Origin of the sequence: Pseudomonas sp. WS 5410, from assembly GCF_012985645.1 — a bacterium.
Classification (GTDB): Bacteria; Pseudomonadota; Gammaproteobacteria; order Pseudomonadales; family Pseudomonadaceae; genus Aquipseudomonas; species Aquipseudomonas shahriarae.
The window spans coordinates 170556-225807 of sequence record NZ_JAAQWS010000009.1; the positions used below are offsets into that span (position 1 = coordinate 170556).

General features: G+C 61.7%; 55 protein-coding genes, 1 tRNA gene and 2 pseudogenes (2 of these 58 only partly in view). 32 read left to right on the forward strand and 26 right to left on the reverse strand.

The features are described 5' to 3' along the window. The 9 genes from HBO24_RS15475 to HBO24_RS15515 all read left to right on the forward strand — a co-directional run. Nucleotides 1-797: the 3' portion of an acyl-CoA dehydrogenase family protein gene (locus HBO24_RS15475; protein ID WP_057444369.1), read on the forward strand. It extends 82 nt beyond the left edge of the window; the window shows 797 of its 879 coding nt (coding positions 83-879); its start codon lies off the left edge, out of view; its stop codon occupies nt 795-797. 1037 nt (nt 798-1834) lie between these two features. After that, nucleotides 1835-2917, forward strand: coding sequence for a serine hydrolase (locus HBO24_RS15480; protein WP_170059953.1), 1083 nt, complete (start codon nt 1835-1837; stop codon nt 2915-2917). Continuing rightward, entirely contained in the window at nt 2914-3228 is a 315-nt protein-coding gene (locus HBO24_RS15485; protein WP_057439782.1) for a hypothetical protein, read from the forward strand. The genes HBO24_RS15480 and HBO24_RS15485 overlap by 4 nt, the downstream gene beginning before the upstream one ends. Before the next feature lie 108 nt (nt 3229-3336). After that, nucleotides 3337-4512 carry a M20 aminoacylase family protein gene (locus HBO24_RS15490; protein ID WP_057958754.1) on the forward strand — a complete coding sequence of 392 codons (1176 nt, stop codon included), beginning with the start codon at nt 3337-3339 and terminating at the stop codon, nt 4510-4512. Nucleotides 4513-4570: 58 nt separating this feature from the next. After that, complete coding sequence (locus tag HBO24_RS15495; protein ID WP_057439778.1) at nt 4571-5881, forward strand: citrate-proton symporter; 1311 nt, start codon at nt 4571-4573, stop codon at nt 5879-5881. Further along, complete coding sequence (locus HBO24_RS15500) at nt 5878-7320, forward strand: amidase (RefSeq protein ID WP_170059954.1); 1443 nt, start codon at nt 5878-5880, stop codon at nt 7318-7320. Before HBO24_RS15495 ends, HBO24_RS15500 begins: the two co-directional genes overlap by 4 nt. Nucleotides 7321-7383: 63 nt before the next feature. Further along, nucleotides 7384-8154, forward strand: a complete 771-nt coding sequence (locus HBO24_RS15505; protein WP_057439776.1) for an IclR family transcriptional regulator — start codon at nt 7384-7386, stop codon at nt 8152-8154. A gap of 89 nt (nt 8155-8243) precedes the next feature. Beyond that, a complete protein-coding gene (locus tag HBO24_RS15510; protein ID WP_170045552.1) occupies nt 8244-8834 on the forward strand; it encodes a YceI family protein in 591 nt (196 codons plus the stop codon). 1 nt (nt 8835) lies between these two features. After that, nucleotides 8836-9993 carry a phosphatidylserine/phosphatidylglycerophosphate/cardiolipin synthase family protein gene (locus tag HBO24_RS15515; RefSeq protein WP_170059955.1) on the forward strand — a complete coding sequence of 386 codons (1158 nt, stop codon included), beginning with the start codon at nt 8836-8838 and terminating at the stop codon, nt 9991-9993. Nucleotides 9994-10123: 130 nt separating this feature from the next. On the opposite strand, the gene bglX is transcribed toward HBO24_RS15515, so the two are convergent. Then, nucleotides 10124-12415, reverse strand: a complete 2292-nt coding sequence (gene bglX / locus HBO24_RS15520) for a beta-glucosidase BglX (RefSeq protein ID WP_170059956.1) — start codon at nt 12413-12415, stop codon at nt 10124-10126. A gap of 255 nt (nt 12416-12670) precedes the next feature. Between bglX and HBO24_RS15525 the strand changes: the two genes are divergently transcribed. The 4 genes from HBO24_RS15525 (at nt 12671) to HBO24_RS15540 (ending at nt 16012) form a co-directional block, all read left to right on the forward strand. After that, nucleotides 12671-13279: a LemA family protein gene (locus HBO24_RS15525; protein ID WP_029297013.1), complete on the forward strand. Its 609-nt coding sequence runs from the start codon at nt 12671-12673 to the stop codon at nt 13277-13279. Next, a complete protein-coding gene (locus HBO24_RS15530; protein WP_170059957.1) occupies nt 13279-14004 on the forward strand; it encodes a YgcG family protein in 726 nt (241 codons plus the stop codon). Before HBO24_RS15525 ends, HBO24_RS15530 begins: the two co-directional genes overlap by 1 nt. Before the next feature lie 28 nt (nt 14005-14032). After that, nucleotides 14033-14650: a TPM domain-containing protein gene (locus HBO24_RS15535; protein ID WP_170059958.1), complete on the forward strand. Its 618-nt coding sequence runs from the start codon at nt 14033-14035 to the stop codon at nt 14648-14650. A 144-nt stretch (nt 14651-14794) separates the two neighbouring features. Next, nucleotides 14795-16012 (forward strand): SAM-dependent methyltransferase, encoded by a 1218-nt coding sequence (locus tag HBO24_RS15540; RefSeq protein WP_115127571.1) that lies wholly within the window; start codon nt 14795-14797, stop codon nt 16010-16012. 108 nt (nt 16013-16120) lie between these two features. Here HBO24_RS15540 and HBO24_RS15545 read toward each other — a convergent pair whose 3' ends face one another. The 6 genes and pseudogenes from HBO24_RS15545 to HBO24_RS15570 all read right to left on the reverse strand — a co-directional run bounded on the left by HBO24_RS15545 (nt 16121) and on the right by HBO24_RS15570 (nt 23204). Continuing rightward, entirely contained in the window at nt 16121-17020 is a 900-nt protein-coding gene (locus HBO24_RS15545; protein WP_057958761.1) for a DMT family transporter, read from the reverse strand. Between the two features lie 118 nt (nt 17021-17138). Then, entirely contained in the window at nt 17139-19706 is a 2568-nt protein-coding gene (locus HBO24_RS15550) for a TonB-dependent receptor (RefSeq protein ID WP_115127573.1), read from the reverse strand. Nucleotides 19707-19824: 118 nt separating this feature from the next. Continuing rightward, nucleotides 19825-20793 carry a FecR domain-containing protein gene (locus tag HBO24_RS15555; protein ID WP_170059959.1) on the reverse strand — a complete coding sequence of 323 codons (969 nt, stop codon included), beginning with the start codon at nt 20791-20793 and terminating at the stop codon, nt 19825-19827. Continuing rightward, nucleotides 20790-21328: pseudogene (locus tag HBO24_RS15560) on the reverse strand (RNA polymerase sigma factor). The gene HBO24_RS15555 and the pseudogene HBO24_RS15560 overlap by 4 nt, the downstream one beginning before the upstream one ends. A gap of 180 nt (nt 21329-21508) precedes the next feature. Further along, nucleotides 21509-22396, reverse strand: coding sequence for a dihydrodipicolinate synthase family protein (locus tag HBO24_RS15565; RefSeq protein WP_170059960.1), 888 nt, complete (start codon nt 22394-22396; stop codon nt 21509-21511). A gap of 25 nt (nt 22397-22421) precedes the next feature. Continuing rightward, entirely contained in the window at nt 22422-23204 is a 783-nt protein-coding gene (locus tag HBO24_RS15570; protein ID WP_057439765.1) for an aldolase, read from the reverse strand. A gap of 157 nt (nt 23205-23361) precedes the next feature. On the opposite strand from HBO24_RS15570, the gene HBO24_RS15575 reads away from it, so the two are divergent. Continuing rightward, on the forward strand, nt 23362-23889 hold the full coding sequence (locus HBO24_RS15575) for an XRE family transcriptional regulator (RefSeq protein ID WP_170059961.1): 528 nt from the start codon (nt 23362-23364) through the stop codon (nt 23887-23889). Nucleotides 23890-24011: 122 nt separating this feature from the next. Here the strand turns inward: HBO24_RS15575 and HBO24_RS15580 are convergent, their stop codons facing one another. Next, on the reverse strand, nt 24012-25028 hold the full coding sequence (locus HBO24_RS15580; RefSeq protein WP_170059962.1) for a DUF4917 family protein: 1017 nt from the start codon (nt 25026-25028) through the stop codon (nt 24012-24014). A gap of 126 nt (nt 25029-25154) precedes the next feature. On the opposite strand from HBO24_RS15580, the gene yiaY reads away from it, so the two are divergent. Then, nucleotides 25155-26303: an L-threonine dehydrogenase gene (gene yiaY / locus HBO24_RS15585; protein WP_057439762.1), complete on the forward strand. Its 1149-nt coding sequence runs from the start codon at nt 25155-25157 to the stop codon at nt 26301-26303. On the opposite strand, the gene HBO24_RS15590 is transcribed toward yiaY, so the two are convergent. Then, on the reverse strand, nt 26300-27457 hold the full coding sequence (locus HBO24_RS15590; RefSeq protein WP_170059963.1) for an MFS transporter: 1158 nt from the start codon (nt 27455-27457) through the stop codon (nt 26300-26302). The genes yiaY and HBO24_RS15590 overlap by 4 nt on opposite strands. A gap of 99 nt (nt 27458-27556) precedes the next feature. Here HBO24_RS15590 and HBO24_RS15595 point away from each other — a divergent pair, with 99 nt between their 5' ends. Further along, nucleotides 27557-28231, forward strand: coding sequence for an NAD-dependent epimerase/dehydratase family protein (locus HBO24_RS15595; protein WP_170059964.1), 675 nt, complete (start codon nt 27557-27559; stop codon nt 28229-28231). 27 nt (nt 28232-28258) lie between these two features. After that, nucleotides 28259-28728: pseudogene (locus HBO24_RS15600) on the forward strand (MFS transporter); the annotation flags it as partial. A gap of 4 nt (nt 28729-28732) precedes the next feature. Here HBO24_RS15600 and HBO24_RS15605 read toward each other — a convergent pair. Beyond that, complete coding sequence (locus HBO24_RS15605) at nt 28733-29221, reverse strand: DMT family transporter (protein WP_057958768.1); 489 nt, start codon at nt 29219-29221, stop codon at nt 28733-28735. A 68-nt stretch (nt 29222-29289) separates the two neighbouring features. On the opposite strand from HBO24_RS15605, the gene HBO24_RS15610 reads away from it, so the two are divergent. From HBO24_RS15610 to HBO24_RS15625, 4 genes are all read left to right on the forward strand, one after another. Continuing rightward, on the forward strand, nt 29290-30216 hold the full coding sequence (locus tag HBO24_RS15610; RefSeq protein WP_170059965.1) for a LysR family transcriptional regulator: 927 nt from the start codon (nt 29290-29292) through the stop codon (nt 30214-30216). A gap of 63 nt (nt 30217-30279) precedes the next feature. Next, a complete protein-coding gene (locus tag HBO24_RS15615) occupies nt 30280-30921 on the forward strand; it encodes a LysE family translocator (RefSeq protein WP_128593594.1) in 642 nt (213 codons plus the stop codon). 118 nt (nt 30922-31039) lie between these two features. Beyond that, complete coding sequence (locus HBO24_RS15620) at nt 31040-31567, forward strand: DUF4142 domain-containing protein (RefSeq protein WP_057439756.1); 528 nt, start codon at nt 31040-31042, stop codon at nt 31565-31567. Between the two features lie 370 nt (nt 31568-31937). Further along, entirely contained in the window at nt 31938-32084 is a 147-nt protein-coding gene (locus HBO24_RS15625) for a hypothetical protein (RefSeq protein WP_162947704.1), read from the forward strand. Between the two features lie 13 nt (nt 32085-32097). Here the strand turns inward: HBO24_RS15625 and HBO24_RS15630 are convergent, their stop codons facing one another. The 7 genes from HBO24_RS15630 to HBO24_RS15660 form a co-directional block, all read right to left on the reverse strand. Beyond that, nucleotides 32098-32598 carry a methylated-DNA--[protein]-cysteine S-methyltransferase gene (locus tag HBO24_RS15630; protein WP_169960414.1) on the reverse strand — a complete coding sequence of 167 codons (501 nt, stop codon included), beginning with the start codon at nt 32596-32598 and terminating at the stop codon, nt 32098-32100. Between the two features lie 96 nt (nt 32599-32694). Further along, a complete protein-coding gene (locus tag HBO24_RS15635; RefSeq protein ID WP_120732022.1) occupies nt 32695-33105 on the reverse strand; it encodes a type II toxin-antitoxin system HicB family antitoxin in 411 nt (136 codons plus the stop codon). Nucleotides 33106-33127: 22 nt separating this feature from the next. Beyond that, the gene (locus HBO24_RS15640) at nt 33128-33310 is read right to left on the reverse strand and encodes a type II toxin-antitoxin system HicA family toxin (RefSeq protein ID WP_115127579.1); all 183 of its coding nucleotides are present in this window, start codon (nt 33308-33310) and stop codon (nt 33128-33130) included. 240 nt (nt 33311-33550) lie between these two features. Further along, a tRNA-Gly gene (locus HBO24_RS15645) sits at nt 33551-33624 on the reverse strand. A gap of 141 nt (nt 33625-33765) precedes the next feature. Beyond that, nucleotides 33766-34650: an alpha/beta hydrolase gene (locus HBO24_RS15650; protein WP_120732097.1), complete on the reverse strand. Its 885-nt coding sequence runs from the start codon at nt 34648-34650 to the stop codon at nt 33766-33768. A gap of 295 nt (nt 34651-34945) precedes the next feature. Further along, a complete protein-coding gene (locus HBO24_RS15655) occupies nt 34946-35638 on the reverse strand; it encodes a pseudouridine synthase (RefSeq protein ID WP_120732098.1) in 693 nt (230 codons plus the stop codon). Continuing rightward, entirely contained in the window at nt 35638-35850 is a 213-nt protein-coding gene (locus tag HBO24_RS15660) for a cysteine-rich CWC family protein (protein WP_057439751.1), read from the reverse strand. The genes HBO24_RS15655 and HBO24_RS15660 overlap by 1 nt, the downstream gene beginning before the upstream one ends. A 217-nt stretch (nt 35851-36067) precedes the next feature. Here HBO24_RS15660 and HBO24_RS29600 point away from each other — a divergent pair, with 217 nt between their 5' ends. Together HBO24_RS29600 and HBO24_RS15665 are read left to right on the forward strand one after the other, a co-directional pair. Next, complete coding sequence (locus HBO24_RS29600; protein ID WP_128593595.1) at nt 36068-36427, forward strand: hypothetical protein; 360 nt, start codon at nt 36068-36070, stop codon at nt 36425-36427. A 145-nt stretch (nt 36428-36572) separates the two neighbouring features. Then, complete coding sequence (locus tag HBO24_RS15665; protein ID WP_170059966.1) at nt 36573-36998, forward strand: DUF3757 domain-containing protein; 426 nt, start codon at nt 36573-36575, stop codon at nt 36996-36998. A 25-nt stretch (nt 36999-37023) separates the two neighbouring features. Here the strand turns inward: HBO24_RS15665 and HBO24_RS15670 are convergent, their stop codons facing one another. Continuing rightward, nucleotides 37024-38136 (reverse strand): enoyl-CoA hydratase/isomerase family protein, encoded by a 1113-nt coding sequence (locus HBO24_RS15670; RefSeq protein WP_057439749.1) that lies wholly within the window; start codon nt 38134-38136, stop codon nt 37024-37026. A 131-nt stretch (nt 38137-38267) separates the two neighbouring features. On the opposite strand from HBO24_RS15670, the gene ung reads away from it, so the two are divergent. Then, entirely contained in the window at nt 38268-38963 is a 696-nt protein-coding gene (gene ung, locus HBO24_RS15675; protein WP_170059970.1) for a uracil-DNA glycosylase, read from the forward strand. Nucleotides 38964-39061: 98 nt separating this feature from the next. Here ung and HBO24_RS15680 read toward each other — a convergent pair whose 3' ends face one another. The 5 genes from HBO24_RS15680 to HBO24_RS15700 are packed head-to-tail and all read right to left on the reverse strand — an operon-like array spanning nt 39062 to nt 44447. Further along, on the reverse strand, nt 39062-40099 hold the full coding sequence (locus tag HBO24_RS15680; protein WP_057958777.1) for an AbrB family transcriptional regulator: 1038 nt from the start codon (nt 40097-40099) through the stop codon (nt 39062-39064). After that, the gene (locus HBO24_RS15685; RefSeq protein WP_057439746.1) at nt 40092-41606 is read right to left on the reverse strand and encodes a tripartite tricarboxylate transporter permease; all 1515 of its coding nucleotides are present in this window, start codon (nt 41604-41606) and stop codon (nt 40092-40094) included. The genes HBO24_RS15680 and HBO24_RS15685 overlap by 8 nt, the downstream gene beginning before the upstream one ends. Before the next feature lies 1 nt (nt 41607). Further along, entirely contained in the window at nt 41608-42066 is a 459-nt protein-coding gene (locus tag HBO24_RS15690; protein ID WP_115127583.1) for a tripartite tricarboxylate transporter TctB family protein, read from the reverse strand. Between the two features lie 60 nt (nt 42067-42126). After that, nucleotides 42127-43110: a tripartite tricarboxylate transporter substrate binding protein gene (locus HBO24_RS15695; protein WP_057439744.1), complete on the reverse strand. Its 984-nt coding sequence runs from the start codon at nt 43108-43110 to the stop codon at nt 42127-42129. Between the two features lie 44 nt (nt 43111-43154). Continuing rightward, on the reverse strand, nt 43155-44447 hold the full coding sequence (locus tag HBO24_RS15700) for an OprD family porin (protein ID WP_115127584.1): 1293 nt from the start codon (nt 44445-44447) through the stop codon (nt 43155-43157). Between the two features lie 247 nt (nt 44448-44694). Here HBO24_RS15700 and HBO24_RS15705 point away from each other — a divergent pair, with 247 nt between their 5' ends. Beyond that, the gene (locus HBO24_RS15705; protein ID WP_057958781.1) at nt 44695-45366 is read left to right on the forward strand and encodes a response regulator; all 672 of its coding nucleotides are present in this window, start codon (nt 44695-44697) and stop codon (nt 45364-45366) included. Beyond that, nucleotides 45359-46744, forward strand: a complete 1386-nt coding sequence (locus HBO24_RS15710; protein ID WP_057439741.1) for a sensor histidine kinase — start codon at nt 45359-45361, stop codon at nt 46742-46744. The genes HBO24_RS15705 and HBO24_RS15710 overlap by 8 nt, the downstream gene beginning before the upstream one ends. 24 nt (nt 46745-46768) lie before the next feature. On the opposite strand, the gene HBO24_RS15715 is transcribed toward HBO24_RS15710, so the two are convergent. Beyond that, nucleotides 46769-47590 carry an HDOD domain-containing protein gene (locus HBO24_RS15715; protein WP_170059967.1) on the reverse strand — a complete coding sequence of 274 codons (822 nt, stop codon included), beginning with the start codon at nt 47588-47590 and terminating at the stop codon, nt 46769-46771. A gap of 36 nt (nt 47591-47626) precedes the next feature. Continuing rightward, nucleotides 47627-48568 (reverse strand): folate-binding protein YgfZ, encoded by a 942-nt coding sequence (locus tag HBO24_RS15720; RefSeq protein ID WP_057958783.1) that lies wholly within the window; start codon nt 48566-48568, stop codon nt 47627-47629. Between the two features lie 137 nt (nt 48569-48705). Here HBO24_RS15720 and HBO24_RS15725 point away from each other — a divergent pair, with 137 nt between their 5' ends. Together HBO24_RS15725 and HBO24_RS15730 are read left to right on the forward strand one after the other, a co-directional pair. Beyond that, a complete protein-coding gene (locus tag HBO24_RS15725) occupies nt 48706-48960 on the forward strand; it encodes a succinate dehydrogenase assembly factor 2 (protein WP_017736358.1) in 255 nt (84 codons plus the stop codon). Further along, nucleotides 48944-49396 (forward strand): hypothetical protein, encoded by a 453-nt coding sequence (locus HBO24_RS15730; RefSeq protein WP_057958784.1) that lies wholly within the window; start codon nt 48944-48946, stop codon nt 49394-49396. The genes HBO24_RS15725 and HBO24_RS15730 overlap by 17 nt, the downstream gene beginning before the upstream one ends. Here HBO24_RS15730 and nadB read toward each other — a convergent pair. Next, nucleotides 49365-50981: an L-aspartate oxidase gene (gene nadB, locus HBO24_RS15735; protein ID WP_057958785.1), complete on the reverse strand. Its 1617-nt coding sequence runs from the start codon at nt 50979-50981 to the stop codon at nt 49365-49367. The two genes, HBO24_RS15730 and nadB, sit on opposite strands and share 32 nt — an antisense overlap. Nucleotides 50982-51449: 468 nt before the next feature. On the opposite strand from nadB, the gene rpoE reads away from it, so the two are divergent. The 4 genes from rpoE to HBO24_RS15755 all read left to right on the forward strand — a co-directional run. After that, nucleotides 51450-52031, forward strand: a complete 582-nt coding sequence (gene rpoE / locus HBO24_RS15740) for an RNA polymerase sigma factor RpoE (protein WP_003172477.1) — start codon at nt 51450-51452, stop codon at nt 52029-52031. Nucleotides 52032-52063: 32 nt separating this feature from the next. Then, entirely contained in the window at nt 52064-52651 is a 588-nt protein-coding gene (locus HBO24_RS15745) for an RseA family anti-sigma factor (protein WP_057958786.1), read from the forward strand. Between the two features lie 16 nt (nt 52652-52667). Next, nucleotides 52668-53624, forward strand: coding sequence for a MucB/RseB C-terminal domain-containing protein (locus tag HBO24_RS15750; RefSeq protein WP_170059968.1), 957 nt, complete (start codon nt 52668-52670; stop codon nt 53622-53624). A gap of 240 nt (nt 53625-53864) precedes the next feature. After that, on the forward strand, nt 53865-55252 hold the 5' portion of the coding sequence (locus HBO24_RS15755; protein WP_057958788.1) for a DegQ family serine endoprotease. The gene runs 49 nt beyond the window's last position; only the first 1388 of its 1437 coding nucleotides appear in the window; its start codon is at nt 53865-53867; its stop codon lies beyond the right edge, outside the window.

The window sequence follows — 55252 nt, forward strand, 5'->3', positions numbered from 1 at the left end:
AACGCCTGGGGCCGCTCACGCCCTTTGAGTTGGCAACCCAGGGCGCCCGCCTGATGGCCACGCCCGGCCTAGCGTTCCTGGTGGGTTATCAAGCAGCATTGCGCGCGTTATGGCCCAGCGCGCCCCACAGCCTGGGCGCCCTGTGTGCGACCGAACAGCGCAGTCTGCGCCCGCTGGACATGCAAACGCGCCTGGACGACCTGCGCCTGAGCGGACGCAAGGATTTCGTCACCGCCGGCGATGCCGCCGACTGGCTGTTGATCGCCGCCCGCTGCGAGGCCCCCGGCGAAAAGCCGCGCCTGACCCTGGCCGTGGTGCTGGCCGGTGAGCCCGGCGTGCGTGTGGAGCCCTTGCCGGCGATCCCCTTGATGCCCGATATCAGCCATGGTCGCGTCCACCTCGACCACGCCGCCTGCGAGCGCTTGCCGGGGGATGGCTGGGACGATTACGTCAAACCCTTCCGCACCCTGGAGGACACCTATGTACTCAGCGCGATGACCGCCTGGTTGCATGGCATCGGCCAGGAGTGCGACTGGCCCCAGGCCCTGCGTTTGCAGTTGTTGGCATTGCTGGCCGGCTGCGCCGAGGTTGTTCGCCAACCCAGCGCGTCGGCGGCGGGGCATGTGTTGTTGGGGGGATTGTTTGTGCAGTTTGAGGCGCTGAAGGCGCAGGTCAATCAGGCGATGGGGGCGGGACCGTGGGCCGCGATGTGGCAGCGCGACCAAGCCGTGCTGGACCTCGCCGCCAGCGCCCGGGCCAAACGCTTGGAAAAAGCCCTGAACCCAGCCCCTCGCTGACTGTGGGATGAGCTTGTGTGGGAGCGGGCTTGCCCGCGATAGCAGGGGGGCAGGCAATACAGGCGGTGACTGATATACCGCCATCGGGGCATAGGTATCTACACACTCTCTTCTGGGTATGTGTACATATCCGTTTTTACGGTCACGGCGGCTATTGGTTCCGCCCTTACGGCGGGTCACTTTTGGAAAAGAGCCCCAAAAGTAACCAAAAGGGCTCCTGCCCCACCACTCGGCACCTCGCCCAGGCTCGGTGTGCCCGTCATCCGACATTGATTTGGGGGGCCGCCGCGATGGGCCATCCATGGCCCCGCGCGGCTAACCCGGCGTCCTGCCGGGTTACCCCCCAAATCAATGTCGGATGACGGCCAGCGTGGTTTAACGGGGCGCCTCAGATCAAGATCACAAGCAAAGCGAGGCGGCCTTAGAGCCGACCTGATCGTCGAGATGTACGCATATACCTGTGGGAGCTGGCTTGCCTGCGAAGGCGGTGTATCAGCCAATACATTTATCGACTGATACACCGCCATCGCAGGCAAGCCAGCTCCCACAGGGGGGAATGCAGCTTCGCGCCCCGGCTTTGCTGTTGCTCTGCTTTTGATCTGGCTTTTGATCTTAGGCGCCCCGTTAAACCACGATGGCCGCAGGCAGGTATTGCGCAGTGGGCACCCCGGCATGGATGCCGGGGTAGCCGCGACACGGCCATGGATGGCCGATCGCGGCGGGCCCACGGAGCAATGCCTGACTGCGGGCATGCCGAGCCTAGGCGAGGCACCGAGTGGTGGGGCAGGAGCCCTTTTGGTTACTTTTGGGGCTCTTTTCCAAAAGTGACCCGCTGTAAGAGCGGAACCAATAGCCGCCGTGACCCCAGCAACGGATATGTACACAAACCCAATAAGCTAAAGAGTTGTGTAGATACCTATGGCCATCGCGGGCAAGCCCGTTCCCACAGGCGCTATGTGGTGGTTCCCAGGCCTGTCGCCAAACCGTCATTTATCTGCATTAGGCTCGCGGGCTTGAATGCCCCCGAGTGCTTGTCCATGGTCAAAGGCCTGCTGTCCGTCGCCTTGCTGCTGTTCACCGCTACCGCACATGCCCAGACCTGGCCGACGAAGGATTGGTCCCAGGGCCCGCAGTTGGCCGGTCCCGCCGTCAAGGCGCTGGAGGACTATGCGTTCCCGGCGCGCAATGACATCACCCGCGAAGGCATCCGCACCGACGCGCTGCTGGTGATCCGCGATGGCGCAGTCATTTATGAGCGCTATGCAGCACCGACCACCGCCACCACGCCGCACCTGACCTGGTCCATCAGCAAAAGCCTGATGGCCACCGTGCTGGGCGTGGCGTACGGTGAAAACCGTTTCAAACTGAGCGACCCGGCCGCGCGCTTTTATCCACCGATGAAGCAGCACCCGACCATTACCCTGGGGCACCTGCTCAACTGGGCCTCGGGCCTGGACTGGCAGGAAGACTACGAATACGCGCCGCTGAAATCCTCGGTGGTGGCCATGCTCTACACCCGTGGCCGCGCTGATATGGCGGAGTTTGCCGCTGATACCAGCCCCTTCGCCGAACCTGGCCAGGCATTCCGCTACTCCAGCGGTGACAGCAATCTATTGTCTGCTGCCCTCAAGGGCATGCTTGGCCATAAGGCTTATGTCGATTACCCGTGGACCGCGCTGTTCACGCCCTTGGGCATTCGCAGTGCCAGCTGGGAAAGCGACGCCAATGAAACCTTTGTCGCCTCATCCTATGCCTATATGACTGCCCGCGATCTGGCACGGATTGGCTTGTTGATGGCGCGGGACGGGCGTTGGGGTGAGCGGCAATTGCTGCCCAAGGCCTGGGTCGATTTCAATCGCCAACCCCTGGCGCAGTACATCGCGGGCCAGGACGAGGCGGTACCCGGCGGCCACTGGTGGCTCAACCGCCACGTGCAGGGCGCTGCCCGGCCCTGGCCGGATGCGCCCGACGATGCCTTCGCGGCCCTGGGGCACTGGGGCCAAGCGTTGTATGTGTTGCCCGAGGCACAGCTGGTGATCGTGCGCTACGGCGATGACCGCGATGGCAGCTATCGCCACAACGAACTGCTCAAACGCGTGCTCGCGGCGGTGCAACCATGATCCGTCGTCGCCCGTTTATCAGCCTGTTTCTCCTGCTGTTGCTCGCCTTGCTGGGGTGGATCTGGCACGAGCGCGTCAACCTGCAAGCCTTCCCCGACATCATCGCGGCGTATACGGCCAAGGAGTATTGCTCGTGTCGGTATGTGGCGGGCAATCCTGCTGACTATTGCCTGGGGTATGTGAAGCAATACGTTCCCACCAGCGCCTTTGCCGATCATCCGCAAACGCGCCTGGTCACCGCCAGCGGCCTGGGCCGCAGCCACAGCGCCCAATGGCTGGGCGAACGCCAGGGTTGCCGCCTGCTGCCCTGAGGTTCCACAGGGTGGAACCACCTTTGATTGTCCTCGCACGCCCATCGCGGTTATCTGTGGCGGTGCCACAAAAAAGAACGGGAACACCCGCCTGCGAGGAGAGTCACCATGCGCCCACACCAGCACATCCTGGATTGGCTGAGCGATGTCGCCAGCGACCTGCACGCCGTGCGCCAGGACATCCACGCCCACCCTGAACTGGGGTTTGAAGAAAACCGCACCTCGGCCCTGGTCGCCCAATCCCTGAAGGACTGGGGCTTCGAGGTCCATACCGGCATCGGCCACACCGGCGTGGTCGGCGTGCTGCGCAATGGCAGCAGCCCACGCACCCTGGGGATCCGGGCCGATATGGATGCCTTGCCGATTATCGAAAACACCGGCGTCGCCTACAGCAGCCAGCACGCCGGCTGCATGCATGCCTGCGGTCACGACGGTCACACCGCCATGCTGCTGGGCGCCGCGCGCTACCTGGCGGCGACGCGTCAGTTCGACGGTACCCTCAACCTGATTTTCCAGCCGGCCGAAGAAGGCCAGGGCGGCGCCGAAGCGATGCTCGCCGATGGCTTGCTGGAGCGCTTCCCCTGCGACGCGCTGTTCGGCATGCACAATATGCCCGGCCTGCCCGCCGGCCACCTGGGCTTGCGGACCGGGCCGATGATGGCTTCCCAGGACCTGCTCACCGTGACCCTCGAAGGCGTCGGCGGCCACGGTTCCATGCCGCACCTGACCGTGGACCCGTTGGTGGCCGCCGCCAGTACGGTGATGGCTTTGCAGACGGTGGTCGCGCGCAATATCAATGCCCAGGAAGCTGCGGTAGTCACGGTCGGTGCCCTGCAAGCGGGGCAGGCCGCCAACGTGATTCCTCAGCAGGCCATCCTGCGCCTGAGTCTGCGTGCCCTCAATGCGCCGGTACGCGAGCAGATGCTGGAGCGGGTCAAGGCAATCATCCAGACCCAGGCCGCCAGCTTTGGCTGTACCGCACAGATCGAACACCGCCCGGCCTACCCGGTGCTGGTCAACCATGTCGACGAAACCGAGTTCGCCCGCCAGGTCGGCATTGCCTTGCTCGGTGAAGCGGCGGTCGACGCCAATACGCCCAAGTTGATGGGCAGCGAAGACTTCGCCTGGATGCTCCAACGCTGCCCCGGCAGCTACCTGTTTATCGGCAACGGCGTGTCGCGGCCGATGGTCCACAACCCGGCCTATGACTTCAACGACGAGATCCTGCTGACCGGCGCCGCCTATTGGGGCGCCCTGGCCGAGAGCTGGCTCAAGCCGGCCTGACCACCTGCCTTTTTCCTGCCGCTGGACCTTTCCTCAACAGGTTGAATGGAGTGTTCTCATGCAGACTTCAATAAAAGGTGTGTCCCGCACCCGGCAAGTGGTAGCGGCGGTGGTCGGCAACGCGCTGGAGTGGTACGACTTCATCGTCTATGGCTTTCTGGCCAGCATCATCGCCCGGCAGTTCTTCCCCTCGGACGATGAATACGCATCGCTGCTGATGGCCCTGGCCACCTTCGGCGTGGGCTTCTTTATGCGCCCGGTGGGCGGCATCCTGCTCGGCATGTACGCCGACCGCAAAGGCCGCAAGGCCGCCATGCAGTTGATTATCCGCTTGATGACCGTGTCCATCGCACTGATCGTGTTTGCGCCCAACTACGCCGCCATCGGCATGGGCGCACCGCTGCTGATCGTAGTGGCGCGGATGCTCCAGGGCTTTGCTACCGGCGGCGAATATGCCAGCGCCACGGCGTTCCTGGTGGAAAGCGCACCGGCTCATCGCAAAGGCCTTTACGGCTCCTGGCAATTGGTCGGGCAGTGCCTGGCGGTGTTTGGCGGCGCGGCGATGGTGGCATTGGTCACTCACTTCTTTTCCCCGCAGACCCTCGACCTGTGGGGCTGGCGCCTGCCGTTTGTATTCGGCTTGCTGATTGGCCCGGTGGGCTTGTGGATTCGTCGGCACATGGAAGACCCCGAGGAGTTTATCGAAGCGCGCAAACAGGCCACTGGCCCGGCGCCGAGCCTGATGACAGTGCTGCGTGAGCATCGGCGCAGCATCCTGGTGAGCATGGGCCTGGCGTGCGGTGCGACGGTGTCGTTCTACGTGGTGCTGGTGAATATGCCGACCTTCGCCCACAAGAACCTCGGCCTGCCCCTGGACCAGGTATTGATGGTGCAGATGTTTGCCGTAGCGCTGATGACCGTGGTCATTCCCTTGTCCGGCCTGCTCTCGGATCGCCTGGGCCGGCGACCGGTGTTGATGGGCTTTACCCTGGCGTTCTTTGTGATGGTCTACCCGCTGTATGTGTGGGTCGCGGCGGCGCCGTCCATCGAGCGTTTGTTGGTGATGCAAGTGATGCTGTGCACCGCCATCGGCGGCTTCTTCGGCCCGGCGCCGACCGCCCTGGCCGAGCAGTTTCCCATCGAGGTGCGTTCCACCGGTGTGTCGGTGGCCTATAACGTAGCGGTGATGGTGTTCGGCGGTTTTGCCCCGCTGATCGTCACCTGGTTGAGCAAAGAGTTGGGCACACCGGTGGCCCCGGCGTTTTATGTGCTGTTCGCTTGCGTCCTGACGCTGCTGGGCACTTACTGCATGCATGAAGCGCCGAGGGCTGCAGCGCCGGCGCGCTTTGCCAAGGGGGTGAAACCTTGAACATCGTTGAACTGGATGCGCTCGAGCTGTCCCGGGCGATCCATGCACGGCAGGTGTCCTGCCACGAAGTGATGCAGGCCTATCTGGCGCAGATCGCGCGCTTCAACCCCTCGGTCAATGCCCTGGTGTCGTTGCGCGACGAAGCCGATGTGCTGGCCGAAGCCCGTGCCTGTGACGTTGAGCTGGACCAGGGCCGCTCCCGTGGCTGGATGCACGGCATGCCCCAGGCCATCAAGGATCTGGCGGCGACCCAGGGCCTGCGCACCACCCTGGGCTCGCCCCTGTTCGCCGAGCAGATTCCCAGTGAAGACGCGATCGTCGTGGCGCGGGTGCGTGCCAGTGGCGCGATTATCATCGGCAAGAGCAACGTGCCGGAGTTCGGCCTGGGTTCGCAGACCTACAACAGCGTATTCGGCACCACCGGCAATGCCTATGACCCGACCTTGGTCGCGGGCGGCAGCAGCGGCGGGGCGGCGGTGGCCCTGGCGCTGCGTATGCTACCGGTGGCCGATGGCAGCGACATGATGGGTTCGCTGCGCAACCCGGCGGCGTTCAACAACGTGTTCGGCCTGCGTCCTTCCCAGGGCCGCGTACCCCATGGCCCGGCGCCGGAGGTGTTTGTCCAGCAACTGGCCACCGAAGGCCCGATGGGGCGCAGTGTGGCTGACGTGGCGCGGCTGTTGAGCGTCCAGGCCGGTTATGACCCGCGGGTGCCGTTGTCGCTCAAAGACGATCCCGGCGTGTTCGGCACGTCGTTGGCCCGTGATTTCAACGGCGCACGCCTGGGTTGGCTGGGGGACTACAACGGCTATCTGCCGATGGACGACGGCGTGCTGGGCCTGTGTGAGTCAGCCCTCGGCGATTTCGGCGCGCTGGGGTGCGAGGTAGAAAGCTGCCAGCCGGACTTTTCCATGGCGCGTCTGTGGCAAACCTGGCTGGTCCATCGCCATTGGCTGGTGCAGGGCACGCTGGGGGCGGCCTATGCCGACCCCCATAAACGTGCGTTGCTCAAGCCTGAAGCGCAGTGGGAAGTCGAGGGCGGCCTGGGCCTGAGCGCGGCGGATGTGTATCAGGCGTCGCTGGCGCGCAGCGACTGGTATCGCGCCTTGGCCAGGTTGTTCGAACGTTACGATTTTCTGCTGCTGCCCAGCGCACAAGTGTTCCCTTTCGATGCACAACAGCCCTGGCCACGCGTCGTCGGGGGGCAAACCATGGACACTTATCATCGCTGGATGGAGGTGGTGATCGGCCCCACACTGGCCGGCCTGCCGAGCATGAGTGTGCCGGTGGGCTTCAACCCCCGTGGCTTGCCCATGGGCTTGCAGATCATCGGCCCGGCCCAGGCGGATCGCGCCGTGCTGCAACTGGCGTATGCCCATGAACAACTGACGCGCTGGGTGCAGCGTCGCCCTCCGCAATGCTTGCGGGCGAACGCCTGAGCGGGTATCGGCCTGTATCTTGCTGTGAAATTCGATCATCCATCAGCAACCGGGAGATCAGCCATGGGCAGCAACGCCGACACAGGTACTGTGCGCTCAGTGGAGCGGGCACTGGCCATCATCGAGTTGCTCGGTGAGCACCAGGCCCTGGGGCTTGAGGAGCTGCATTACCTGACGCGCCTGCCCAAGGCCACGGTGTCGCGCATGCTGCTGACCTTGCAGGAGCAGGGCTGGATCTATCGCGGCCTGAGCGACCGGCGTTATCGCATCAGTGCCCAGCGTTTGTTTGGCGATACCCAGCAACGGTTCAAGCGCCGCCTGGTGGAATGCGCGGCGCCCTGGCTGCTGGAACTCAGCGAACGCACCGGGCTGGTGGCGGATTTGTCGAACTTTGACGGCGAACGCCTGGAAGTCATGGAGAGCGCGATCCCCACGGTGCTGCGCAAGCTGTACCCGAACAACTGCCAGATCGTCGGCCAGCATGCCAGTTTATTCCACTCGGCCATGGGCAAGGCGTGCCTGGCCGAGTTGGCTTCTGATGAAGTAGAGCGCCTGGCCAGCCGCGAACATGTGCCGGCCGACGACCAGTACCGCGCCTGTGAGCAATCCCAGCACCAGGGGTTTGGCCAGCGTACCGAGGGGTACTGGGAGTATCCGGTGCGCTTGCCGTTCCTGATCCGCGCGGTGGCCCTGCCGGTGCGGGCCAATGGCCGGTTGGTGGGGAGCATGGCGTTGCACTGGCCGATGCACCAGGCGCCGGTGGAGCGGGTGTTGAGTTTGCATCTGGCCAGCCTGGAGGCGACTGTGCGCGGGGTACAGCATGCGTTGGGCTGAGGGGGATATACATTGCTGTCTCCCTTACATTGCGTGCAGCAAGCCGGCCAGTTAATGTTCAGGCAGGTTTTTCTCCGCGCGAGTGTTTAATGTTCAACACATCCCTCCTCAAACCCCTGGCTCTCTTGCTGCTGGCCACTGCCACCCTGCCCGCACAGGCCGCCTGGTACCTGGATAACGAATCCTCACGGCTGTCGTTCGTCACCACCAAGAACACCGATGTTTCCGAAGTCCAGCGCTTCCTGGTGCTGCATGGCAAGGTCGATGAGAAAGGTGCCGCGCAGTTGGAAGTCGAGTTGGAGTCGATCAACAGTGGCATCCCGCTGCGTGACGAGCGCATGCGCAACGACCTGTTCCAGATCAAGACCCACCCTGATGCGCAGATCAACGCGCAAATCAATCTGCAGCCGATCAACGATCTGGCCACCGGCGCGCAACTGGAGTTGCGCCTGCCGCTGTCGGTCACCCTGCACGGCAAGACCCAGACCTACAACGCCGAGCTGCTGGCCACGCGCCTGGATGACCGGCGTTTCCAGGTGGTGACCCTGGAGCCGCTGGTGTTGCACGCCAAGGATTTTGATTTGCTCACCGGTGTCGAGACCCTGCGCAAGGCTGCCGGCCTGGACGCGATCAGCCTGTCGGTGCCGGTAGGTGCGGTGCTAATTTTCACGGCGCGCTGACATGAGTGGCGCGGTGTTCCCCTGGCGCAGCGCCAACCGCTATGAATTGCTGATCGACGGCCCGAATTTTTTCCCGCAGATGCTCGTGGCGATTGCCCGTGCCGAACACCAGGTGGAGCTTGAGCTGTATTTGGTGGAGGCGGGTGCCTGCGCCGAGGCGATGGTCCAGGCCCTGGTGCAGGCGGCCGAGCGTGGGGTGCAGGTGCGTTGCCTGTTCGATGACTACGGCAGCCTGGCGTTTACCCTCAGCCTGCGGCGCCGCCTGATCGAGGCCGGGGTGCAATTGCGGTTCTACAATCCGCTGCGCTGGCGCCGCGGGATGCGCAACCTCTACCGCGACCATCGCAAGCTGCTGTTGGTCGACCAGACGATTGCTGTGGTGGGCGGTACCGGGGTCACCGACGAGTTCTGGACCCCTGGCCAGGACACCTGCGACTGGCACGAAGTGATGGTGCAAATCAGCGGCCCGCTGGTGCAGGACTGGCAGGCCCTGTTCGACAGGCAATGGCGGGTCAACGACCACCGCCGGGCCTGGAAGCCGGCCACGCATTTTGGTTTGCCGCGCCTGCCCAAGGTGCCAGCGACCGGGCCGGGCCTGGGGCGAGTGGCGTATGCCGACGCCGGGCAACACCGGGACATTTTGCAATCGCTGATCCGCGCCTTGAACAACGGCCAGCACCGTATCTGGCTGGCCACGCCGTACTTCTTGCCCACTTGGGGCGTGCGTCGGGCCCTGCGCCGTGCGGCAGGGCGTGGTGTGGACGTGCGCCTGCTGCTGACCGGGCCGCGCACCGACCACCCCTCGGTGCGTTACGCCGGGCACCGCTACTACCCGCGCCTGCTCAAGTCGGGGGTGAAAATCTTTGAGTACCAGCCGTGTTTCCTGCACCTGAAGATGGTGCTGGTGGACGACTGGGTGAGCATTGGCTCGTGCAATTTCGATCACTGGAACCTGCGTTTCAACCTGGAAGCCAATCTGGAAGCATTGGACCCGGCGTTGACGCTGGCGGTGGCGGGCAGTTTTGAGCGCGATTTTGCCCAGAGCCAGGTGGTCAGCCTTGAGGCGTGGAAGGCCCGGCCATTGTGGCGGCGGGTGAAGCAGCGGGTGTGGGGGTGGATTGACCGGTTGGTGGTCAATCTGCTGGATCGAAGAGGGTAGGGAACACACCGCAATCAACTGTAGGAGCTGGCTTGCCTGCGATGCAGGCACCTCGGTCTATCAGTTACACCGAGGTGCTGCCATCGCAGGCAAGGCCAGCTCCTACATTGACCGTGTTTATTGCTTCAAGTCAGAGCAGTTCAAAGCTCTGCTGCTGCACATCCTGGGAGTCCAGGCCGATCTGCACATTGAACTGGCCAGGTTCGGCGGCGAACTTGAGCTGGGTGTTGTAGAACTTCAAGTCATCCTCGGTAATGCTGAAGTGCACCACCTTCGATTCGCCGGCCTTGAGCAGGATCTTCTGGAAGTTCTTCAGCTCCTTGATCGGGCGGATCATCGAGCCAGCCACGTCCTGAATGTACAACTGCACCACGGTTTCACCGTCAACTTTGCCGGTGTTTTTCAGGGTGACGCTGGCGTCGAGCTTGCCGGTCTTGTTCAGGGTGGTGGACGACAGCGCCATGTCCGACAGGCTGAAGCGGGTGTAGCTCAGGCCATAACCGAACGGGTACAGGGGGCCTGTGGTGTCGTCGAAGTACTGCGAGGTGTAGTTGCCCGGTTTGCCCGGGGTGAACGGCCGGCCAATGGTCAGGTGGTTGTAGTAGGTCGGAATCTGCCCCACGGAGCGTGGGAAGGTGATCGGCAGCTTGCCCGACGGGTTGTAGTCACCAAACAGTACGTCGGCAATCGCGTTGCCGCCTTCGGTGCCGGCGAACCAGGTTTCCAGGATCGCGTCGGCTTGCTGGTGCTCTTCGAGGATCGACAGTGGTCGGCCGTTCATCAACACCAGCACCAGCGGCTTGCCCGTGGCTTTCAGGGCCTTGATCAGGTCGCGCTGGCTTTGCGGGATGTTCAGGTCGGTACGGCTCGATGATTCGTGGGACATGCCACGGGACTCACCCACGGCAGCCACCACCACATCGGCGTTTTTCGCGGCCTTGACCGCTTCGTCGATCAGCGCCTGGGCCGAGCGCGGGTCATCCACCACTTCCGGGGCATCGAAGTTGAGGAAGTTCAGGTAGTCCACCACCGCCTTGTCGCTGGTGATGTTGGCGCCACGGGCGTAGATCAGCTTGCCCTTTTCGCCGATCACCGCGTTCATGCCGTCCAGCAGGGTTACCGATTGCGCGGGCTTACCGGCGGCGGCCCAACTGCCCATCATGTCGATGGGGGCCTTGGCCAGCGGGCCGACCAGGGCGATGGTCGCGGATTTCTTCAGCGGCAGGGTGTCGTTCTGGTTTTTCAGCAACACCAGGCTGCGCCGCGCAATATCGCGCGCTTCGCTGCGGTGCAGGCGGCTTTCGGCATAGGTGTCGGCCGGATCATCCTCGGCCTTGCCGATACGCAGGTACGGGTCGGCAAACAGGCCCATGTCGTACTTGGCACCGAGCACTTCACGTACGGCGTTGTCGATGTCGCTCTGCTCGATCTCGCCGGACTTGAGCAGCCCTGGCAATTCCTTGCCGTAGAGCTGGTCGTTCATGCTCATGTCGATGCCGGCCTTGATCGCCAGCTTGGCCGCTTCGCGACCGTCCTTGGCCACGCCGTGCTTGATCAGCTCGAAGATCGCGCCGTGGTCGCTCACGGTCAGGCCCTTGAAGCCCCACTCCTTGCGCAGCAGGTCGTTCATCAGCCAGGTGTTGGCGGTAGCAGGCACGCCGTTGATCGAGTTCAGCGCCACCATCACGCCGCCAGCGCCGGCCTTGATGGCGGCGTGGTAGGGCGGCAGGTAGTCCTGGTACATCTTGACTGGGCTCATGTCGACCACGTTGTAGTCGCGACCGCCTTCCACTGCGCCGTACAGGGCGAAGTGCTTGACGCTGGCCATGATGCTGTCGGCCTGGGCCGGGCTCGGGCCCTGGAAGGCCTTGACCATCACTTCGCTGATGCGCGACACCAGGTAGGTGTCTTCGCCAAAACCTTCGGAGGTCCGACCCCAGCGCGCGTCGCGGGAAATATCGACCATCGGCGCGAAGGTGATGTCGAGGCTGTCGGCGGCGGCTTCCTTGGCGGCAATGCGCCCGGAGCGGCCGATGGCGTCCATGTCCCAGCTCGAGGCCAGGGCCAGGCTGATCGGGAAAATGGTGCGGTGGCCGTGGATCACGTCATAGGCGAAGAACATCGGGATCTTCAAGCGGCTGCGCATGGCCGCGTCCTGCATCGGACGGTTTTCCGGGCGGGTGATGGAGTTGAACGTGCCACCAATACGCCCGGCGGCGATTTCCTTGCGGATCATCTCGCGGGGCATTTCCGGGCCGATGCTGATCAGGCGCAACTGGCCGATCTTTTCATCCAGGGTCATCTGCCGGAGCAGGTCGCTGACGAACGCGTCCTTGTCTTTAAGCGCAGCGGGCTTGGTCTCGGCAACGACGGAGTGACTGGCCAGAGTGGCAACAAGGCCCAGCAAACACAGCTTTTTCATGAATATCCTTTTTCGGCGTACTGCGCAGCGTTCAGGTAAAACACTGCTCGGCCAAAATGTGGGGAGCGACTATTGTTGTTCGGGTGTTGTGTGGATAAATACCGCACACTTCTCAGCTCTTTATGAACTATCCATAAAGAAGGGCATCTTTTAGCTGATTGGCTCGCTGTAATCCAGTAGTGGCGGATTATGCCCCAAGCGCGTGATGTATAGGGTCAGTCGTCAAATTCCATAAGGTTGGTCAGGAGACACACCATGCAAGCAGCACAGACTATTCGATGGGGCTGGAAAGCCGCCGCCCTGCTACTGATCAGCAGCGTGCTGAGCGGTTGCGGCATCAACAAGATCCCGACCCTGGACGAACAGGTCAAGGCGGCCTGGGCCCAGGTGCAGAACCAGTATCAACGGCGTGCCGACCTGATCCCCAACCTGGTGGAAGTGGTCAAGGGCTATGCGGCCCATGAGCAGGACACCCTCACCGCCGTGATCGAAGCGCGGGCCAAGGCCACCTCGATCCAGGTCGATGCCAGCACCCTCGACAACCCGGAAAAACTCAAGCAGTTCCAGCAGGCCCAGGAAGGCCTGAGCGGAGCCCTCAGCCGCCTGATGGTGGTGTCCGAGCGCTATCCGGACCTCAAGGCCAACCAGAACTTCCTGGCCCTGCAATCCCAGCTTGAAGGCACCGAAAACCGCATCAGCGTGGCCCGTCGTGACTTTATCGCCGCGGTGCAGGCCTTCAACACCGAGATCCGTACCTTCCCTGGCCGCCTGTGGCACAGCGTGATGTACAGCGACTTGCCAGTACGCGCCAACTTCGAGGCCACCAGTGCCGATGCCGATAAAGCGCCGCAAGTGAAATTCTGATGACCCGGCGTGCTTGGTGGCTGGCGGCGCTGCTGCTGGCCTTTAGCCTGACTGCCCTGGCGGCCCCGGACTTTCCGGCGCTGACCGGGCGGGTGGTCGACAACGCGCAGATGATTGACCCGGCGGTGCGCACGCAACTGAACCAGCAATTGCAGGCGCTGGAGCAAACCCGTGGCGACCAGATAGTGGTCGTCACGGTGCCCGACCTGCAAGGCCTGCCCATTGAAGACTTCGGTTATCAACTGGGCCGGCACTGGGGCATCGGCCAGAAGGGCAAGGACAACGGCGCGCTGTTGATCGTGGCCCGGGACGAGCGTCAGTTGCGCATCGAAGTGGGCTACGGCCTGGAAGGCGTGCTCACCGATGCGCAGTCGTGGGTGATCATCAACCAGGTGATCGCGCCCAAGTTCAAGGCGGGCAATTTCACCCAGGGCATCAGCGACGGCGTGGCCGCCATGATCCAGGTGGTTGGCGGTGAGCCGTTGGCCGTGCCGGCCCATGTGGCGGATCCCAATTTCGCCAAGGACAACCCGGTATTTTCCATCGGTCTGTTCATCCTGTTGCTGGTGGTACTGTGGCTGTGCAACCGCATGGGGCTGCCGGTGGGCGCCATCCTGCTGGCGATTCTCAGCAGCAGCGGGCGTGGCGGTGGCGGTGGTGGTGGCGGCGGTTTCCGGGGCGGCGGCGGTGGTTTCGGCGGCGGCGGGGCTTCGGGTGGCTGGTAATGACAATAACTAAAGAGCATCTACAACCATGGCTTTACTGACAGAACACGAGCAGCGCCAGGTGGCCGAAGCGATTGCCAGGGTCGAGCAACAGACCGATGCCGAACTGGTGACCGTACTCGCCGCCCGCGCCGACGACTACGCCTATATCCCGCTGTTGTGGGCCAGTGTGGTGGCGTTGGTGGTGCCGGGGATCGTGCATTACCTGTCGGGCTGGCTGACCATGCACACCTTGTTGCTGGCGCAATGGGCGACCTTCATTGTGCTGTGCCTGGTGTTCCGCCTGCCGGCCATCACCTCCCGCCTGATCCCGCGTTCGGTACGGCATTGGCGCGCGTCAAACCTGGCACGCCGGCAGTTCCTGGAGCAAAACCTGCACCACACCCTGGGTAGCACCGGGGTGTTGATTTTTGTCAGCGAGGCCGAGCGTTACGTGGAGATCCTGGTGGATGACGGCATTTCCAAACGGCTGGATGACAACAGTTGGGATGCCATCGTCAAGACGTTTACCCAGCAGGTGAAACAGGGGCAGACGTTGAGCGGGTTTATCACGTGCATTGAGGCCTGTGGCGAACTGCTCAAGGTGCATGTGCCGCAGACGCACACGCGCAATGAACTGCCCAACCGCTTGGTCGTCCTGAAATAACCTGTGGGAGTTGGCTTGTGTGGGAGCTGGCTCCTACACAAGCGACATTTTGAATTGCGCTGACCGTTGGGCAAATAACTCCGTGCCCTGAGCCCCCATCCCCCCTAAAATGCCCGGCATTCCCAGCCCGAGGCGTTTTTGTTCATGTCTGTCACCGCTAAACCTGCCAGCCCCGCGCCGGATCATCACGCCCAGTTCATCGAACTGCTGCGCGCAAGCCTTGAGCAGAACGCCTTTATCAAGCTGGTGCTGGCCAAGTACGTGGGCGACGAGGCGGACCTGCAGCGCCTGATCATCAAGCCAGTGACGGTCAAGGAGCAGGCCTGCCTGTCCTTTGTCTATCGCTACAAGACCCGTGACATCACCAAGAACTTCGCCCTGGCCGATGGGGTCGCGATGATTGCCGAGCTGCTGCCGGCCTCGTTCAAGAACGCGCACCTGCTGGCGTTGACCGATGAGGCACAGCTGGAATACAGCAAGAAGAACAAAAGCTCGCTGTTCAAAAGCAAGCCCCAGCAGCTGCGTGAGGCGCCGTCGGCCGAGCACAACCGCGAGAAAAACCGCTTCCTTGACCTCAGCCGGCCATTTCTCGCCGACCTGGGCGTGACCAACGCCAAGCACGAGCTGATCCCGGCGATGTCGCGCAAGTGGAAGCAGATCAACAAGTTCATCGAAGTGTTCAGCCATGCGCTGACCTCATCCCCCTTGCAACTGGACCGGCCGGTACGTGTCGCGGACTTTGGTTCGGGCAAGGGCTACCTGACCTTCGCCATCCACGACTACCTGCGCAACACCCTCAAGGCCGAAGGCCAGGTGACGGGTGTGGAGTTGCGCGAAGACATGGTGACCCTGTGCAACAACGCCGCCGCCCGCCTGGACCACCCGGGGCTAGTGTTCAAGTGCGGTGACGTGCGCAGCGTGGCGCCCAGCGAGCTGGACGTGATGATCGCCCTGCATGCCTGCGACATCGCCACCGACTACGCAATCCACACCGGCATCCGCTCCGGGGCGTCGATCATCATGTGCTCGCCGTGCTGCCACAAACAGATCCGCTTGCAGATCCAGAGCCCGGCGCTGCTCAAGCCGATGCTGCAATACGGCCTGCACCTGGGCCAGCAGGCAGAAATGGTCACCGACAGCTTGCGCGCCTTGTTCCTGGAAGCCTGTGGGTATGAGACCAAGGTCTTTGAGTTCATCTCCCTGGACCACACCAACAAGAACAAGATGATTTTGGCGGTCAAGCGTGCGGAGCCTGCGGATAACACGCAGTTGCTGGAGAAGATCCGGGAATTGAAGGCGTTTTATCAGATCAGTGAGCACTGCCTGGAAACCTTGCTGCGCGCTGACGGCTACCTGTCCTGAAGAGTGCGCGGATCAAAATGTGGGAGCGGGCTTGCCCGCGATGACGGAGTGTCAGTCAACCTATCTGGCGCCTGATACACCGCTATCGCGGGCAAGCCCGCTCCCACATTAGATTGCATTTACCTTGGGAGAGGGTGCGGGCTGCACGGCGGTCTTGCGCCCCAGCATCACCGTCACGATTACCCCGCAGGCAAACAGCCAGGTAATCGGTTCGATGTGCTCGCCAAAAAACAGCGCGGAAAAGGCGATGGTGAAAAAGATCTGCAGCAGTTGGATCTGGCTGACCCGCGCAATGCCGCCCATGGCCAGCCCGGCGTACCAGGCAAAGAATCCCAGGAACTGCGAGAACAACGAGACGTAGCCAAACGCCCACCAGGTGCGCGCCGAGATTGCGCCGTCGTGTTGCAGCGCCAGGTACGTCACCGGCCCGATCAATAGCGGCGTCGACAGCACCAGCGCCCAGCAGATCACCTGCCAGCCGCCCATTTCCTTGGCCAGTCGGCCGCCTTCGGCATAACCCAGGCCACCCACGGCAATCGCCCCGAGCATCAACAAGTCGCCGGCCTGGATGCTGCCGGCACCGCTGATCAATGCATACCCGAGCACCAACGCACTGCCCAGCGCCGCGCAGGCCCAGAAGGCCTTGGACGGACGCTCATGGGACAACCACGCCGCATACAGCGCCACGCACAGCGGTTGCAGGCCGTTGACCAGGGCGCCGTGGGAGGCCGGCAGGGTTTGCATGGCCCAGGCCGACAGCACCGGGAAACCAAGGATCACCCCGGCAATCACCAGCGTCAGGCCGCGCACCTGGCGCCAGGTCGGCCAGGCTTCGCGGCGCCACAGCAACAGCAAGGCCGCCGGCACCGCCGCGAACAGCGCGCGGCCCAGGCCGTTGAGCAGCGGATGGATTTCCTGCACCACAATGCGGGTGAAGGGCAGGGTCAGGCTGAAGATAACGACGCCGAGCAGGCCGAGGGCCATGCCGGTGTTTTCACGGGAGTTCATGGGGCGCGACCGGATTCAAATGGGCTAGAGGTTGACGCCCATCTAGCCACAAAGCCCGCAGGACGCGGGCTTACAGCTGGCTGCAGATTGAACCGTACAGTTCCTGCAGGCGCTGGGGTTAGAAGAACCGCGTCACGCTGATCTTGGCGTTGCGCCCGACGCTGGTGGCGCTGTCGCCGCTCAAGGCTGGCATGTAGCTGCGGTTGAACAGGTTGTCGACCGTGAAGTTGACTTCGGTGCCCTTGAGGTACGCCTGTTGCGGCGTCCATTTGGCGAACAGGCCCTGGGTGTCGTAGCTGGCGTTGGGGTACTGGTCGTAGAAGCTGTCGCCGAAGCCGCTGTTCAGGCCGCCTGAGTATTTGTCGCTGGGCAGACGATCGGTCTTGCGCACGAACTGACCTTGCCAACCCACCTGAGCGTCCCAGGCCGGAATCTTGGTGCCCAGCACGGCAACCCACTTGGCCGGTGGAATATCCCGGGCCCAGACGTGGATGTCGGTCGCCCATGGGTTGGTGTAGGGGTTTTCGCGTTTGCCGGTGGCCCACGAGTAACTCAGGGAGCCGAACAGATAAGTCGAGTCGTAGTAGCCCTCAAGCTCGAAGCCCTTGATGGTCATGCTGCCGACGTTGCGGTAGTTGGTCTTCGACGCCATATCGGTGCAGACCTCGGCGATGGAACCTTTGATGGAGTTCTGTTGCGCGCAGCCCAGGCCGGTGGCCTTGAAGATCTCGTCCTCGATCTTGTTGTGGAACAACGTGCTGCGCAGTTGCAGGCTGTCGCCGCTGGCGATCACGTTGGCGAAGCTGGTGACGTTGCCCACGGTAATGGCGGTGATGCGTTCCGGGTCGAGGTTGCGGCTGGTGGAGGTGCGGCTGCCCAGGCCCTGGACTTCGTATTGCTCGTCGATCACCGGTGCGCGCCAGGTGCGGCTCCAGTTGGCGAACATCACCACGTCCGGGGTGACTTTCCAGAACACCGCCAGGCGCGGAGACCAGCCGGCATAGGTGCGGTCGCCGTAGTCATGGCCGTAGGCCGGATCGGGGTTGCTGTAGTACGGCGCATCGTTGGCTTTGCCACGGTTGAGCACGTGGTCATAACGCAGGGATGGGGTGATGGTCACGTCGCCCAGGGTGACCGCGTCCTGGATGTAGAACGCGTTGGTGTCGACCTTGCCGTGGGGCATGAACGCCGGCTGGAAATGCCCGTAGTTGTACTCAGGCGTGTCGTACTTGGCGCCGGGCATCCAGCTGTCGGTATCGCGGATGTGCTTGCGGATCTGCACCCCGGTGGTCAAGGCATGGTCCAGCGGGCCGGTGTTGAAGCGGCTAATGTTGCGCAGCTCCAGAATCTTGTCGGTGTAGGCGGTGTCCATCTTGCGCCCGCCGGTGGACAAGCCTACAACGGCCGTGGCATCGCGCTCGTCGGTCTGGTCGGTGTTGGACTCCGAGTAGCTGAGCTTCATGTCGATCAGCGGGTTATCCAGGGGGTGGTATTCGTACTTGCCCGACCACGTGGTATCGACGGTGTGGCGGTTGGCCAGATACCGTCTTACGGCAGCTTCGTAGCCATAGAGATCGATATCTTTCTGCTGCGGTGGCGATGGGTAGCTTCTGGACGAGAAGGGCGTCCAGCGTTCGCTGTTGGCCCGGGAGTAGGAGAAACCGAGGCTGTGTTCATCGGTGAGGTACATGTTCAGTTTGAACAGTTGACCGTCCACATCCTGGGCGCTGTTGGGCAGGCGCTGCGGGTTGATCGGGTAGCGCTTGCTGTCGTAGTCGCGCGCAGCGGCCAGCTTCAAATCGCCGCCGTCGCGCTGGGTCAGGTAGGCCAGGGCGTCGATGCGCCCGTCCTCGGTGCGGCCATACACGGCGCCGGTGTAGACCTGTTCGTGGTCGTTGCTGGCATACCCGTACTTGAGCATCGCACCGCTGTTGCGCCCGTCCTTGAGCAGGTCCGGTGCATCTTTGGTGACCATGTTGACCGTGCCGCCAAACCCGCCGTTACCGGTGAAGGCCGAGTGCGGGCCTTTTTCCACCTCGACGTTCTTGATCATCTCGGGCTCGATAAAGATGGTGCCTTGCTGATAGCGCTCGAATCCGCTTTTGGTGGCGCCATCGACGGTCATCGGCACGTCTTCGGCCTCGCCCATGCCGCGAATGTTGATGATCTGCCCGCCCGGTTTCATCGAACCGCCCATGGTCACCCCCGGCAGCGTCTGCACCAGGCTGGCGATGTTGTTAGGCTGCAGGCGGTCGATATCGGCCTGGGACAGGGTGGAGCGGCCGACGGTGCTGGCGTCGACCTGGTTACCGGTGCCGATCACGCTCAAGGCGTCCAGTTGTAAGCTGGCGCTGTTGGTGGTGCGGCTTTCTTCGGGGCGCACGACATAGGTGTTGCCCACTTTGATCAGGGTGAACGCGCCGGTATTGAGCAGGGTGCGGATCGCCACTTCGGGGGTGAAATCGCCGTTGAGCGCGGGCGCCTGGATATTTTTCAGCAGGTCTTCATCGAACAGCAGCTGGATTTTTGCTTGTTGCGCCACCTGGCTCAGGGACGTGGCCAAGGGTTGGGCCGGCAGTTGCAGGGTGAACGACTCGGCCTGGGCCGTGAGGCTGACGGCCAGGCAGGCGGCGATCAGTGTCGGTCGAACAAACAGGTGCTGGGCAAGGCAAGGCGCGCGAAACATGAAATCCCCCAAAGCGGCTAAATAGCCAAAAAAGGCATGCGTATCAAACGCAGACCGGAGGAAGACGCGGCAGGAAAAAAAATCCTCACATGCGAATGAAAAATATTCTCAAGTGGTGTTACTTGCGCGCTTCGATACGGATCTTGCCATCGCCCAGGGCCACGGTTTTCACCGGCAACAGGGCCGGCAGGGCACTGATCAGCGCGTCCGGGTCATTCACGTCGAGATTGCCAGAAACCTTCAACCGCGCCACCGCGCCATCGGCCAACACCACGGCCTTGGGCCGGTACAGACTCAACTCATCCAGCAGGCTGGCCAGTTCGCGGTTGCGAAAGGACAGGTGCCCGCTGCGCCAGTCGGCGACTTCGCCAGCGGCCACGGTTTGCTGCTGCACGGAGCCCTTGGCGTAGCTGTAGGTCGCCCGCTGCTGGGCGCCGAGCATAACGGCGCTGGCTTTCTGGTCGGGGGCGAAGGCGACCATCCCGTGGGCTACGCTGACCACCAGTTGCTGCTGGCCGCGGCGCACATCAAAAGCGGTGCCCACCACCCGCACATCGGCCTCGCCTGCGCGCACGAACAGCGGCCGCTCCTTGTCGGGTGCCACCTCCAGGTACAACTGGCCCCGGTCCAGATGGATCACACGGCGATGGGCATCGAAGTCCACCCGCAATTGCGTGCTGGCATTGACGTACAAGGTGCTGCCGTCCGGCAGGTCCAGGGTGCGCATGCCTTTGTCCTGCGCCGCGATGTCGGTGTGATACAGCCCGCGGGGGGCCCCGAGGTTGCTGGCGAGCAAGGCACAGACCAGCGCGGCTGCCACCGCCAGGGCGGGGCGCCAGGGCGCGGGTTTGCGGGCGGGCAAGGGCACGGGTTTGTTCAGTTGCTGCAACTCGCCGAGGTCGGCCCACAGCTGTTCGAATTCGGCGTAGGCGCGCGCATGGGCCGGCACGGCATGCCAGGCGGCGAAGGCCTTGCGCTCCTGCGTGTTGCCTTCGTTGCGATTGCGCGCAAACCAACTGGCAGCCTGGGCATCGATGCAGTCGTGCTCATCAATGTTGTGGCTGTCGCGGTTACTCAAGCGGGTCATTCTGGCTGCTCCTTGCCCGGTCTTTTTGAAGTCGCTGCTTGCAGTGCAGCAGGGCAAAGGCGATGTGCTTTTCCACCATGCTGATCGAAATACCCATGCGTTCGGCGATCTGCGCCTGGCTCAGGCCTTCGAAGCGGTGCAGCATAAGGGCTTCTCGCCTGCGGGGCGAGAGTTCGGCGAGGACTTCTTTCAACTGTTCCAGGCGTTGGAGGCGTTGGGCGGCGGCCAGGGGATCGTTTTGCTCGTCGCTGACAGGTTCGGCATCCCGTTCGGCCTGCTCGTGATGGACGCCGTGGCGCACCTTCTGTTTGCGCCAATGGTCGCGCAACAGGTTGCGCGCCATCTGAAACAGAAAGGCCCGTGGCTGCTCGACCTTGGCTCGGTCGCGGTAGTCCAGCCATTGGGTAAAGACATCCTGGGTCATGTCCGCCGCGTCGCTGGCGTTGTCCGTGCGTTTACGCAGGTAATGCAGGATATCTGCATAAAACCCGCGAAAGGCATCGGCCGACAGCGGGTCGGGCTTGAAACGAGGCATGGATATCCTTCTTGACGCAGCACGCTGCAGAAAAGTCGCGAATGATATCGAGAATTATTGCTATTTGTCTCCGTAAATTTAGCGATGCATGCATTCCCCTGTGGGAGCGGGCTTGCCCGCGATGGCGGTGTGTCTGGTCCACCGCTATCGCGGGCAAGCCCGCTCCCACGGGGTGGTGTTTTAGCTCAGCGAGGTCAGCAGCTTCTGCAACTGCGCCTGACCCGCCATGTCCAGTGGGAACACCGGTAACCGTGGATCACCCACCTCCAGCCCGGTCAGGCGTAAACCGGCCTTGATCGTCGCTGGCAAGCCGCCCTTGAGGATGAAGTCCAGCACCGGCAACTGCCGATAGAACAGCTCCCGCGCCTGGTTCAGGTCATTGGCCAGTATCGCCTGGTACAGGTCCAGGTTGAGTTGCGGGATCAGGTTCGGTGCAGCCGTGCACCAACCCTTGGCACCAGCGGCGAACGCTTCCAGGGCCAGTGGGTTACAGCCGTTGTAGAACGGCACCTGGCCTTCGCTCTGGCGGTACAGCTGGTGCATGCGCTGGATATCGCCGGTGCTCTCCTTGACCATCGTCACGTTGTCGACGCTGTGGACGATACGCAGGATCAGCTCCACCGACATATCCGTGCCGCTGGTGGCCGGGTTGTTGTAGAGCATGATCGGCACACCGACGCTGTCGCCGATGGCCGCGTAGTGCGCGAGGATCTGCGCTTCACTGAGCTTCCAGTACGACGTCGGCAGCACCATCACCACATCGGCGCCTTCGGCTTCGGCAAAGCGCGCGCGACGCACGGCCTTGGCGGTGGTCAGGTCGGATACGCTGACGATGGTCGGCACGCGCTTGGCGACCTTTTGAATGCTGTAGGCGCTGACTTCGTCCCACTCGGCGTCGCTCAGGTAAGCGCCTTCACCTGTGCTGCCTAACGGGGCAATGGCGTGGACGCCGCTGTCGATCAAGCGGTCGATGGATTGACCCAGGGCGTCGAGGTCAACGGTGCTGCCGTCGGCGCTGAACGGGGTGATGGTGTAGCCGATGATGCCGTGAATAGTAGGGCTGGACATGGAATATCTCCGGTCGAAAAAGGCTTCAGTTCAGGCAATCGGCGTGTTGACGCAGGTTCTGCCGAGCGTAGTAGTTGAACGCGGCGCCGTGGCGCTTGGGCTTGGAGATCCAGTCATGGGCCTCGCGTCCCAACTGCGGCAGGATCGGCTTGATGGTCCCGGCGGCCATGGCCAGCAATTGCAATTTGGCCGCCCGTTCGATCAATTGCGCGATTACGCAGGCCTCTTCGATGGTGCTTCCGGTGGACAGCTGCCCGTGGTGCGACAGCAGGATGGCGCGCTTGTCGCCCAGGGCTTGGGTGATGATTTCGCCTTCTTCGTTACCCACCGGCACACCCGGCCAGGCTTCGAGGAACGCGCAGTCTTCATACAGCGGGCACAGGTCCATGTGCGACACCTGCAGCGGTACTTCGAGCATCGACAGCGCGGCGATGTGGGTGGGGTGGGTGTGGATGATGCAGTTCACATCCGGCCGGCCACGGTACACCCAGCTGTGAAAACGGTTGGCCGGGTTGGGCATGCCGTGGCCTTCCAACACTTCCAGGTCTTCGTTGACCAGCAGCAGGTTGCTGGCGGTGATTTCATCGAAACCCAGGCCCAGTTGCTGGGTGTAGTAGGTGCCAGGCTGTGGGCCACGAGCAGTAATCTGCCCGGCCAGGCCCGAGTCGTGGCCGTTCTCGAACAGAATACGGCAGGTCAGGGCCAGCTTTTGCCGGTCGGTCCACGTATTATCCGCCAGGGTACTTTGCATCTGGGTCAGCGCTTGCTTGACCAGTTGTTCTTTCGGGAGTGCTAATGTCTTGGCCATATCGGTGTCCTTTGGGTGGTTCAATGGACGTCGATTTGCTGGTTCCCGCTGCTCGCAAGGTCGTTGGGTTCTGCAAATGACACTAAAGAGGCTATATGACACTTTGTGTCATTGGCAAGCAATAATCATCGCACTCTGCTTGGATTAATCGCTGCGCATGTCTATCCGTTTGAAACTATTGAGAAAAAAACTCGGCGTCACCCTGGAGGCATTGGCCGAAAAATCCGGGATGACCAAGAGTTATCTGTCCAAGGTCGAGCGCGGCTTGAACACCCCGTCGATTGCCGCCGCGCTGAAACTGGCCAAGGCGTTGAACGTCAAGGTCGAGGAACTGTTCAGCGAAGGCAGCGTCAGCCTCGACAGCTACAGCCTGGTGCGCAGCCACGAGCGGCCCGAGACCGCGCCGGGTTATGCAGTACTGGCCCATCAGGTCAGCGAGCGCAGCCTGCTGCCGTTCATCATTTATCCGCCGGCAGAATTCAGCGACAAGACCTTCAAGGAGCATTTGGGGGAAGAGTTTCTGTTTGTGCATGAAGGCCGGGTGGAAGTGGACTTCATGACCGAACGGGTGCTGTTGGAGCGTGGCGATGCATTGCACTTCAACGCGCAAAAGCCCCATCGGATTCGCTCGGTGGGCGAGGTGCAGGCGCAGTTGCTGGTGGTGGTGCACAGCGCCGAGGAATAACGCCAACGCTGTGTTGGAACTCGGTCAATGTGGGAACTGGCTTGCCTGCGATAGCGGTGTGGCTGATACACCGCCATCGCAGGCAAGCCGGCTCCCACATTTGATCGCCTTCGTTAACCCGATCAGTGTTCGACAGGCACCGCCAGGGCCGGGTTGCCGAGTGCATGGCTGCGTGCCGCAAAGAACCTGAGCTCCACTTCCATCTCCTCAAACAGTGCGGCAAACCGGCGTTTCTGCTGTTGGATAAACCCGTCGCTGCGGCCAAACACCGAGATCGCCAGGGTCTTGATCTTCGACCGGCGAATTGCCTCCACCAAGTGCCCATCCTGTTCGCTCAGGTGATGGCCGAACAGGCACAACGCACCTTCCTGTCCCAGCAATTGCTCATAGCAGAACGACAGGTAATCCGAGCTGCGAATGCTCTTGAGCTTTTCGCTGCTGGGGCCTTCGTTGATAAACAGCGGCACATCGTCGAGGGTCTTGATCGTGTTGTTGATCGCAAAGCTGCTCAGCAACGTGCTGTCGGTGGAGGCCAGCTTGCGCGCCGAACCATCCAGGTTGCGTACCAGGTGCAGGCCGCCGTGCAGGTACAGAATGCGCGTCGCGGTGGTTGCGGTATCGCGTAAGTCAAAGCGTGATTCGGCGCCGCGAAACAGGTCGTCGATACCCGGCGTATGCAGGATCGACCAGTAATTGAGCAGGTCGTAATTGCTGGTGAACACCGTCTTGTAGCTCGCCAGTTCCTGATTGATGGTCACCAGGGTCGACGGCTGTACCAGGCGCCACGGGATATGCACGGCGTGGATGGTATTGATCAGCGCTTCCTTGATCGCGTAGTAACGATTGCGCGGCGCGGCGGAGCTGACGGCCAGGGCCTTGTTGACGCGGCTGGTGGTTTTTAGGGCGCCCAGCACCTGCTCGAAGCTGCGGGTCGGCATCGCGTCAAACACGCTCAGTTCGGAAGCGCTCAAGGGCTTTTCTTCCACGGTGCGTGCGTTTTCAAACAGCGAGTCGTAGGCAAAGTCTTCCCAGACTGTGCGACTGGCGCCGTTGCCGATCAGGATGGCGTCGAAGGCGATGCTGTTGCGCAGTGCGTTCCAGTCTTCAAGGGTGGCGTCGATATCCTGGAAATCCTTCATTGCGGCGGGTCTACTCAAAAACGGCTGGGCGGTGACTTTATCACGGGCGGGCGTTGATCTTGGTCAAGATGCCGCAGGCGGGTGAGGTTGATGCTGTAGGAATCAACGCATCCCCGAGGATTCATCATGAGCAGCACGTTCTTCATTCCCGCCGTCAACATCATGGGCATCGACTGCCTCGACGAAGCCATGAACGCGATCCGCAACTACGGTTTTCGCAAGGCCCTGATTGTCACCGACGCCGGCCTGGCCAAGGCGGGCGTGGCCAGGATGATTGCCGAGAAACTGGCAATGCAGGACATCGACTCAGTGATTTACGACGGCGCCAAGCCCAACCCCAATGTGGAGAACGTCGAGAACGGCCTGGCGTTGTTGCAGCAAAGTGCCTGCGATTTCGTGGTGTCGCTGGGCGGCGGCTCGCCCCATGACTGCGCCAAGGGCATTGCCCTGTGTGCCACCAATGGCGGGCATATCGGCGACTACGAAGGTGTCGACCAATCGAGCAAGCCACAGCTGCCCCTGGTGGCGATCAACACCACCGCCGGCACCGCCAGCGAAATGACCCGTTTCTGCATCATCACCGACGAAACCCGCCACGTGAAAATGGCCATCGTCGACCGCAACGTCACACCGCTGCTGTCGGTCAACGATCCTGCACTGATGGTCGCCATGCCCAAGGGCCTGACCGCCGCCACCGGCATGGACGCGCTGACCCACGCCATCGAAGCCTATGTGTCCACGGCCGCCAACCCGATCACCGACGCGTGCGCGATCAAGGCTATCGAGCTGATCAGCGCCAACCTGCGTCTGGCCGTGCGCGACGGCAGCGATATGGCGGCCCGGGAAAACATGGCCTACGCGCAGTTTCTCGCCGGCATGGCCTTCAACAACGCCTCCCTGGGGTTTGTCCACGCCATGGCCCACCAGTTGGGCGGCCTCTACGACTTGCCCCACGGCGTATGCAACGCGGTGCTGTTGCCCCACGTGCAAAGCTTCAACGCCAGTGTCAGCGCGGCGCGCCTGAGCGACGTCGGCCGCGCCCTTGGGGTGGATAACAAACACGCCAGCCCGGAAGAGGGCGCCCAGGCGGCCATCGCGGCGATCCGCTGCCTGTCCCAGGACGTCGATATCCCGGCCGGCCTGCGCGAGCTGGGCGCCAAGTTGCAGGATATCCCGCTGCTGGCCACCAACGCCCTCAAGGATGCGTGCGGCCTGACCAACCCACGGCGGGCGGACCAGCGTCAGATTGAGGAGATTTTCCGTAGCGCGTTTTAATCCGCCCTGGAACGGGCGACGCACCACAGTGCGCCGCCCGCCAGAGCTACACATAGCGCCGCCAATGGCCACACTTGCTGACTGACCAGCAAGCTGGCCACACCCCCTATCAGCGCCGCCAGCAACTGGTGCAAAAAGCCACTTAGGGCCATGGCGTACGAGCCGCTTATCGGAGAATGATCGTTGGCCAAGGACAGACTGATGGGGTAACTCATCGACTGCCCGAACACCGCCACGCAATATGGCAGCCACAGCAGCCAGGCCCAATCGCTGGCGAACCAGCCTGCGAGCAACATCACCGAGCTGCCGCCCATCACCAATGTCACACCCCATGTCATCATCGGCAGGCGTCCGCTGCGGGCAACCCAGCGATTGACCATCAGTGCGCCCGCCAGATAGGCCGCGCTGATCGGCCAGCCGAGCAGCCCGTACTGCGCGGCAGTCCACTCGAAGCGACCCTGCAGAATCAGCGGAGCGCAGGTGTTGAACGCGATGATCACGCCATACCCCAATCCGCCCGCCAACGCCGCTCGGAGAAACGCCGGGTGTTGCAAAATCATGTGGTAGATACGCCACGCAGAAACCTGTCCATCGGCTTTCATCCGCGCCGGGAACGCCACCCCTTGCAGTACGCCAATCAGCCCGATTGCCGCCAACGCCAGGCCATAGAAGATCGCCTCCCAACCAAACGCCACTTGCAATACCGAGCCAATGAACTGGCCGATGCCCAGGGCGATCACGAAGGTCATGCCCAGCCACGACAGCCCCTTGGCCAACAATGCACCGCTGAAACTGTCGCGCACCAACACCCGAGCCATCACCGAAACGCCACCGGCGCCCAGGCCCTGGGCAAACCGTAGCGACAGAAACGTCTCGATGTTGTGAGCCAAGGGGATGGCGGCACTGGCCAGTGCATACAGGGCCAGTGCCGCCAGCAATACCGGCTTCCTGCCCAGGCGCTCACCCAGGCTGCCCCATAGCAGCATTGGCAGCGCCATGCCTACCAGATACACCGCCAAGGCGAGCGAAGCTTGAGCCTCCAGGGCCTGCAGCGCTTGGGAAATGGCCGGGACTGCGGGAAGGTAAATGCTGATGCCAACCTGGGACAGGAAGGCGGTGCAGCAGGCAATGGCGAGGGTTGTGGTGCTCTTCAAGGGGGCGAGTTCCTTTCTGAACGCTAAATTTCAGGCGCAAAGCTACAAGCTGTTAGTGTATTTGTCTTTAGCTTGAAACTTGCCACTGAGGCCTCCCTGATGAGAGTTCTGCTATTCGGCGCCACCGGCATGGTCGGCCAGGGCGTGTTGCGTGAGTGTCTGCTGGCCGCTGATGTGCAGGAAGTGGTGGCGGTGGGGCGCACGGCGTTGACCCAGGAGCATGGCAAGCTGCACCAGGTGTTGCATGCCGATATGTTCGACTTCCAGCCCCTGGAGCATTTGCTGCAGGGCTTTGATGCCTGTCTGTTTTGCCTGGGGCTGTCGTCGGTGGGCGTGGATGAAGCCACCTACACCCGGCAGACCTACGACCTGACCCTGGTCGCCGCCAGTACCCTGGCGCGGCTCAATCCGCAGATGACGTTTGTGTACGTGTCCGGTACCGGCACCGACAGTTCCGAGCAGGGCAAGGTGATGTGGGCGCGGGTCAAGGGCAAGACCGAGAACGCCTTGCTGCGCCTGCCGTTCAAGGCGGTGTATCTGTTCCGGCCGGGGATCATTCAGCCGCTGCATGGCGTGCGTTCGAAAACCGCGCTCTACCAGACGATCTACAACCTGATCGGGCCGCTGCTGTCCCTGTTCCGGCGCATGCGGCCAGCCTGGGTGGTGAGTACCGAGACCGTGGGCCGGGCGATGCTCGCGGTGGTCCGGCATGGCGCTCCGCAAGCGGTGATTGAGCCTGCGCAGATCCATCGCCTGGCTGCCGAGCGTTTGTAATGCTCTCGAAAAGCCTGATCCGTCGTCTGGCGCCTGATGCCGTTGATCATGGTGTGTTATCTGTTTGCCTTTTTTGATCGCATCAATATCAGCTTCGCCAAGTTCCAGTTGCAGGCTGACCTGGGTTTGAGCAACACCGCCTACGGTTTGGGCGAGGGGCTGTTTGTGATCGGGTATGTGATCTTCGAAGTCCCGAGCAACATGATGTTGTACAAGGTCGGCGCCCGGCGTTGGATTGCCCGGATCATGGTGTCCTGGGGGCTGGCGACGGCCGCGATGGTGTTTGTGACGGCCGAGTGGCAGTTCTATGCATTGCGCTGATCAATACGTTGGGCCAACTCGGTGGCATCGTCAGCCCGGTAATGGTCGGGCGCATCAAGGACATCACGGGCAGCACGACCCCGGCGCTGTATGTGATTGGCGCGTGTGCATTGATTGCGGCGGCGCTGCTGCTGTGGGGCTTGCCGCATAAGTTGCGCACCTCCGACAAGCGCTGACGACTCAGCTCACGCCAGCCAATGCCTTGGCTGGCGCACTACTGAACTGAATCAACACCACCCCGCCAATCAACATCAGCACCCCAAGCAAGCGGGGGGCGGTCAGTTGCCGCTCTACCAGACCAAACAGGCCGAAGTGGTCGAGCAACAATGACGCGAGGATTTGCCCGGCCATGGCCAGGGCGATAAACCCCGAGGCCCCGAGTTTGGGCAGCAAGACCAGGGCCAGGGAGATAAAGCACACGCCGAATGCGCCGCCGGTCCACATCCATAGCGGCGCCTTGGTGATAAAGCCGAGGCTTGGCAGCGGCAGCCGTAACGCCAGGATCACCGGCAATAACACCAGAATACTCACCAGCAGCGAGGCCAGGGTCGCCCACAACGGATGCCCGAGGCCGCGCCCGAGGTTGGCGTTGATTGCGCTTTGAAACGGCACCACCGCCCCGGCAATCACCGCCAGCAGTAACAAGCCCAGCCAATGCAACGTGGTCATGATCAATCTCCAAAAGGTTTTACTGGACTCTACGGTATTCGTCGCGCAGATTTAAATTCCAAGTTCTTATGCCGAACATGCATGCCATGAATGATCTGCGCCGTGTTGACCTTAACCTACTGGTGATCCTCGACGCGTTGCTCAGCGAGCAGCATGTCACCCGCGCTGCCGAGCGCCTGCACCTGAGCCAGCCGGCGGTCAGCCATGCGCTGGTGCGCTTGCGTGATTTGTTGGGCGACCCCTTGCTGGTACGCCAAGGCGGCGGCCTGGTCGCCACCGCTCGCGCGCTGGAACTGGCGGCGCCGCTGGCTGATGCCTTGGTCCAGGTCCAGTCGTTGCTGGCGCCGAACCGTTTTGATCCGGCGTCGGCCAGGCGCACCTTTCGCCTGGCCATGTCCGATTACGGCGCGGCTCTCTTGTTGCCTGGGCTGGTGCGGGCGCTGCGCGAGCAGGCGCCGGGGATTGACTTGGCCATCACCCACGCCAGTCGCGAAGGCATGCAGGAAGGGGTGCTCAGTGGGGAGATCGACCTGGCCGCCGGCGTGTTTCCCGACCTGCCGGCCGAGTTGCGCAGCACGCCGTTATTCGAAGAGCACTACGCCTGCCTGGTGGACCGCGACAGCTTGCCCGCCGACGGTGGGCTCGACCTGCCGACCTACCTGGCACGGCCCCATGTGCTACTGGAAATGCGCGGCAGCGGCACCCCGGAAATCGAGCGGGCGCTGACCGCGATCCGCGAGCGACGGCACGTGGCGATCAGCCTGCCGCATTGGGGCATCGCGCCGCAGTTGATCCAGGGCACTGACCTGATCCTTACCGTGTCCTCCCAAGGGCTGCTGAACATCGACTCGCGGCACTTGCTGGTGGTGCCGCCGCCGTTTCATATCCCATCCTTCGGTTTTGTACTGGCCTGGCATAAACGCCGCGCGGGGGATGGCGCCTTGCAGTGGCTGATCACCCAAGTGCAAGACGTGTTGGCCAAACGTGCGGCCTAGCATTGCAGTGCCCGGTGGATTGTGCACAATCGACGCGCCCCCTCTTTTCTGAGCGTGTTACCCATGACTTCATCATTGCTGTTTGCCGTCATCGCCTCGGGCTTTATCTATGGCATCACGCCGGGCCCCGGGGTGCTGGCGGTATTTGGCATTGGTGCGGCACGCGGCCGTCGGGCCGGCGCGGGTTTTCTGTGTGGGCACCTGCTGGGCGATGTGGTGTGGTGCAGCACCGCGTTGGTGGCGATTGTTGGCGCCCGGGAGATCGGTAGCAGCGCGTTTGATGTGCTGGGTGTGCTCAGTGCCCTTTACCTGTTCTGGCTCGGCATCCGTGCTATTCGCACCCGCAACCGCAGCGGGGACGCGCCTCAGGGGGCGGCGCGCCAACCGTTCTGGCACGGCATTCTGTTTGGCCTGACCAACCCCAAGGCGTATCCGGTGGCCGTGGCCACGTTCACCGCACTCCTGTCGAGCCGGGCCGAGCTGCTGACCTGGAGCATGCTGCCGTGGTTGATTGTCCTGAGCTTTGTAGGCGGCCTGCTGGCTTACGGGATCCTCATCGGCGTCGTGGGTGCGCGGCAGGTGCGTACGGTGTATCAGCGTCATGAAGTGTTGATCACCAAGCTGTGCGGGGTGATGTTTATCGGCTTCGCGATCAATGCCCTGGCCCATGCGTTGCCGGGCTTGCTGGGCAGTAAAACGTCCTGAGTACCGACGACCGTTCGTCGCACCAGCAAGTTTTTTCTAAACCTTTGCCGCCCTGAAAATTCAGATTCAGGGCGGGGCTCGTTCCCCGGCATGTATTTATTACCTGGAGGAACCCATCATGAGCCGCATGGCTATCCGGTTACGCACCGCCACTTTCGCGATGCTGCTGGGCCTCGGCGCCAGCAATGCTTTTGCCCAAGGCCCCGCCGAATTTATCGAGCAAGCCTCGGCCAAGGGCATGGCCGATATCGAAACCAGCCGCATGGCCCACGCCAAGACCTCGTCTCAGGAAATCAAGGACTACACCATCGAGGTCATCAACGAACGCACCCTGGCCAATCAACATTTGGCGGCCATTGCGAAAAAACTCGACTTGCCGGTGGCGCCTCGCGACCAGATCGTCGACAAGGCTGAAACCTTGATGCCTGAGCTGACCGATGGCGACTCCTTTGACGCCGCCTACACGGCTCAGCAGGTCAAGGCCAACGAAGATGCAATCGCGTTGTTCAAGCAGGAAGGTGCTGCTTCGGATATCCCTGAGATAAAGGCATTGGTCGACGAAACCCTGCCCAAGCTGGAAACCCGCCTGGAAAAAGCCCGGGCGCTGGCTTCGTCCTACAGCAAGAGCCGCAACAGCGACGGTTGATCGCGGGCTTTACCAGGAAACGGCGGTTGGAGCTGATCCAACCGCCGTTTTTTTACGCCTGGTTCAGGTCGGTCTTGCCTGGGTCCGCCGCCGTGCCGTCGCCGCCGAGGTTGACGGTATGGCGCTCGCCCAAGGTACGGTATTCGCTGCGCAGTTTTTCCAGGGCTTTGAAGTCCAGGCCATCGAGGCTTCATGGCGATGCTCCAAAGTACTGACCGTGGCGGCACGCTGAAATTTCTTTTTACAATTGTTGACCTACATGAATTCGGTCGGGCCGTGCAACCGTTGGGCAGGTGCGGGGTGCAGGCATCGAACCCTGCTTGTGCAGGCTGGTCACTGTTTCATCACCCCGTTGAATGGAAGCGCGATCATGAGCCTCTCTCGTACTCTCTGCCTGGCCTGCTGCCTGGTGCTGTTGCAAGGCTGTTTCGACAGCTCTGACAATGAAACCCAGGACAACACCGACGGCAGCAAATCCTCGGTGCAAATGAAGGATTCCAAGGCTGATCAGCCCTAGCGTTAGGTGGTTGTCAGAACAACGACCTTGTGGCCTCGCTATCCTCTAGGGTCAGCAAGTACTGCTTGGCTTCAAGCCCGCCGGCAAATCCGGTGAGGCCGCCCGCAGCACCAATCACCCGATGGCAGGGCGCGACGATCGAAATAGGATTGCGCCCGTTTGCCGCCCCCACCGCGCGCACAGCCTTGGGGTTGCCGATCTGTTGGGCGATCTGGCTGTAGCTGCGGGTTTCACCGAAGGGAATAGTCAGCAGCGCACCCCAGACTTTTTTCTGGAACTCGGTGCCGTCAAAGTCCAGTTCCAGCTCGAAGCACTCGCGGGTGCCGGCAAAATACTCGTTCAACTGCCGCTCGGCCTCCAGCAGCACCGCGCTGTGGTTGACTTCCACCAGCTCGCCCAGGCGCACACGGTTGGCGCGCTCGGCCTCCCACAAGATGGCGGCGAGCTTGCCGTTGCGGGCAACCAGGGTCAGTTGGCCGACGGGGGAGGGCATGAGTTTGTATTCACACGGCATGAGCGGGCTCCTTGTTGAGTGGATCGTTTATCGCCTGCACTTTAGCGCTCGTCGCGGGTGGCTGAACTACGTTTCTTGCGCTCAAATTCGGCGATGTTATCGCTCCTGTTGCAGCACCTTCAGCGCTGCCGATGCCAGGAACCCCGAACGACTTTTTTCTTCCGGGTGGTGCAGCACGTACTCATCAATGCGGTTGAGCAAGTAGCCAGGCAGCGTGATGTTGAGTTTTTGCGCCTTGCCCAGGTACTTGGTTACATCAATATCCACCACCGCCCAGGTACAGCCGGCGTACAGGGGGTTGGCTGCGTGCAGCGTGACCTTTTGTGCGCTGGGAATGGGCGCGCCCTCTTCGGCCAGCAGCTCAAAATGGCCTTCTATGGCTTCCCGTGCCATGGCCATGGCGTCGTCCAGGTCATCACCGGCAGAGAAGCAGCCAGGGATGTCAGGGACTTCTACGCCCCAGGCGTGGTGATCGTCGCCGGTTGAAATTGCAATCGGATACAGCATGTTCTTGTCCTCCAGGTACGCTTCAAGCGAGCAGAGCTTGTTTCAAGATGCTCTTGGCGGTCTTGTCCAACAGATGCTTCTTGGGGTGGGGAATGGTCACCAGCCCAGGCTTGGCAGGGTGTTTAAAATGATGATGGCTGCCCCTGACGCGCACCAGGTACCAGCCATCAGCCACGATATGGCCTATCAAATATCGGCTATCCACATCACCTCCTTGTGGTGTGTTGGTGGTGACTATAACTACTAAATAAAAATTATCAACACTCTACCCACCAACAAAAGAGGGCAGGCGGTGCAAGAAGTTTATGGGGGCGGGGCGAGGCTGCTGGATGAAGGTATTGCGGGGTTTTACTGATAAATCCCAGGCACAAAAAAACCGGCTTCAGGAGCCGGTTTTTTATTCATCCTCCATCAAGGTCAAGCTGATGGGGGAGGACAATCTGAGTGGAGCGGGTAGAGGGAATCGAACCCTCAACTAAAGCTTGGGAAGCTTTCGTTTTGCCACTAAACTATACCCGCTCAGAGCGGCTGACTTTGTACCAGAAGTGCGCGGCGATTTGAAGTTTTTCTTTGAAAAATGTGCAAGTTGCGAGCGTCAGCGGATGCTTTGAGCCCACCCCAGGCAGAAACGCTGCACCGTCCCTGCCCAGGGCCTTGCTTTCAAATCGCAAACGCATGCAGGGCCTGGCCCTGGTGATGCCGCAGTCGACTCACCGACTGTTCCGGTTTCAAAAAGCCCATCAATGCCTGCCGACTGTCATTGCACGCGGCCTTGTGCTCCATGTCCAGAAAGTGCCCGGTGGCCTGGATGGTGCCGAAGCTGCTGTTCGCTACATGTTGCCCAAACAGCCGGGCATCCTCGGCACTGGTGTATTCGTCCCACTCGCCATTCAAGAACAGAACCGGAATGTCGATCTGCCGTGCGGCCTTGAGGTAGCACTGGCGGTCGCTATTGAGCACCTGGCTGATGTGGTAGTGCATCTGCCCGTACTCGTGCTCGGCCAGGGTGCTGACGTGTCGATAGTTGAAGCGCTTGAACAGTGGCGGCAGGTGTTTGCCGATGGTGCTGTTGACCAGGTTGCCGACGCTGTGGCGGTCGAGGGTGCCGAGGTAGTCGACGCCACGTTCCAGGTAGTCGCGCATCGGTGCGTTGATCACTGGGGAGAAGGAGCTGATCACGGCTTTCTCCACGCGCCGGGGACGCTGGGACAGGGCGACGAGCGTGGCGACACCGCCCCAGGAAAACGACAGCACATGCTCGGCGGCGAAGTGTTCGATGAGTTCCAGAAGGATCTGGCCCTCAATGTCCTTCGTCAGCATTTGCTCATGGCGGTTGTGGGCTTTGGAACGACCGGCGTAGGGCTGATCATACAAAACCACATTGAATTGCGGATGCAGGCTTTTCACGGTCTGGGCGAACGACGCGGTGGTGGCCATGGAGCCGTTGACCAGGATGATGGTCTTTTGAGCAGCCTCCGCGCGATAGAACTCCGTGTAAACCCGATACTGACCCTGTATATCCAGCACAGCGATTTCTGGCCTCATGTCGTAAGACTCCTGGCAAGCGGGTGATGCGCGCAGATCACTCTGCACGAGCTTTGTGACAGGTAGGCATACGCCTGGAAGGGAGGCCCATGTCGGTCCGATGAGGCTGGCCGACGGGTGTTGTTATGACGGGCAACTTGCCTGGGCCCCTACGTCAAGCGGTACGGGCCGGCAATGTGTTTCTTGGAGGTCGGGTGACTCGCCAGTCAGATTGCGGCTGGCGGTTTGATTTAAGCAGGAGGCGGGCCAGGTCGCACGTTTGACCCTGGGCTTTTGCCGATCACCGGCTGAACGGTCATATCTGGCGGATTTCAGCTTCTGTCAGCGGCCGATATTGGCCGGGGGCGAGTTGTTCATCCAGCACCAGCGGGCCCATGCGTTCGCGATGCAGGCGCGTCACCTTGTTGTCGAAGTGCCCGAACATGCGCTTGACCTGGTGATAACGCCCTTCAATGATGCTCAGGCGCGCGCTTTTGGGGCTCAGCACTTGCAGGTCGGCCGGTTGGGTGGTCAGGTCTTCGAAGGCGAAGTACAGGCCGGCACTGAACGTTGCGGCGTACTGCGGGCCAATCGCCTGTTCGGTCTCCACGTAGTAGACCTTGGGCAGCTTGGTCCTGGGCTGGGTCAGGCGCCGGGACCACTGGCCATCATTGGTGATCAGCAGCAGGCCGGTGGTGTTGAAGTCCAGGCGGCCGGCGATATGCAGGTCGCCCTTGTCCGGCTCATCCAGCAGGTCGAGGACGGTGGGGTGTTGTGGGTCGACGGTGGCACTGACGCAGCCTGGCGGCTTGTGCAGCATGAAGTAGCGCGCGGGTTTCCCCACCTGCAGGATCTCGCCATCACATTCCACGCGGCTGAACTCGCGCACTTCATGGTGGGGGTCGGCAACCGGCAGCCCATCGACTTGAATCCGTCGCTCCGCCAGCAGTAAGCGCACTTGCTGGCGATTGAAGCGGGGCAGGTTACTGAGGAATCGGTCGATACGCATTACCGGGGCTCGGCTGCGCGCAGTTGTGCGTCGACCTGGGCACAGCGCGGGCACAGGCAGGCCTTGTTGCGCAGCTCCATCGGCAGGGCTTCGAGCACCTTGGGGTCGATGGTGACGCTGTAGCACCAGCAGGCACGGTCAGCGGTGCGCGGGTCGGCCAGGGTGCAATCATTGCGAGCGCCGCAGGCCGGGCAAAGTGTGGGAGTGTTCATCGGTCGGTTCAGGTGTCATGGCGTCGAGGTTCCGGCGAAACCGGTGTATTTGGCACGATACAGACCTGGGCGGTTTATTGCGCCATAGATGTATCAATCTATGTCCAAGTCGCACCAGATTTGCTTTTTGCGGTCTGATCTCTTGTCATTCAGTGAAAGCTGTCTGTCGCCCCCCAGCGTCGCTGGTGTGTGCTCTTCCGCGGTCCAGGAGGCCGCCATGTATCGTCGATTGCTCATCACAGCTGTGCTCGGTTTGACCCTTTCTGCTTGCGTGCCCTATTACGATGGAGGCTCCAGCTACTATCGATCCGAAGTCTATACCGCACCCGCGCCGGTCTATTACTACGGCGGCGGTCCGTCATACCAGTACCGGCGCGGCTATTACGCACCGCCACCACGCTATTACCCGGCGCCGCGTTATTACCAGCCGGCGCCCCGTTACTATCAGGCCGGGCCAAGGGCGGGCTACCGTCCCTATCCCAGTCAGGGATGGGGGGATCATCGGGGCTACAACGGCCATGGTCGCGGCGATGGACGTGGCGGTGATCATGGCCGGGGACGTGGCGGGCATCGGTAGTCAGACTTTTCTTTGAAACGGCGCGAAATGCGCCGTTTTTTTGTGGGCGACCATCTGTCTGGGCTGTCATATTTAACAGCTATCTTAAGTGCTCTTCTAGGACTTTACTGGGTGGCAAGACCTCAGTAGCTCAACGGAATGACACATGATCAGCCGGGCACTTATTCTTTTTTTACTCGGTTTTTTTTCCTTCGCTCACGCCAGCGCAGAATTCAGCTGCCCCTATCCCTCGTCGATCAAGCGCAAGGCGGGCCATTTCCAAAGTGACAATGGCCACTGGAGGAGCCCTGCAGGCGGGGCCGACAGTTTTTTGGAAAGATTTGTCGGGGCGGTTTTTATTCCGGCCAATGACCAGGAGCGCAAACAAGGCTACTTGGAGTATTGCAGCTACAAGGCGGCCAACAACCAGTGGGTCAACCTCAGGTTCCAGGCGCCCGAGCCCCTGTCCGGCATGTCGCTGACCGACTCCACCCATTGGATGCCGGCCCGCGGGCCGTTTGACCAGGAAATTTTTGTGTGCACGGACAGCCAGCCCGACAACTGTTCGTTCACCCTCGATCGCCCAAAATAATAGCCCGTCGCTTGACTTGCGTCTGTCATAAATCAGACAGGTCTGCCAGTGGGTGACGTCCCTCCCAGGCCTTGTGAAAGTGCGCCTCGACCACCGCCTCGGGAATGCGCTTGATATCTGGCCAGTGCCAGTGTGGCTGCTGATCCTTGTCGATCAGGCGAGCGCGTACCCCTTCGCTGAACTCCGGATGCCGACAGCAGTTGAGGCTCAAGGTGTATTCCATCTGGAACACCTGCGACAGAGAAAGGTGCCGCGCCCGTCGGATCTGCTCCCAGACCAGGTGTGCGGTCAGCGGGCAGCCCTCGCTCAAGGTCTTGCCGGCCCGGCTGAACAGCGGGTCGGCATGCTCGCGCAGTTGGCTCAAGGCGCGCCAGGCGCAGTGCACATCACCCACATCCAACCATGCGTCGATCTGCTGGCGGCGCGGCAGCCACTGTGGTTCGGGCTGCTGGCTGGCGGCCTCCTGGGCCAGGGCCTTGAACAGGCTGTTGAGCTGCATCGCCGTCTGTTCCTGCCAGTTCAGCTGTAACAGGCCCTCAAGCATTTCGTCCTGTTGCTCATCCAGCAGGAAGCGGTCGGCCAGGCCTAGGTCCAGGGCGTCGCGCCCGTTCATATGGGCGCCGGTGAGGCCCAGGAACAGGCCGAGCTTGCCGGGCAGGCGCGAGAGGAACCAACTGGCGCCGACGTCCGGGTACAGGCCGATGCTGATTTCCGGCATGGCCAGCCGGCTGCTCGGGGTGACGATGCGGATGGCGGCGCTTTGCAGCAAGCCCATGCCACCGCCCAGAACATAGCCATGGCCCCAGCAAATCAGGGGCTTGGGGTAGGTGTGCAGGTGGTAGTCCAGACGATATTCGGCAGCAAAAAACTGCGCGGCCAGGGCGGGTACTTCGCCCGGGTGCTCGCGGCAGGCCTGGGCCAGGCTGCGCACTTCACCGCCGGCGCAAAACGCCTTGGCGCCGTTGCCGCGCAGCAGCACGCAGACGATTTGCGGGTCTTTGGCCCAACTCGCCAGGCGCTCGCCCAGGGCCAGGATCATCGGCAGGGAGAGGGCATTGAGGGACTTTTCTGCGTCCAGGCTGGCGATGCCGATACGGGCGCCGTCTGTGCCAGTGAGCTCTTCGAAGTGCAGATTCATCATGACCTCAATCGGTAAATTGAACGTTGAGTATGATCCCTTCGTGGGAAAGTGCCGGTTGCGCGTCAGATCAATTGACAAGTGGGGTGGGCTTTCCTAGGGTTCGCCCATTCTTTTTACATGATGCTTTTCTGATGACTGTCGACGACCGTATCAAACTTGAACCGAGCTGGAAACACGCCCTGCGTGAGGAATTCGAGCAGCCGTACATGAGCCAATTGCGCGAGTTCCTGCGCCAGGAGCATGCGGCGGGCAAGGAAATCTACCCGCCGGGCCCGCTGATCTTCAACGCGCTCAACTCCACGCCGCTGGACAAGGTCAAGGTGGTGATCCTCGGCCAGGACCCGTATCACGGCCCGGGCCAGGCCCACGGCCTGTGCTTCTCGGTGCAACCGGGCGTGCCGGCGCCGCCGTCCCTGGTCAATATCTATAAAGAGCTCAAGCGCGACCTCAATATCGAGATCCCCAGCCACGGCTGCCTGCAAAGCTGGGCCGACCAGGGTGTGTTGATGCTCAATACCACCATGACCGTGGAGCGCGCCAATGCCAACGCCCATGCGGGCAAGGGCTGGCAGTTCTTCACCGACCGGGTGATCGAGATTGTCAGCGAGCATCAGCCGCACCTGGTGTTCCTGCTGTGGGGCGCCCATGCCCAGGGCAAGCAAAAGCTGATCGACGCGACCAAGCATCTGGTGCTGACCTCGGTGCATCCGTCGCCGTTGTCGGCGTATCGCGGGTTTTTGGGCTGCGGGCATTTCAGCCGGACGAATAAGTTTCTTGAGCAGAATGGCGAGACGCCGATCGAGTGGCGGTTGCCGCCGCTCTGAAGGTCAGCACAAGGTAGAAGCTGCCTGCGATGACTGACAGTCTGCCGATATCTCTGTTGGCAGACACACCCCAATCGCAGGCAAGCCAGCGCCTATATTTAAATGGTGTCCGGCTGGCGGTTCCAATGGCGGAATAACGGCTCCGCCAGGAACAGCACAAACAACAGCCGCATCACCTGCATCGCCGTTACCAACGGCACCGACAGTTGCAGGGTCTCAGCCGTCAAACTCATCTCGGCAATCCCGCCGGGCATCATCCCCAGCGTCAGCGAGCGCAGATCCAACTGCGTCAATGCACTCAAACCCACCGCCGCAAAGGTCGCAATCAGCATGCTCAGCAGTGTGCCAACCACCGTGCGGCCCATGAACGACGGTGCCCGTCGGAAGAACTGCCGGTTGAAGTGGCAACCCAGGCCACTGCCGATCAACCATTGGCCGATCTGGCTGCCACCCTCTGGCAGGCCGATGTGCAAATCCCAGGTGATACTGGCGACGGCACTGACCAGTAACGGCCCGAACAACCAGGGGTTGGGTTGGCGCAAGCGTTGCCAGCCCCAGGCCACCAGCGCTCCGATCGGAAACAGCAGGGCCAGCCAGGCCCAATCCACAGGCGCCGGGTGAAACTGTGGTGCGCCGCCGCCCAGTAAATACTTGAAGATTGCCGGCACACACAGCACCACCAGCAACACCCGTAGACTCTGGCCAGCCGCCACGCGACTGAGCACCGCGCCATTGCGTGCGCCCAGGTTGACCATCTCCCCGGAACCGCCCGGCATGCTTGAGAAAAACGCTGTGGCGCGATCTTCACCGCTGCGGCGCATCAACCACACGCCGACAATGCTCGACAGGCTGGTGACCAGCGCGCCGAAGAAGATCAGGCCAAAGTGGCTCATCACCTGTTCGATCACCACCGGGGTGAAGTGCAGGCCGATACCAATGCCCACCACCCACTGCCCGCATTTGCGCCCGCCGGGAATCTCGCCCAACTGCCAGGGCGTCAGGCAGCGCACCAGGATGATCGCCAGCAACGAGCCGACCATATACGGCAAAGGCCAGCCGACCAGGCTGGCCAGGTAACCGCCGGCCAGGCCGACCAGCGGTGTTCCCCACCATTGTCTAAGGGTGACCTCAGACATCGGCTACGGCACGACGCTGCAACGCGCGCTTGCGCCAGATACGCAGCAATGGCACGAGCAGCATGATGGCGGTCAGTACCCAGACGCCCAAAGTGATCGGGCTCGACCACAGAATTTCCAGCGTGCCATTGGAAATCGACAACGCACGCCGCAGGTTCTGCTCCATCAGGCCGCCGAGGATAAAGCCCAGCAGCAGCGGCGACAGTGGGAAGTCCAGCTTGCGCAGGATGTAGCCGAAGATGCCGATGGCGATCATCAGGAACAGATCGAAGGTGGTGGCGTGTACGGCATAGACGCCAATCGCGGTGATGATCGCGATCACCGGCACCAGTGCCCAGTTCGGCACGGCAAGGATGCGGGTGAAGATGCGAATCATCGGGATGTTGAGGACCACCAGCATGATGTTGGCGATAAACAACGAAGCGATCAGGCCCCAGACAATGTCCGGTTGCTGTTGGAACAGCAGCGGGCCAGGTGTGATGTTGTACAGCGACAGGGCGCCGATCATCACCGCCGTGGTGCCCGAGCCCGGAACGCCGAGGGTCAGCATTGGCACCATGGCACCGCAGACTGACGCGCCGATGGCGGTTTCCGGGGCGGCCAGGCCGCGCATGTCGCCTTGGCCGAACTTGCCGCTGGCGCCCGCGATACGTTTTTCGGTCATGTAGGCCACGGCCGAGGCCATGGTCGCGCCAGCACCTGGCAATACGCCGATGATGAAGCCCGATACACCGCAGCGCAGGTTCACGGTCAACACCGACAAGGCTTCCTTGACGTTGAACATCATGCGCCCGGTGGCCTTCACTGCCTCCTGGCCACGGTGGGTTTTTTCCAGGAGCAGGAGGATCTCACTGATGGAGAACAGACCCAGGACCAGGACCACGAACTGGATACCATCGGTCAGATGGATGTTGTCCCCGGTAAATCGGTAGACACCGCTATTGGCATCGATGCCGACGCAGGCAAGGAACAGGCCGATCAACGCCGAGACAAAGGTCTTCAGCGGCTTGTCACCGGCCATGCCGCCCAGGCAGACAATCGCAAACACCATCAGTACGAAATATTCCGCAGGTCCGAAGGCAATTGCCCATTTGGCCAGCAGCGGGGCGAACAGCACCATGCCGCAGGTGGCGATAAACGCACCGATGAACGAGCTCCATGCTGAGAGCGACAGCGCCACCCCGGCCATGCCTTTGCGGGCCATTGGGTAGCCGTCGAGGGTGGTCATCACGGTGGAGGCTTCGCCCGGGATGTTCAGCAGGATCGAGCTGATCCGGCCGCCGTATTCGCAGCCCAGGTACACGGCTGCCAACAGGATCAGTGCCGACTCGGGCGGCAGGCCCAAGGCAAATGCGATGGGGATCAACAACGCCACGCCGTTGATCGGGCCCAGGCCCGGCAACAGGCCGACGACGGTGCCGATCAGGGTGCCGCACAGTGCGGTCACCAGGTTATAGGGGCTCAGCGCGACGCCGAAACCCTGGCCCAAATAGCCAAAAGTATCCATATCAGTTCTCCAGAACGTCGAGCAGACCGAGGGGCAGCGGTACGTCCATGGCTTTATCGAAGAGCAGATAAAGACCGACGCTCATCAAGGTGATGATCACCACGCCGGGCAACCAGCGCCCTCCATACAGCCGTGCCATCGGAATACCAATCAGCATGCTGCTGAGAATGAAACCCAGAGATTCGAAAGTGCCGGCAAACACCAGCAGCAAGCTCACGCAGATCCCGATCTTAATCAGGGTCGGGCGGTCCAGCGGCGGTTCATCGTCAGTGTGTTTGGTCGGTTGCGGACGAATCAGCATGTAGGTCAGAGCCAGGCCCATCAGCCCGAGCAACAGCAGTGGGAAGGCCCGAGGTCCTACTGGCTCGTAGGAAAAGGCCGCCTGATAGGGCCAGGCCATCAGCGCCAGGCCGATACACACCAGTAACAGCACTGCGGCGAATATGCGTTGTAAGAGCATGTAGAACTCCTGGGCCACGCCCCCGGTTCAAAAGGGCATGGCCGCGCGACAGAGGGGCGATTACTGGATCAGGCCGAACTCTTTGGCCAGCACTTTGTAGTCAGCCACCTGTTTCTTCACGTAGGTGTCCAGTTCCGGGCCGGTCAGGGCGAACGGGAACAGCTCGCGCTGGTCACGCAGCTTGGCGAACTCTTCGGAGGCCAGCAGCTTGTCGAACGCAGCCTTCCACCAGGCGTAGTCTTCATCGCTGACTTTTGGCCCGAGGTAGAAGCCCCGTACCACTGGCCAGACGATGTCGTAGCCTTGCTCTTTGGCGGTCGGAATATTCTTCATTTCCGGCTCGTCCAGGCGCTCTTCGGAGAACACTGCCAGCAGGCGCATATCGCCGCTGAGGATGTGTGGCATGGAGTCGGAGATATCGGTACTGCCTACCTGGATGTGACCACCGAGCAGGGCAGTGGCGATTTCACCGCCGCCTTCGAGGGCCACGTAACGCAGGTCACGCGGGTTGATCCCGGCAGCCTTGGCGATCAGTGCGGTCTGCATCCAGTCCTGGCTGCCGACGGTGCCGCCGGAACCAATCACCACTTTGCTCGGATCTTTCTTCAGGGCCTGTACCAGATCGTCGAGGCTCTTGTAGGGCGAATCGGCTTTCACCGCAATCGCACCATAGCTGGTGCCCACGGCGGCCAGCCATTTCACTGCGCTTTCATCAAATCGACCAAATTTGCCTTGGGCCAGGTTCAACAGCGAACCGCTGGACCAGGCCACCAGCGTGCCGGCATCGGCAGGGCGCTGTGCCACCACGGCGTTGTAGGCCACCGCACCCACGCCGCCGGGCATGTAGGTCACGCGCATCGGTTTGCTCAGCAGTTTTTCGTTGATCAGTGCGCTTTGCACCAGCTTGCAGGTCAGGTCAAAACCACCGCCGGGGGAGGCCGGTGCGATGCATTCCGGGCGCTTGGGTTCTTCGGCAGCCAGCAGCTGGCCGGCAAACAGCATGCAGCCGGCGGCCAGGGCAAATTTACGCAGGGATGAGGACATGGGGAACTCCGTCATTGTTGTTATTGGGGATATGACTTGCAGGGTTACCACAGCGCGACGCTGTAACTGACCAGCACGCGCACTTCGTCTGCGTCCCGTGCCGAATAGTTGGAGCGGTAAGTGGCGTTACGCAGGCGTACGGCCACATCCTTGAGGGTGCCGCTTTGCACCACGTATTTGATCTCGGTGTTGCGTTCCCACTCTTTGCCGGTGTCGCCGTTCTTGAGTTGGATATTGTCACCGGACAGGTAGCGGCTCATGAAGCTCAGGCCGGGGATCCCCAGCTTGGCGAAGTCGTAGTCGTAGCGAGCCTGCCAGGAGCGTTCTTCGGCGCCGGCAAAGTCGTTGATCTGCACAAAGTTGACCAGGTACGGGTCGCTGCCATCCACATACGGGAACGCGCTATCGCCGGACATGTGCTGGTAGCCGGCGCTCAGTTTATGGCCGTTGAGGGCGTAGCTGAAAAGGCCGTTGAGGGATTTGTTATCAATGCTGCCGCCGCGCGCGCTGCCGGTGTCATCACTGATGGCCAGGCGCAGGTCGGTACCAAAAGTGCCGGGACCCATCGGAGTGGAGGCGACCACACCGAGGAAGTGCTGGCGGTACACGTCGTCCAATTGGGCGAAGTGATAGCTGCCGGTGACCTTCTCGGCAAACTTGTAGTCCACGCCACCAAAGTTGAAGTGCTTGCCGGTGGCCCCGCCGACGAAGCGGCCGTTCTTGTTGTTGAGGGCGATGTCCTCGTAGTTGCTGTCGTCGCGGTCCTTGGCCTTGTCCAGGCGGCCGCCGGTGAACGTCAGGTGCTTGAACTCCTTGGAGGTCAGCAGGCCGCCGTTGAACGTCTGCGGCAGGATGCGTCCGTCGTTGGCCTTGAGGATTGGCAACTCAGGAATCAGCGAGCCGATTTTCAGCTCGGTAGCCGAGATTTTCACTTTGCCGGTCAGCCCCAGTTTCGAGTACTCGTCAGCGGCGCGCCCATCATCGTGGGTGGGCAGCAGGCCGCTGCCGGTGCGGTCCGGGCTGGAGTCGAGCTTGACCCCGAGCATGCCCAGTGCATCCACGCCAAAACCGACGGTACCGTCGGTGTAGCCCGATTGCAGGTTGAGCATGAAGCCCTGGGCCCATTCGTCGCGTTTGGATTGCTGGGCGCTGGTACCGTCGCGAAAGTCGCGGTTGAAGTACATGTTGCGGGTTTCCAGGGTCGCGCTACTGTCTTCGAAGAAGGCAGCCTGGCTAAGCGGCGAAAAACCGGCAAGGGCAGCGGCACTGGCGAGGGCGGTCTGGGTCAGGCGGGAAAAACGAACAGGCGGGCAAGCCTGGGGCTGTGTCGACAGCATCGTAGAGCACTCCGTTTATTGTTCTTATAGGGCGAAAACGCTTCGAGGCGTTTTTCGGGCGCTATGGGTGAAATAGCTCGGAAGGTGTAACCGTCCGTTTCTGGATGCTAATGGGCGAACCTTTCACTAACCTTTCAACGGTCTTTCAATGTTTTCGGGCTTCACAGCACAGGCGGCGGCTGTAAACTGCGCCGCGAGTCGGTAAACAGAGGGCGGCATCGGCTGCCCCTTAACGAGGTACAAATCCATGCGTGTCCTGCTCGTCGAAGACCATTTGCAGCTCGCCGAAAGTGTCGCCCAGGCGCTCAAGAGCACGGGCTTGACGGTGGATGTGCTGCACGATGGCGTGGCTGCGGACCTGGCCTTGAGCAGCGAGGAATACGCGGCAGTGATTCTCGACGTGGGCCTGCCGCGCATGGATGGTTTCGAGGTATTGGCACGCCTGCGGGCCCGTGGGAAAAATCTTCCGGTGCTGATGCTCACCGCCCGCAGTGATGTAAAGGATCGGGTGCATGGCCTTAACCTGGGCGCCGATGACTACCTGGCCAAGCCCTTTGAGCTGACCGAGCTGGAGGCCAGGGTCAAGGCGCTGTTGCGCCGCAGCGTGCTGGGTGGCGAGCGGCAGCAGACCTGTGGCGTGCTGGTGTATGACGTGGAAACCCGGCGCTTCACCCTCGGCGGTGACCTGCTGACCCTGACCTCTCGCGAGCAGGCGGTGCTCGAGGCGCTGATCGCCCGTCCCGGCCGGGTCATGAGCAAGGAGCAATTGGCGTCCCAGGTGTTTGGCCTGGATGAGGAGGCCAGCCCCGACGCCATCGAAATCTATGTGCATCGCTTGCGCAAGAAACTCGATGGCCAGCCGGTCGCCATCGTCACCTTCCGTGGCCTTGGCTACCTGCTGGAAGCCCGCGATGCGTAAGCACAGCAGCCTGCGTTGGCGCCTGCTGTGGAACCTGGCACTGCTGTTGGTGGTGCTGATGCTGGCCAGCGGCCTGAGCGCCTACTGGAACGGTCGCGAAGCCGCAGACACTGCCTACGACCGCACCCTGCTGGCCTCGGCGCGGACCATCGCCGCCGGGCTGTCCCAGCGTGACGGCACCCTGAGTGCCGATGTGCCCTACGTGGCGCTGGACACTTTCGCCTATGACAGTGCCGGGCGGATTTACTACCAGGTCAATGATATTCACCAGAAGCTGATTTCCGGTTACGAACACCTGCCAGGCCCGCCACCCGGGACGCCACGCACCGACGATTACCCGGCCCTGGCGCGGTTCTATAACGCCAAGTACCAGGGGCAGAATGTGCGGGTGGTGAGCCTGCTCAAGGCGGTGTCGGAGCCGAACATGAATGGCATGGCAGAAATCCGCGTCGCAGAAACCGACGAAGCCCGGGTCAGCATGGCCCGCAGCCTGATGGCCGATACCCTGCTGCGCCTGGGCATGCTGGGCGTCGGGGCCCTGCTGCTGGTGTGGTTTACCGTGAGTGCGGCGCTGCGCCCGCTGGAGCGTTTGCGCACGGCGGTAGAGGAGCGCCAGCCGGATGATCTGCGGCCGTTGCCGCTGGTTGAAGTGCAGCACGAACTCGGGCCGCTGGTGCGGGCGTTGAACCACTTCACCGAACGCCTGCGCGGACAGTTCGAGCGCCAGGCGCAGTTTATTGCCGACGCATCCCACGAATTACGCACCCCGCTGGCCGCGCTCAAAGCCCGCCTGGAGCTGGGGCTGCGCGCCGAGGAGCCGGCGATCTGGCGCAGCACCCTGGAAACGGCGGCGCAAGGCACGGATCGCTTGACCCACCTGGCCAATCAGTTGCTGTCCCTGGCACGCATCGAAAACGGGGCGCGGGCGATTGCAGAAGGCGGCGCGCAATTGCTCGACCTCAGCCAATTGGCCCGTGAGTTGGGTATGGCCATGGCACCCCTGGCACATGCCCGTGGGGTGGCGCTGGCGTTGGAGGCGGATGAGCCGGTGTGGCTGCGGGGCGAGCCGACCTTGTTGAACGAGCTGCTGAGCAACCTGGTGGATAACGCCCTGGCCCACACGCCGTCAGGTGGCAATGTGATCTTGCGGGTGACGGCGCCGGCAGTGCTGGAAGTGGAGGATGATGGCCCTGGGATTCCGCAGGACGAACGGGACCGGGTGTTCGAGCGATTCTATCGACGTAACCAGCAGGGCGCGGGTTCGGGCCTGGGGTTGGCGATTGTCGGGGAGATCTGCCGCGCACACCTGGCCCAGATCAGCCTGCATGATGGCGAGCTGAAAGGGCTTAAGGTGCGGGTGAGTTTTATCGCTGGGTAGGGCCGTGCTTGCCACAACAACCGGTCAATAGAACATCGAGCGCGCTTCGTCCAGCTCGGTGCGCACCGCTTCGTTGAGCGGGTCGATGCGCAGCTTCCTGAATGCCGGCAAGCTCGACAGCGCAGCGTTGGCCAGCGGGTGATCGGTATTCTTGTGGCAGTACAGCACCGCCACTTGCACCAGGTCGACGTAGTCCAGGCTGGCCGAATCGCGCTCGAGGTCCTGGTAGTGTGCGGGCACATTTACCAGCATTTCCGGGAAGTCCCAGCCCCTCAGCAGCTTGTCCCCCAGCAGCGGGTGGATGCTGTCAATCACATGGTTGAGGCTGACCGGGTCGGAGAGCAGTTCATAGTGATCTTCGGCGTAGGTCAGGATCGGCAGCACACCGATCTGGTGCACCAGCCCGCCGAGTGCCGCCTGGTCCGGCTTGAGCTGGCTGTGGTTGCGGCACAAGGCGTAGCAGACGCCTGCCACTTCCAGGCTGCGGCGCCAGACGTCACGCATCTTCTGTTCGACGACTTCTGAGCGGGCATGGAAGATTTGCTCCATCACCAGACCAATCGACAGGTTGCTGCTGTAGTTGGTGCCCAGGCGCGTGATGGCGGTGTGCAGGTCGGTGACCTCCTGGGTGGCGCGCAACAGTGGGCTGTTGACGACCTTGATCAGCCGCGCCGTCAGGGCGGTATCGCGGCTGATGACTTTGCTCAAATGACTGATGCTGACTTCGGGGTCTTCGGCGGCCTGACGAATTTTCAGGGCCACTTCCGGTAACGTGGGCAGAACCAGGTCATCGTTATCGATGGCCATCACCAACGCCCGTTGGACTTTTTCCGCCAGTTTATTCATTCATGCTCTCTAGGGTGCTGCAAAAGGGTACGGCGATTAGCGCTGGATCTCGCGATCACGGTCCAGTTGGTAAGGCAGGTCAAGTAACTTGAGGCCTGGGCCTTCCAGCGTGCCTAAATGCACGTTGCCACTGTCGGCTGCTTCGGCTTGCAGCACCGCCAGAAGTTCAATCCCTTCGTCGGCCCGGGCGGCGATGACTACCTCACCGATGGCGCTGTTATGGCTGGGGGCAAACAGTGGCGTGCCGGGCTCGGGTAGCGCATGGCTGTCGAGACTCAGGCGATACAGGCGGCGCTTGAGTTTGCCCAGGTATTGCATGCGGGCGACGATTTCCTGGCCGGTGTAGCAGCCTTTCTTGAAGCTTACGCCGCCGACCGCTTGCAGGTTGAGCATCTGCGGGATGAACAGCTCGCGGGTCTGGGCCATGACCTGGCCGATGCCGGCACGAACCTGCCCCAGCAGCCAGGCATTGAGATCGCCTTCGGCAAGTGTGGCGGCCAGTTGGCTGCGCAGGGACTCGGCTTGCGCGGCGGGCGCCCAGAGTTCGGCGCGGCCCGGGGAGACGCGAATGGCCAGCAGTTCTTCATGGCGCGCCACACTGTCGGTCTCGGCCGGCAAATCCAGGCCCAGGCTGGCGAGAGCCTGATCGGCATTCACCAGACCGAAGCGGGCCCAGGTAGCACTTTCGTCCGTCAGTTTGGACTTGGAAAACACAGCGTATTTCTTCAGGTCCGCCAGTTGCGGTTCCAGCAGTTCGCTGGCCATGGCCAGCAGTACACCGTCACCTTGCAGCACGATCCGGAAGCTCGACTGCATGCGCCCCTTTTGGGTGCAGCGCGCGCCGAGGCTGGCGTGGGTGTCGTCGAGGTAATTGAGGTTGCAGGTCAGTTGCCCCTGGAGGAACTTGGCCGCGTCAGCGCCGCGAACGGCCAGGACACCTTCGTGGGACAGGGAGCAGAAGAAAGCAGAGTCAGCCATGGGTCATCGCAGTTGGAGAGTCATGAGTGCATCATAGAGGGGCGCCCGGCAAATGGGTAGTTTCATAAGCCCGACCAAAGCCGACTGTTCCGAGGGGCGTGGGCCTGTATACTTGCGCCCTATTTGAGGAGCGCTCCATGGTCGAAGATGTAGAAATCAATCGCCTGTACTGGCACAGCCGTCGCGGCATGCTGGAGTTGGATGTGTTGTTGGTGCCGTTCACCAAAGAGGTGTACGCGACCCTCGACAAGGTAGACCGCGACCTCTACGTCAGGTTGCTGACCTGCGAAGACCAGGACATGTTCGGCTGGTTCATGGAGCGTGCCGAATCAGAAGATCCGGAGCTGCAGCGCATGGTCCGGATGATCCTGGATCGTGTCCAGCCCAAGTAATAGCTTCGAATGCCGCTGGCAGGCCTGCGGGCTGTTGCTGGCGGCGTATCTCCTCGCACAGGTGCTTGCACTGGGTGCGCTGTGTCTGCTGGCTATACCTTTTTCGATCGCGGCACTGGGTGTGCTCGCGTGCCTGGGCCACGCCCTGTGGACGCTGCCACGCCATATTCGCTTGACCCACCGTTCGTCGGTTCGTGGCCTGCGGCGCAATGCTGACGGCTGGCAACTGTGGAGCGTAGCGCGGGGTTGGCATGCGGTGCAGTTGCGTCCCGACAGCCTGGCGTTGCCGCTGATCGTGGTGCTGCGCTACCGACTGCCGGGAGACTGGCGAGTACGCTCGGTGTGCGTACCGCGCGGTTCGCAGGCCGCCGATGTGCATCGGCGCCTGCGCGTGCGCTTGAAGTTCAGTCGCCGTAGGTGGTTGGCACCAGGATAGTGTCGAGGGCCTCTGGCAGCATCTCGGGATAATCCAGCGTGTAGTGCAGCCCCCGGCTTTCCTTGCGCGCCATGGCCGAGCGGATCATCAGTTCGGCGACCTGGGCCAGGTTGCGCAACTCGATCAGGTCGCGGCTGACCTTGTAGTTACTGTAGAACTCGTCGATTTCATCCAGCAACAACCGCACCCTATGCTGCGCCCGCGCCAAGCGCTTGTTGGTGCGCACGATCCCCACGTAGTCCCACATAAAGCGCCGCAGCTCGTCCCAGTTGTGGGCGATGATCACGTCTTCGTCCGAGTCGGTGACCTGGCTCGCATCCCAGCGGGGCAGGGCGGCCGGCACCGGGATGCGTGGCAGTTGTTCGAGGATATCGGCGGCGGCGGAACGGGCGTAGACGAAGCATTCGAGCAACGAGTTGCTGGCCATGCGGTTGGCGCCGTGCAGGCCGGTGAAACTGGTCTCGCCAATCGCGTACAGGCCGGGGACATCGGTGCGGCCTTGCTGGTCGACCATCACGCCGCCGCAGGTGTAGTGCGCCGCCGGCACCACCGGGATCGGCCCTTGGGTGATATCAATATTGAAGGTCAGGCAGCGCTCGTAGACCGTCGGGAAATGGGTCTTGATGAAGTCGGCGGGCTTGTGGCTGATGTCCAGGTAGACGCAGTCGATGCCCAGGCGCTTCATCTCGTGGTCGATGGCGCGAGCCACGATGTCCCGTGGCGCCAGTTCGGCCCGTGGGTCAAAGCGCTGCATGAAGCGTTCGCCATTGGGCAGTTTGAGGTGCGCACCTTCCCCCCTGAGGGCTTCGGTGATGAGGAAACTCTTGGCCTGGGGGTGATACAGGCAGGTGGGGTGGAACTGGTTGAATTCCAGGTTCGCCACCCGGCAGCCCGAGCGCCAGGCCATGGCGATGCCGTCTCCGCAGGCGCCATCGGGGTTGCTGGTGTAGAGGTAGACTTTGGCGGCGCCCCCTGAGGCCAGGATGGTGAAGCGCGCACCGTAGGTATCCACTTCGCCGCTGGCGCGGTTGAGCACGTAGGCGCCGAGGCAGCGTTCACCCGCCAGGCCCAGGCGTTTCTCGGTGATCAGGTCGACGGCGACTCGTTGCTCAAGCAGTTCGATATTCGGCCGCTGCCGGGCCTGGGCGAGCAGGGTCTTGAAGATTGCGGCGCCAGTGGCGTCGGCGGCATGGATGATGCGCCGGTGGCTGTGGCCGCCTTCACGGGTCAGGTGAAACTCGAAACCGCCGTCGTCACTGCCGGCATGTTCATCGCGGGTAAAGGGTACGCCCTGGTCGATCAGCCACTGAATGGCTTCGCGACTGTGCTCGACGGTGAAGCGCACCGCGTCTTCATTGCACAGGCCGCCGCCGGCGTTGAGGGTGTCTTCAACGTGGGATTGCACCGTGTCGGTGTCATCCAGCACGGCGGCAACCCCGCCCTGGGCCCAGAACGTCGAACCGTTAGCCAGGTCGCCCTTGCTCAGGACGGCTATGCGCAGATGGCTCGGCAGAGTCAGAGCAAGGCTCAGGCCTGCGGCGCCGCTACCAATCACCAGGACATCGTGTTGAAACTGTTGGCTCATTTATGGGATTCCGCAAAAAGCGATCCGTAGGGGTGGCGCAAACAGGACGCCTGGATCGGCGAATCAAAGGGTCACACGGCCCACTAGTATATAGAGGGGGGGATCGGCACAATAGCCGGGCATTCGTGGCATTGTGAGACTACGGTGAACGAACTGCACGGTTTGATGAGGCGGTCCGGCGTCGAGGTGGGAACTTTTGTATCCACTCCGACTCCATAACAGGATGCCCGAAAGCTGGGAAAACGTTGGTTTTACTGATTGGCCTGGAGCATGGGAGCGTCAGAAAACCGGCGACAAGATTATTCACGCAGCCGGCTATGCCCGCGCTGCGTTTTTCGTGTGTGCCAAAACAGAGCCCACCGGAAACTTGCTTGAAGGGGGAGAACTTTTGCGAAAAGTCCTAGTCTATGTTTGCAAGCCTGATCGTTTAGTTATGCAAGCCTCCTTCAAGTACAACGAGGAGTGTTCATGCTAACCCAGGAAGAGGATCAGCAGCTGGTCGAGCGCGTTCAGCGCGGTGACAAGCGTGCATTTGATCTGCTAGTGCTGAAATACCAGCACAAAATTCTCGGGTTGATCGTGCGGTTTGTGCACGACACCCATGAAGCGCAGGACGTTGCACAGGAAGCCTTTATCAAGGCCTACCGTGCACTCGGTAATTTTCGCGGTGACAGTGCGTTCTACACGTGGCTGTACCGCATCGCCATCAACACGGCGAAGAACTATCTGGTGTCTCGCGGACGCCGCCCACCCGATAGTGATGTGAGTTCGGAAGATGCAGAATTTTACGATGGTGATCACGGCCTCAAGGATCTCGAGTCGCCGGAGCGTGCATTGCTGCGCGACGAGATCGAAGGCACTGTCCATCGCACTATTCAGCAACTGCCAGAAGATTTGCGTACGGCATTAACTTTACGTGAATTCGATGGTCTGAGTTACGAGGACATTGCGAGCGTCATGCAATGTCCGGTGGGGACCGTACGCTCCCGGATTTTCCGGGCTCGGGAAGCCATTGATAAAGCCTTGCAACCGTTGTTGCAGGAAAACTAAAGACAGCGGCGACAGCCAAGAGAGGAACCGCCATGAGTCGTGATGCCCTGCAGGAATCGCTGTCCGCAGTGATGGATAACGAAGCGGATGAACTGGAACTTCGTCGAGTGCTCAATGCATTTGATGATGCCGAAACCCGTGATACCTGGTCTCGTTACCAAGTCGCTCGGGCGGTGATGCACAAAGATCTGTTAATCCCTCGTCTGGATATTGCTGCGGCCGTTTCTGCTGCGCTGGCTGATGAAGCCGTTCCGGCAAAAGCTGCTCGTGGTCCTTGGCGTAGCCTGGGTCGCCTGGCAGTCGCTGCCTCGGTGACGGTGGCCGTACTGGCTGGTGTGCGCCTGTACAACCAGGACGAGATCGCCGGTGCCGAACTGGCCCAGCAAACCCAGCAGCCGGTCATGGCCGGTCCGCAGGTCAAGGGTCCAGCTGTTCTGGCTGGCTACAAGGAAAGCTCTGACGCAACGGGTCCGATGGCCAATGGCGTGCTTCAAGGGCAATCCGGCTGGCAGGATCAGCGTCTGCCAGGCTATCTGCGCCAGCACGCTCAGGAATCGGCTGTAAAAGGCACTGAAAGCGCGCTGCCATACGCTCGCGCTGCAAGCCTGGAAAACCGCTAAACCGTTAAGGAGCCTTATGCGTGCCATACCGCTCCTTGCGCTTTTGCTCAGTGGCTGGTTTACAGTTCCCGCCCATGCCGATGAAGCCCAAGACTGGCTGAAGCGTCTTGGGCGGGCAGAGCAGCAGCAAAGCTACCAAGGTACATTTATCTACGAGCGTAACGGTAGTTTCTCTACCCATGACATCTGGCATCTAGTCCAGAATGGTCAGGTCCGCGAACGGATATTGCAGCTCGATGGATCAGCTCAGGAAGTCATACGTGTCGATGGGCACACTCAATGTGTCAGCGGCAGCCTGGTAGCGGGTCTTGGTAACTCCCCGGGCGGTTCCGCCCATGTGCTTGATCCGCAAAAACTCAATTCTTTTTACACGCTTGCCACCATTGGCGAATCCCGTGTGGCTGGTCGTAAAACGGTGATCGTCTCGTTGACGCCGCGCGACCAGCACCGCTACGGCTTTGAGATGCATCTGGATCGTGAAACCGCGCTGCCGCTCAAATCATTGTTGATCAATGACAAGGGGCAGTTGCTGGAGCGTTTCCAGTTCACTCAATTGAGTACCAAAGCCCCGGATGAGAGCGCTTTGCAGCCCGGCAGGGACTGCAAGCCATTGTCGGTCGCCAGCAGCAAGGCCGAGGACGTGGTCGCCCCCCAGGCTTGGCATCCGAGCTGGCTGCCGCCTGGCTTCCAGTTGGCCCGTAGCGCTTCACGTAAGGACTCCCGGACCCAAGTGGTGGTAAACAGCTTGATGTACGAGGATGGGTTGGCGCGCTTTTCGGTGTTCCTGGAGCCCGTCAGTGGCGAGGCTGCGACGGAGAGCCGGGTGCAACTGGGGCCAACGGTTGCCGTATCGCGCCGCATGAATACCCCTCAAGGCGAGATCATGGTGACGGTGGTCGGGGAGATCCCCCTCGGCACCGCCGAACGGATCGCGCTGTCGGTGCGCAGTGGCACGGCGCCCGAAAAACCGTGAGCTGTTAATCCTATGCTCATCCAGATTGTTCACAGTAATGCGGGAAGTGCCTGCCCTGCTGCACAGAACATGAAATGTCTGGAGAGTATTTTCACTTGCAAAATTTCCTTATGTTTTTTATAGGTCAGAACTTCTCGGTTCTGGCCTTGTGTTGTTCACGCAATGTTGACGTCGGTAGTAGTAGTCTCCGGCGTTTAAAGAACCTTGTCGCCCAACCCTGCTCGTCGTAACGGGAGCTGTATGTCGATACCACGTTTGAAGTCTTACCTTTCCATAGTCGCCACGGTGCTGGTGCTGGGTCAGGCCGTTACCGCGCAAGCGGCGGAACTGCCTGACTTCACCCAGCTGGTAGAGCAAGCCTCGCCTGCCGTGGTGAACATCAGTACCACGCAGAAGCTGCCGGAGCGTAAAGTCTCGAACCAGCAGATGCCTGACCTTGAAGGCCTGCCGCCGATGCTGCGGGAGTTCTTCGAGCGCGGTATGCCTCAGCCGCGTTCACCCCGTGGCGGCGGTGGCGGTCAGCGTGAAGCCCAGTCCCTGGGGTCGGGTTTTATCATTTCGCCTGATGGCTACATCCTCACCAATAACCATGTGATCGCCGACGCCGACGAAATCCTCGTGCGCTTGGCAGATCGCAGTGAGCTCAAGGCCAAGCTGGTCGGCACCGATCCACGCTCCGACGTGGCTTTGCTGAAGATCGAAGGCAAGGACCTGCCCGTGCTGAAACTGGGTAAGTCCCAGGATCTGAAAGCCGGGCAATGGGTGGTGGCCATCGGTTCGCCGTTTGGCTTTGACCACACCGTGACCCAGGGCATCGTCAGTGCCATTGGTCGTAGCCTGCCGAACGAGAACTACGTGCCGTTCATCCAGACCGACGTGCCGATCAACCCGGGTAACTCCGGTGGCCCGCTGTTCAACCTGGCGGGCGAAGTGGTGGGGATCAACTCGCAGATCTACACCCGTTCCGGCGGTTTCATGGGCGTCTCCTTCGCCATCCCGATTGATGTGGCCATGGATGTTTCCAACCAGCTCAAAGCCGGTGGCAAGGTCAGCCGTGGCTGGTTGGGCGTAGTGATCCAGGAAGTGAACAAAGACCTGGCCGAGTCCTTTGGCCTGGACAAACCTGCTGGCGCCCTGGTCGCGCAGATTCAGGACGACGGCCCGGCGGCCAAAGGCGGCTTGCAGGTTGGCGATGTGATCCTGACCATGAACGGCCAGCCGATTGTCATGTCGGCCGACCTGCCGCACCTGGTCGGCGCACTCAAGGCGGGCAGCAAGGCCAAGCTGGAAGTGATCCGCGAAGGCAAGCGCCAGAACGTCGAGCTGACCGTGGGCGCGATCCCTGAAGAAGGTCAGGAGCTTGGCGCGCTGGGCGGTAAATCGGGTGCCGAGCGCAGCAGCAATCGCCTGGGCATCGCCGTGGTCGAGTTGACTGACGAGCAGAAGAAGAGCTTCGACCTCAAGAGTGGTGTGGTGATCAAGGAGGTCCAGGACGGCCCGGCCGCCCTGATCGGCCTGCAACCGGGTGATGTGATCACCCACTTGAACAACCAGGCGATCAACTCCACCAAGGAATTCACCGACATCGCCAAGGCGCTGCCGAAGAATCGCTCGGTGTCGATGCGCGT

Coding starts and splice junctions, on each gene's coding strand:
- HBO24_RS15480 (WP_170059953.1), top strand. CDS start 1,835: ATGGTCAAAGGCCTGCTGTCCGTCGCCTTGCTGCTGTTCACCGCTACC.
- HBO24_RS15485 (WP_057439782.1), top strand. CDS start 2,914: ATGATCCGTCGTCGCCCGTTTATCAGCCTGTTTCTCCTGCTGTTGCTC.
- HBO24_RS15490 (WP_057958754.1), top strand. CDS start 3,337: ATGCGCCCACACCAGCACATCCTGGATTGGCTGAGCGATGTCGCCAGC.
- HBO24_RS15495 (WP_057439778.1), top strand. CDS start 4,571: ATGCAGACTTCAATAAAAGGTGTGTCCCGCACCCGGCAAGTGGTAGCG.
- HBO24_RS15505 (WP_057439776.1), top strand. CDS start 7,384: ATGGGCAGCAACGCCGACACAGGTACTGTGCGCTCAGTGGAGCGGGCA.
- HBO24_RS15510 (WP_170045552.1), top strand. CDS start 8,244: ATGTTCAACACATCCCTCCTCAAACCCCTGGCTCTCTTGCTGCTGGCC.
- HBO24_RS15515 (WP_170059955.1), top strand. CDS start 8,836: ATGAGTGGCGCGGTGTTCCCCTGGCGCAGCGCCAACCGCTATGAATTG.
- bglX (WP_170059956.1), bottom strand. CDS start 12,415: ATGAAAAAGCTGTGTTTGCTGGGCCTTGTTGCCACTCTGGCCAGTCAC.
- HBO24_RS15525 (WP_029297013.1), top strand. CDS start 12,671: ATGCAAGCAGCACAGACTATTCGATGGGGCTGGAAAGCCGCCGCCCTG.
- HBO24_RS15530 (WP_170059957.1), top strand. CDS start 13,279: ATGACCCGGCGTGCTTGGTGGCTGGCGGCGCTGCTGCTGGCCTTTAGC.
- HBO24_RS15535 (WP_170059958.1), top strand. CDS start 14,033: ATGGCTTTACTGACAGAACACGAGCAGCGCCAGGTGGCCGAAGCGATT.
- HBO24_RS15540 (WP_115127571.1), top strand. CDS start 14,795: ATGTCTGTCACCGCTAAACCTGCCAGCCCCGCGCCGGATCATCACGCC.
- HBO24_RS15545 (WP_057958761.1), bottom strand. CDS start 17,020: ATGAACTCCCGTGAAAACACCGGCATGGCCCTCGGCCTGCTCGGCGTC.
- HBO24_RS15550 (WP_115127573.1), bottom strand. CDS start 19,706: ATGTTTCGCGCGCCTTGCCTTGCCCAGCACCTGTTTGTTCGACCGACA.
- HBO24_RS15555 (WP_170059959.1), bottom strand. CDS start 20,793: ATGACCCGCTTGAGTAACCGCGACAGCCACAACATTGATGAGCACGAC.
- HBO24_RS15565 (WP_170059960.1), bottom strand. CDS start 22,396: ATGTCCAGCCCTACTATTCACGGCATCATCGGCTACACCATCACCCCG.
- HBO24_RS15570 (WP_057439765.1), bottom strand. CDS start 23,204: ATGGCCAAGACATTAGCACTCCCGAAAGAACAACTGGTCAAGCAAGCG.
- HBO24_RS15575 (WP_170059961.1), top strand. CDS start 23,362: ATGTCTATCCGTTTGAAACTATTGAGAAAAAAACTCGGCGTCACCCTG.
- HBO24_RS15580 (WP_170059962.1), bottom strand. CDS start 25,028: ATGAAGGATTTCCAGGATATCGACGCCACCCTTGAAGACTGGAACGCA.
- yiaY (WP_057439762.1), top strand. CDS start 25,155: ATGAGCAGCACGTTCTTCATTCCCGCCGTCAACATCATGGGCATCGAC.
- HBO24_RS15595 (WP_170059964.1), top strand. CDS start 27,557: ATGAGAGTTCTGCTATTCGGCGCCACCGGCATGGTCGGCCAGGGCGTG.
- HBO24_RS15605 (WP_057958768.1), bottom strand. CDS start 29,221: ATGACCACGTTGCATTGGCTGGGCTTGTTACTGCTGGCGGTGATTGCC.
- HBO24_RS15610 (WP_170059965.1), top strand. CDS start 29,290: ATGCCGAACATGCATGCCATGAATGATCTGCGCCGTGTTGACCTTAAC.
- HBO24_RS15615 (WP_128593594.1), top strand. CDS start 30,280: ATGACTTCATCATTGCTGTTTGCCGTCATCGCCTCGGGCTTTATCTAT.
- HBO24_RS15620 (WP_057439756.1), top strand. CDS start 31,040: ATGAGCCGCATGGCTATCCGGTTACGCACCGCCACTTTCGCGATGCTG.
- HBO24_RS15625 (WP_162947704.1), top strand. CDS start 31,938: ATGAGCCTCTCTCGTACTCTCTGCCTGGCCTGCTGCCTGGTGCTGTTG.
- HBO24_RS15630 (WP_169960414.1), bottom strand. CDS start 32,598: ATGCCGTGTGAATACAAACTCATGCCCTCCCCCGTCGGCCAACTGACC.
- HBO24_RS15635 (WP_120732022.1), bottom strand. CDS start 33,105: ATGCTGTATCCGATTGCAATTTCAACCGGCGACGATCACCACGCCTGG.
- HBO24_RS15650 (WP_120732097.1), bottom strand. CDS start 34,650: ATGAGGCCAGAAATCGCTGTGCTGGATATACAGGGTCAGTATCGGGTT.
- HBO24_RS15655 (WP_120732098.1), bottom strand. CDS start 35,638: ATGCGTATCGACCGATTCCTCAGTAACCTGCCCCGCTTCAATCGCCAG.
- HBO24_RS15660 (WP_057439751.1), bottom strand. CDS start 35,850: ATGAACACTCCCACACTTTGCCCGGCCTGCGGCGCTCGCAATGATTGC.
- HBO24_RS29600 (WP_128593595.1), top strand. CDS start 36,068: ATGTATCGTCGATTGCTCATCACAGCTGTGCTCGGTTTGACCCTTTCT.
- HBO24_RS15665 (WP_170059966.1), top strand. CDS start 36,573: ATGATCAGCCGGGCACTTATTCTTTTTTTACTCGGTTTTTTTTCCTTC.
- HBO24_RS15670 (WP_057439749.1), bottom strand. CDS start 38,136: ATGAATCTGCACTTCGAAGAGCTCACTGGCACAGACGGCGCCCGTATC.
- HBO24_RS15680 (WP_057958777.1), bottom strand. CDS start 40,099: ATGTCTGAGGTCACCCTTAGACAATGGTGGGGAACACCGCTGGTCGGC.
- HBO24_RS15685 (WP_057439746.1), bottom strand. CDS start 41,606: ATGGATACTTTTGGCTATTTGGGCCAGGGTTTCGGCGTCGCGCTGAGC.
- HBO24_RS15690 (WP_115127583.1), bottom strand. CDS start 42,066: ATGCTCTTACAACGCATATTCGCCGCAGTGCTGTTACTGGTGTGTATC.
- HBO24_RS15695 (WP_057439744.1), bottom strand. CDS start 43,110: ATGTCCTCATCCCTGCGTAAATTTGCCCTGGCCGCCGGCTGCATGCTG.
- HBO24_RS15700 (WP_115127584.1), bottom strand. CDS start 44,447: ATGCTGTCGACACAGCCCCAGGCTTGCCCGCCTGTTCGTTTTTCCCGC.
- HBO24_RS15705 (WP_057958781.1), top strand. CDS start 44,695: ATGCGTGTCCTGCTCGTCGAAGACCATTTGCAGCTCGCCGAAAGTGTC.
- HBO24_RS15710 (WP_057439741.1), top strand. CDS start 45,359: ATGCGTAAGCACAGCAGCCTGCGTTGGCGCCTGCTGTGGAACCTGGCA.
- HBO24_RS15715 (WP_170059967.1), bottom strand. CDS start 47,590: ATGAATAAACTGGCGGAAAAAGTCCAACGGGCGTTGGTGATGGCCATC.
- HBO24_RS15720 (WP_057958783.1), bottom strand. CDS start 48,568: ATGGCTGACTCTGCTTTCTTCTGCTCCCTGTCCCACGAAGGTGTCCTG.
- HBO24_RS15725 (WP_017736358.1), top strand. CDS start 48,706: ATGGTCGAAGATGTAGAAATCAATCGCCTGTACTGGCACAGCCGTCGC.
- nadB (WP_057958785.1), bottom strand. CDS start 50,981: ATGAGCCAACAGTTTCAACACGATGTCCTGGTGATTGGTAGCGGCGCC.
- rpoE (WP_003172477.1), top strand. CDS start 51,450: ATGCTAACCCAGGAAGAGGATCAGCAGCTGGTCGAGCGCGTTCAGCGC.
- HBO24_RS15745 (WP_057958786.1), top strand. CDS start 52,064: ATGAGTCGTGATGCCCTGCAGGAATCGCTGTCCGCAGTGATGGATAAC.
- HBO24_RS15750 (WP_170059968.1), top strand. CDS start 52,668: ATGCGTGCCATACCGCTCCTTGCGCTTTTGCTCAGTGGCTGGTTTACA.